Genomic DNA, 57,671 nt, shown 5'->3' with positions numbered 1-57,671 from the left:
ATGCGGATATCCGGATCAAGTTCGGCATTGGCGTACAGCTTTCGGAGCATTTCATTTATTGTTCTATAGCCGAAATGAAGATCAAAACGGCTTAGCTTCAAGTGAAGCTCTCGCAACAGCTTCCATTCATCCTGCAAGTTGGCCTTATACTTTGACTCCGCTGCTTCCCAGAACTGCTCCAAATCGACATCCGACAACGTCATAACAAACGCTCGATCCAGTACCTTATCCGAGATGCCATGCGTAGTCTCATCGACGTTGATCGTGCCGATAACATACAGGTTATGGGGGATTTGTAATTCCTGTGGGACATCCGTAATATGGCTTTCCGTATGCAGTCGAATCGGTTGCCTCGATTCGATCGCACTTAAATAGTCGCTTAAGTAATATTCGACACGAGCCAGATTCATTTCATCGAGCACAATGAACATCGGCTTTCCTTCCTGTATCGCTTGTAAGATGGCGTTGAGGAACGGTGTCCTAACGTATCGCTTTTCCAATGCACTGTAATACCCGAACAAAGAGGTCGAATCTGTCCAGTCCGGACGGACGGGGATGACTTTTAAATTTGGGTTAAGGTCGTCGTATGTCCGTCCGTATACCGCATTGGCATAAAGCAAACAAAGCCTCGTTTTTCCCGTACCCGAGATGCCATTCAAGATAACGAAATGCTTGTCCTCCAAGCTCGTAAGATTCAGATGAAAATCACGGATAATCGCATTTGAGTAAGTAAATGGGCTTTCGCTAACGTTTGACAAAATATTAGCTAAATTGAAATCGTGCTTGTAATCTTCAAACGCTTCAACTTCAACTTCATCTTCAGATCCCTCTTCTTCTAATGATGAGGCAACTGGATGATCATCCTTTGGTAAGTTGATTTTTCTTTTGCTGTCTGCCAGAATCAACGCCGATACGAAGAGCCTCTTCTTTATTTCTTCAATGGATTCCGTAAAATGTCCTGTTTCATTATCCCACGTTCCGATGTAAAAGGAATTGTCTTGTACTTTAAACCCATGCTCGGCCAATGCTTCCATTGCGCGGGATTGATTCAACCGATTGGTCTCCGAGGAATTCTCTTTCCCGCGAGAGTAATAACTCTTGGAGATGGTCCATTCCACTTTGCCTTTACCATGAATTGCACGAAGACTGGCGTATATATCGCCGCGACCATCGGTCTTTACACCTAGCACTTCATGCGGCAATCTTTCAAAATGATGAAACGCTGCTTTAGTCAAAAGCTGCCCTTTATCCGTTATATTATATAATTGTCGGCAGTTTCCCCTCAGGGCGGTTTCCTCCAACTTAACCACATATGTTTTTCCGTAAAGTTCGATCTGAAAATCTTCTTTGTGTTTATTTAACAAATCGAAGAGTTTAAGAGAATTTGAATGTTCTGCGGCTTCGTCTTTAATATATTTCCTTAACGCCTCGAGATCGTGCCAAGTCTCCCAAATCATTCGCAACAATTCTTCGTCCAAAGGCATTTCATTGAAAGGAAAATAGATGCCAAAAGAAAACCAAGGGGTACGATTTTCTTTTTCGCACTTTTGGATATATCCAATGAACTCATGCCTCGGAATGGTAAAGTTCACCTTGTCGATTTCATGAATCGTTAAACGATCCGACAACGATCCAAGCATATCGGTGAATTGTTTAATATTACCTTTCGTACGAATCCCATTCCAGAATGGATAAAAGCTGCTATTCATGATGATCTTTAACGTTTTGTCCATCCCGTTCATTTCCAACGACAACATGCCGATTTCCATACCGAAATAGCTCTTATCTAGAATGGATACGAACGCTTTTTTACCGATATCGGTATTCGCTTTGCTTTCCGCGTATTTCGGATTGCGAGCGTCATGCATGGTTGTCCTAAGTGTCGCTTCGTAAGTATGAACTTTATAATCAAGCAATTCAGGAACTTCGTTACCATATTTGTTCTTAAAATCGTCCATCAATTGACGAAGTACTGGCTGGACCTCATCAAGCACGCGTTGGCAACGTAGCGACGTATCAGAAATCGTTAGGGCTTCTTCAATTTGGGTAATGTTCATGTTAGCCTCCAAATACCTGCTTTTCTAATATACTTTAACGATTATCCCTTGCTCGTCGTACTCAGTTCCTCTAAGGAACGATGCTGCTCTTTTAAACACAGGATAACCCAAACTTCCATGTTTTTCGATTTTAAAAGCTCCTTCATACCACAATTGACCGGTTCAAAAACCAACTTTCCTTCATGGAAAAATCTCAGTCCATAATATTGTCTTGGCCCTGATTTGTATTTGCCCTCAAACTTCAGGTTTCCATTTTCGTAATACTCTCGTCCACTTGAAATAAACCAGTCTTCAAATAGACCGACCATGTGCTTCATGCCATTTTTGTAATACTTGATCCCTTCCCGAAGAGGGATTACATCCTTGAGCCCACCTTCGTAATGAAGCTTGCCGGTATCATAGAACAGTTTCCCATGATTTTCTTGAGCGCCCATTTGCTTATCCCTCATATGGATTTGATCTGAGAGTCATCCCTGGTTTAATAAGGGAAAGCATATACTGAAGCTCTTCAAATACATTCGACAATCTGGACATCAGCTCACCATCCAATTGAATCAGTAACGCTTGCCCCTCTTCAAAAACAGGAACCGCGCCTTCTAAAATTGGAATAGCAGATTCCATTCGAATATATCCTCTATGTCGCCACATCGTTTCAACAACAGGCTCCATCTCGGCCAACCACGTCTTGGAAAAATGGCGTAATGATCAAGGCAAAACCATCAACAAATTGACGGTTATCTCCTAACAGCTTCTTCTGACAAATCCAAAGATAGAAAGGTCCCTTCAAGAGTTTTTTGATTTCTGTTTGGAAATGCCTGAATTGCCGATAAGTATACATTTTGAATATGCTCATTAATTGAGTCTTCATCTTGATTGGTCAATACAGATAGATCAAACTGGTATGCCCAACCCTTAGATTTTAATACTTCCTCAGCCAATACAACAGTTTTCAATGAAATCATCCCCTCTCCTGTTGTTACTCTCAAATATTATAAAACAATCGTTGGGTACATCTATGTCACGAAACATACGTTCTTGTTAAATTTATTTATCGATTACTTTTCATGGATACTTGCATTTTTTTCTAAGTGCAATTTCCGAAATAGTTCCAAATTCCTATATCTTCGTCAATATCCAACAAAATCCTGCTAAGCAATTATCAATAAAAAAGTTCCCCAACATAATAATGTTAGGAAACCAAGAAGTAGGACTTTATTCTTTTGTGCGATTCTTTAAGTTTTATATATTTCAATCAATAGTTGTGAATAAAAGCCGCGACACACAAAGCCTTACATTTGAATAAACGTCGGGAAATCTGTCAGTTTTCTCTCTGGGCGGCCTTCTCTAAGAATTAGCTAGACACACTTGCCACTATTTCACTTTCTATACCCAGGATTCAACTCGATACAATAATAGAAGATGCCAGATCATGTTTATCACTTAAGATGCGACGAACAATCTGCTATAAATTACTATGATGTAAAAACGAAAAACTCCCCTTTCTCAGAGAGTATTACTTACATAATGATGTTTATTTCGCCGCGGCTAAATTATAGTCACATATTTATGTTTTAAGAACTACATTAATTATTCAAAGAAACCTTCAGCTTGTTAAACAATCAGTTCCGATTGTTGCCCATAACTAGTAATATATGCTGTTTCTTGTGCACGGGTTAGCGCGACATACAACAAACATTTTTCTGCTGTTATGGACTCTTCTTCTGCTACGGTATCGGTCGTATCAATAGCAGTATGAAGCGGAACAATGCGTTTGTTCACCGCGGCAACAAATACATGCTTGAACTCAAGTCCCTTTACACGATGCATGGTTGCCACACGAACTCCCTCTATATTTCTATCATCGATTTTATTTCGCTTGATTTCATATGTTCTGATTCCAATAGCTGATAAACCGGAAATATAATCATCAAGCAGTTTATGTGTACGTGCAACTATACATATGTTCTTGAAATCCGTCCCTAATGAATTTAGCCTTTTGATCTCATCTATGATAAAGTCCAGTTCTTCTAATGCAGAATTATAGCTTTTTATTACAGGTTTAATCCCGTGGGTCAATGATCGGCAACTATCACCGCTATCACTCTCAGTATCAAGGTCATCAAAGGGGACTCCTCGTAAAAGCCCAAACGCATACTTTCTAATCTCTTCAGTGGTACGATAATTAATCCTTAAGCGACTGCTTCTTCCACGTACGTTTATTCCACATTTAGATAAGATAACTTTATTTTTATAAATTCGTTGGTGGGCATCGCCAACAATAAACATATCATTTTTATGTTGTTCTCCTGCGATTGAACGTAACAAGCGAAACGCATTTATACTTAAGTCCTGTGCTTCGTCTACAATTACTGCGGAGTATTGGAAGATTCCGGGATTCTTAAGAATCATCAATCTACACTCATACATAGCCGTTTCCAAATCTCTGATCTGTCTGTCTTTCATTAAGGCTTGAAACTCTTCGATTACACTCCAGACTTGGATTCGCAATTTTCGATCCAGGCGGGTACCTCTACCGATGCGAGAAGCTTTCATGTAGGTTTCTTTGGTATATGCTTCTTGCACAGAAACAACCTTTGTCCATTCCTCCATATAGAATTGTGAAGTAAGACCTGAAGAATCACCCGCAAGTATTATGGCCTCATCCCAAATTCTGCTTAGCTGTTCATCGTATGCGATCGAGTATGTAAACCCTTGATCCCGCATAAACTGCATAACCCAAGCATCGAGATTAATCACTTCTATACGTCGCAGTTCATCAACAGTACAAATCTTTCGGAGATTTTCTTTTATATCCCCGGCAAGATTTGTAGTATAGGTGGTAAACAATATTTTCCCTTTACCATCTATTTGTGAGGCTAGATACTTTGCGCGATGCATGGCAACGACAGTTTTTCCAGTACCTGCACCACCTATGACACTGGCAGGTCCGGAATAATCTTTATTTGCAATTTTCTTTTGCGTTGGATGTAGAAAGACACGCCATTTCTCCAGCGGTTCTGCCATGATCCGGCGAAGTTCGTCTTCACCTTCAATGATGACAAAGTTTTTCTGGCTTCTTGCATGATCTAACGCCGTTGCAAAATTATTATCTTTACCCGTCTCGTCAGACCCGTCCTCAAAGAGTTGGGACACTTCCTCTACAGTAAATCCATTAGCAAGCCATTCTAAAGATTCATAAGCATCTTCCGGGAATGATTGTTTCAGTGAGAATAGCATTTCCTCGGACACGATGGATCGGACCAACGGAAGTTGTTCTTCAGGAACCCCTAGCGATAAGAGTTCTTTATCGGAAACTCCAACAAATAGCTGGTCTTCCTCTATTGAACCAACTGGGGACTCCATCGTTATATCGAATACTTGCACGTTACCCGTAGATGGATTGATCGTACATTTTTTCCTCTGAGCCCACGCATATGCGTCATCATGATGGTCCACCCATAAGAGAAGATAAACACCTGTTTCCTCTTGCCGAACAACAATTCCTCTATACGTATCATCGATACGAACAGAGCAAATCTTATTGTCACTCGCATTCTTGATTTTTTCATAGTTAATACCTGGAGACTGTGGATTGTTCCTGAATTTATTGATGAATTCGGTAACTTTACCCTGAATTTGTCTTGGCAACGCCGCAAATGCAGTTAAGAAATCCGAGGATATCGCGACAACCGCTTTCCCCATTAACTTTTACCTCCTTTGATGACGGATGGAATATCATCATTCAAGGTAAACACGGTCCATCCGGCATTTTCAAATACATCCTTACTATCAATTTGCTCCATCAACAATGCGGCAACCTTCTCTGATTCCCAAGCCATTTCGCATTCGGCAATAACTGCATCGTTCGCATCCGTTAGCTCATATCCGACAGATGAAGGAACTCTTACATTCTTGGATTGCAACTTAATGGCAAGTTCTGAAGCTTCATCGTCAAATAGGTTCTGCTTGATTTCGGACCATTCATCAGGTGCAGACGATAACAGTTCATCAACATAATCATTCGCGGGACAAAGTAGATTAAGCAATTTGCTGTAAATCAACTGTTGAATGCCGTCTGTCGTGACACCCACGAAGTTATCCGAAAACTGCATGAGATTATAAAATTGCCAAAATCCGTTCCAATCTGCTTCATACTTGTCGGTTCTCGATTCGCTTATATCCTGCAGCAAAGCACACACGATAGGAAGTGCATCACCCTTTTTCTCTTTCATCTCAGAAGTCTTGATTCCTGAGAAAATCTTGAGGTTAGCGTTTGACATTCGGGGAGTCCAAGTTCCAAATATACATTCGTTCAATATAAAATCGGAATCAAATCCCTGGAAATCTTCAAGTAGTTCTTTGATCTTTCCATACCATTCATCATAAGCAATCCGATCCGTAGCTTTACGTGCATCTAATAATGATAAGGATACCGCCTTGGCATGAACCTTAAACAGCTTCTCCGGTTCTGGCATTTCCAAATAGTGCATTAACAGCTCCATTGGAGTTGCTTTATCTGGCCGCAATGCTTCCGCACCACCGTGTTCAACTGTTCGCTTGTACATTGACGAACCCGAAGGCATATTTTCCGGCAGCAAGGTCAACGTGGCGTAATCCCCCTGGTTATTGAACGCACTTTGAATATCTCTCCAGCTTAGAGTCCATACACGAAACTGATTGCTTCTTCTAATGGCTTCCCTTTTAAGGGTATCATCTGCGCAGTTATCCTTATGAAATAAGAAGCCATCCGTATAGATTGCAACCGGCCGTTGCCCACTGAATTTTCTTCTCGGCCATAATACAAAATCTGCACGAGATTTTACGGATACGCCATATCGCTCGTCAAGGAGGACTTGAGGCTCGATGTCCCATGCACATTCTCCGACTTTCAAGGAATAGCCTTCCTTAAGATTAATAAGAGCTTTATCAATTTTTACAGTTCTATTCTCATTCCCCATCATCTCAAGAGCTTGGATAAATTGACGCTCAAGCTCGCTTTCAAAGAGCGAATTCACAGGGACGTTCCCTAATTTGTCAATTTGTTCAATATTATCTTTCCCGCTAAGTATTTGGCGCAATAAATGAATGGCAGTCTTTCTAGAGATCTCGCCTATATTCTGACTCTGACGATAAGCAAATAAGCAACGGTAGCAACCATCCTTCTGCAAATCTTCTTTACAGCTGCAATTTTCAAGTACCGTGAGGGCTTTTTCGAAGATTTCAATTAAGGCATGATCTTGTTGCAGCAATTGCTTTAAGTAACCTGTTCCGCCAGGTACTGAATCAAATAGTACGAGGTATTGTTTGCGATAACCTGCATCCTGTACTGGAACTTCCGTTAGTGTTGCTCGCAGATGATCGACATTTCCGAAGTACTCTTTCATCCCAAGCATGAACGCTGCAATGAAGGATTCTTGTCTCGTCTTTGTAAAATCGAGGGTTGTTGCAGGAACAAGAATTCTCAACACTTCAGTTGTAAATTCCCGGTATAAGAACAGATACTCCTCATAGGGTTCATGATCTCCCGGTTGCGGATTCTTGGCACGGCATGTAAACGTATGATCTGGAGTACCATTATTCGTTTGTATTCGGCCGCAGTATTTACAGATCCTGAACCCTTTTCTTACCTCTTCTACTCCGGAAACCGTAAGTTTCTCCCCTTGCACGTCACTTTCGCCGAAGTTAATTTCCCGCAGAGTAGCTTTCTTTACGAACTCGTATCCAAATTTAAATTCATCATTATCCATGCGATATGCTTTGACTATATCTTGATCTTCGTCGACATCCACAAGCAATTGCTTACAGTAGAATACCGAGCTGCGATCATCACTTTCATCGCCGATTTGGGCTTTGTCATACGGCATATTGGAGTATACCATCTTGACTTTAAGCATCGTCCTGACCTGACCAGCATCTGCCCATCCAGGGCTCCCACATCTCGGGCATGCGGCAGCATGCGTAAGGTGTGTATTCTCCTCTGCGTGTGAACAGTTCGGACAAAGCCGCCATTTCGCCGGCTGAGCCGTCGTCGTGTCAATCTGATTAATTTGCAGCTTCTTTCCATCCACATAAAAGTTATTGGCTGGTGCAAATTCACTCAGTGCGGATGACGCACTTCTGCTATATTCGAAGACCATCTTTTCGTATTTGCGATTCTTATTCTCCTCTTCGTTGCCCGCAGGCTCTTCTTTTCGAAAGAGTACAGCCTTCAAGACGATTCCTGCTTCCGGAAAAGCATAGTTTGGCAGAAGTCCCTCATCTGACATGAAATTATACACGTTCTTGTTGTTGAGACTCTTGACTACATTACTGAGAGCATATAATTCGCTCTTCAGCTCTTTGATTTCTTCCTCGTACGACGAGTCGTTCGGCCTATTCTCAATAATTTTAGTTAATTCTTTCAATTGCTTTATATTCGTATATAATGAATCTCTTTGCGATAGTAGGGATTCGAACGCCTCCAGAATTTTCATATGCATCGGACTGTCTTCCAGACCATTCCCCTTGGCAAATCGTTCAAGTTCCCGAATCGAATCCTCATCCAGTCCATCATTTGAGCGAGCAAATAGTTGTATGAAGGTTCGAATGAGGCTAGAAAGGTTGCTCTGTACAAATTGCAGAAAGTTAAAAGGATATATATCGGGGGAGCGTTGCGTCAACTTGTTCAGGCAGATTCCCACACGATCCGGAATTGCCTTATCCGGCACCCCCCGTTTGATCCAACTGTCCATGCTATAGGCAACGAATTGACGCTCTAGCACTGCGGAAGCACGAAGATAGATTTTGGGCGGTTGAACCGTACCCTGAATCATCTCCATCGGTTCAGCATAAAAGTAAAGATCATGAGGTCTTGCATTCGATACTACAATCGTCAACGCATTGCCATCTTTACGTCCCGCACGGCCAGTTCTTTGCAAGAATTGGGCCTGCGCAGGGGGCATACTGCACAACACTACGGTAGACAGGTCGCCAATGTCAATCCCCATCTCCAATGTGGGGGTACAGGAAAGTAAATTGGCATCCCATGGCTTCCGTTCGTCAATGTTTCGTTTAAATATGCGTTCCAGCTCTTCACGATTATCCCGCTCTAATAAGCCCGTATGCTCCCGCGCATTAACACGAATCAAATCGCCATTGCTGTATAGTTTTCCATAATAGCCAAGCTCCTGTTCTTCGTCATCAACCAAATTGCCACCACAAGTATGGCGAATACAAGGTGCTCCGACCCACGAGGTCCTATTCTCTTCTGAAGCTGAGACACCTGTGCCGCATTGATCACAAACCAACTGGCTCACATCTGTTGAAATACGAACGGCAGATTTATTAATGGCATAAACTGCGTAAGCGGGCGGTGACGGGAGCGTTTCAACAATACCGCCCCTGATAAGTTCACTCAATATAATTTCTGCAATATGGTCCGCAACATCTTCACCTATTAAGGGTTCGTCAATGCAAGCATCGATCCAGTAGGCGTATTTAGAATTCCCCTTAAGCGCATCAAAGCTCCAAAGCCGTTTCGAACCTTCATTTAGCTTATAAATAAAACGGGGGATATTTCGTCCTGCCGCTGTACCCGGCATCCATTTTGTTTTGTCATTTGAGAGTAGATAAGCTTTCCCCTCATTCATGGTAAATGTATTAAATACGGAATCATGAAAAGCTCCATTTGACCGCATGATATGTAAAAACCCAACAACCATACGTTGGAAGACTTCAGGCTGACACTTGGTTAGCGCGCCCAGCTCATTTATGGTTCTTTCCCTTATCCGATTCGCTATTTCTCCGATTTTGTCCCCATCGAAGCTTAACACTGAACATCCAGACTTTTCCAGTGTTCTGCCGATGCGGGAACTCATTCCATATTCCAACATAATCTCATATTTGATTCGTTTTTCTATTCCTTCCATGAGGCGATTTGCCTCAACGCCATGCCCAAGAACTCCTGCTGTTTTCATTCTTTCATAGGCGCTCATCCAAGTCATATTAGGTGCAATGAAAAAACTAACGAATTCTTCATTCGTCAGGTTCTTGCGCCAGTATTCAATAAACCGCGTTTGAAATTGATCCAGGGATAATCCTTTTCCTTCACGAAGGGCAAACCGTTGGATGGCACCACGTAAACCAAATTTCCACGTACGGGAATTAAAAAATCCCGCTCTGTGTGCAGCATCCTGGACATTATCCGAGAAAGCAAGCAGTTTCTTATCGTCATTGAATTTTGAAGAGTATAGTTGAGTAACCTCCGCACTAATAGCTGTGGCACTCCTCAATCCCATTAGGGACAATCCATGCCTACTGTTGCAGAACGGACAAAAAAATTGCTTGTTATCACCTTTACCTACAATATTATTTAGCGGCAATAGAACCGGAATGCTTCTATTCCCACAAGAAGAACAGTGCTTGCCTCCCTCCCCCAGGTCAAGCTGTAGACAATCCGTACATAGACGGGCTGGAATCATACCCGGTGGTTTGGCTTTTTCATTGGAAGGGTAGACCATTTTCACTTTACTATCTTGGCTAAAATACAAATTATAGAAGGTGTCCAAGTTAACCATTGCCATATTATTTCTTTCATTCAGGACACCAACCCAACCGGTCTCCCCGCAATCCCGACAGTTAACGACAGGCAAATATTGTTTCGCCTGATGTTCATTCAAGTCTGTTGCAAGTGCATACTCAATATGATCTCCACTGACTTTGGCAAGTAATCGCCTGAGTTCCCTCATCCAAAACTGCACCTGAACATCCACTAATTTGCGTAAACTTCCTTCTGTTCCGATTCTTGCATGAGAAATCAAAGCAAATAATGCATCAAGTGCAATTGAGGGATTGCTCAACCTCGAAATATTAGGAAATACCTCTTTTACTTGCCCACAGATATATTCTACTTGAACATAGTTGTTTTCCATGAGACCAAGCATGTGCTGCATGAAGCTGTGCTTCATTAATTGCTTGCCCATTCTAAGCCGTGCGTCGGCAGCCATTATATTCGATTTGTCAAAGCGGTCTTCAAACCAGCTTTCAGCCGCGCATTGCAAATAGGCTTCCAGTTCTCCTTCGTTAATATGAGACACTAGCTTCTGGCAATGTTCTTCCGATGGAAGGGAGAAGTCTTCAATCTCATATCCTGAGAAAAATTCCGGAGCAGTCAGTCTATCTTCGGTAATTACCGCGTTTTCCTCGAAAGCCTCGCCGAAGATGCTGCTTGCATAGTCTCTGATGTATCGCGCACTTTCCTTTGACCCCATCGTTGCCGATGTTCCTACACAGCACAAATAACCTTGCTGCGTATATAATCGAGCTTTCAGACGTCTCAATAAGCATGCTAAATCCGTACCTTGTGCGCCGTCAAAGGTATGAAGTTCATCGACAGCTATATATTTCAAGGTGTCGGGACGATTGGCTGCCCATAGCGACGCGTCTTTTGGACGTACTAATAAATAATCTAGCATTTTGTAATTGGTCAACAAGATATCCGGAGGACTGGCCAACAACGTTTCATGATCGGTGATAATCCGGTCCTTACTCATCGTGCGAGAGGCCTTAGCCTCATAACCTCCAACATACATACCCGCTTTAACATTTCCGCGCAATTCCGGACTTTCATCGATGAGCTCTGCAATGCGTTTCGCTTGGTCGGAAGCAAGAGCGTTCATCGGATAGATGATCAGTGCTTTAATACCAGGTTCGCCCCGGTGACGGTAACAATACTCCAGAATCGGATAAAGGAAACATTCCGTCTTACCGCTGCCTGTGCCTGTCGCAATCAATGTGGATCGCCCGTCTTCGCCCGCTAGCCGTTCGAATGCCCGTTGTTGATGCAAATAGGGTTTGTGTTTGGGATGGATCGCATCAAATTTAACGGACTCCTCCTCCGCTACCCTGAAAGGCAAACGTAGGGCGACATAGGGATCTCGGAATACGGAGTTCTTCGTACCCAGCATGTTCGACAGAGTACCTTTGAATGCGTAATTGGACATTGGGAAAGTCGTGTCGATATAATCGCATAACCCTCCCTGCAATTGCCTTGCAAGTACTGAAGGTATCAAATAGAATCTCCCCCTATGTAACGACGTAGAAAATACTACTGTTTATATTTCTTCTCAAAGAATGCCCACGCTGTCTCGTAGTCCTGCTCCCGATTACATCGATCAAAAGGGGCTACATATTCAAGGGTACGCTCTACAGGGCCACCAGGCATCTTATCATCGGTAATTGTGCTATAGAACGTTTCACCCGCTTGGGCATGCTTAATCGGTTCAAACTCTGTACGGCTGAACCCTACCCCTGTTAGGCTACGGTTATTGGTGAATACAATTCTACCGTTCTGGTCGTACCATGTATCCGCTTCGTATTGTTGTAATACTGGGAATTGGATACGATATATGGTTTTCAGTTGTTCCAGTGTCATCCCCAATGCCATTGCGGTAAGCACATCAATCTCCACTAGTGCCTGTCTGCGTTCGTAGTCTGTTCGCAGAGGTGTGTCCCAAGTCCACTCAGAAGTTAGGGAGCTAAATCTATCTGGATAAAGACGCGGATCTTGTTTTGACCAACCTTCTGCACCAGATAATAATTTGAAAGATTCAATCCATAACTGTTTATATTGTGAATTTAAGTCGTTTAAAAGAACACCTCTCAAGCATAGAGACTTAATTTTATCGTTAAAGTCAAACATAGGAAAACGCTGAACAATATCAGATTGAAGATTCGACTTCCCTAATACCTTCACAAGAAAGTCAAATGGTATTGATGCCCATAGTCCCAATGCCTGTAATGCCACTGATAGGTGCTTAAATGATACACCGAAGATACCATGAATGTGGCCTGTAGACATTGGGGGCATTACTGAAATTAGTGTCCTTTCTCCACTCAAGTTAAGCATTTTCCGTGCAATAATGCGGTAAGATTGAGATGCTTTTTCGCCCCATCCTGTTGACGGCATACGCTGTGAATATTCGCCTGTTGTACAGGCAGGCGAATAGTTACATCTTTGTAGGTACTCCTCTGGAATAGCGGTTAGATCAATATTGTCGAAGTCACTATTTAATCTACATACCCTGCGAGATGCTTTAAACAATGGATTCGCAATACCAATGTGCGGTCCAGAATAGATCATATCCAACGTCGATTCTGGAACATGCACTTTTCGTATAATAGTTCCATCCTTCTGTGCGTTTGTTTCATGCCACATTTCGGTTGTGTAAATCTCATCTCGAATACTACTTAACGTCTCCTGATCTGCAAAACAAAACAAAACCTCAATTAACTTTTGCGCGTGAATTACCGGTAACCGCGCTTGTTTCCAGTTATCACTACCGTCAAATAACTTTGCAAACAGTTCAAGTTCTTTCCTATCAACCTTAACAACACGCCCCGGATGTCCATTTGTATTCCAGTTATTATTTTCGTCCTTGATTCCAGGTAATGCTCCAGTTATCGATTTGTCATAACAATGTTCTATCGTATCTACAGCAAACAGATTTCCAATAGTATCAAATGAAGCGGAGGCCAAATTACAGTAAACATTCAAACTAAAAACCGTATTATGATGGACTTCAGCAAACAATTTTAGCTCATTGGTAAACTGAAAATGCTTCCTCAGCTTCGGATATAGGATTTCCCTCAAAACTCCACCTTTCGGATCATCATAAACCCCATCAGGATGAATAAAGGCGCTCATACCAGTCTTACAACCATACCCCCAAGCTTGCGGTAGGAAGCATTTATATAAATTAGTTTGTTGACCCTTTAATTCAGAATAATTCTGAACAGCATTCAAAAAATTTTGCGTTCCTGACATAGATTCATATTCTTCTAAATAAAGAGCTACTGTTTTTGAATCTACTAGAGCGTTAGCCCTGTGCTGCGTAGTTTGTGTTGCAGTCAGTTCTTTTACCGCAAACATCGGATTCCTATCCGACAAAACAGCCTGTTCATTCCACTCTACTTTTATCCACGGTGGATTACCAATTACTAAATCAAATCCACCACGCTCAGCAAACAAATCAGCAAACTCTAACTCCCAGTGCATAAACTTCTGGTGATCGGCGATTTCTTTAACTAAAGCAAGACGAGGTTGTTGTTGGCACAGCTTTGGAATGTCCACTACGCCCATACCGGAATACAGTTCATTAATATCAATAACCAGCTGTTCATGTTCGGTGGGGAACAAGGACAGCTGACCCATTTTAACAGTTTCGCTAACACCCTTATAAGTTTGAATTGTGCCTTCCAATATCAAATACATATCCGCGATAAATTCACTTCTCGAGGGCATAAGGTCCGCTTTGTCGATGGGCCAGAACCAAAGTGAGCACCAATAGTCCATGGCAAATTTGAGCCTTGCATAGGGCCCTGCATTGATCTGCTCCTCTGATTTATAGAGCGTTTTATAGATCATGTCCTTTTCGCGGATTGTCGTACGAGACGATTCCATTTCCACCTTCTGACCGTAAACGTTAATGGTATCAGATGTTTTATCATTCACTTCATTACGCAACTTTACCTGCTTTTCCCACAATTCATCAATAATTCCGGACAAGCGCAATAGATTTTGGATATCGTCCTCATCATATGGCCGCGTAAACTTCTTGTTCCAATCTTTTATTATCTTCAATTTATCTTGTGCAAGCTCCTTAATGACTTTATCCGTATAGTTCGCCATACCGGGGGCGCCCGTCAGGAAATGATACACCTGCTTTCTGGGCATCCGTTTATGGTCCATGGGAACACGATCCGGTGCATTATCATACCAGCGTATACCGCTTGAAGCGGTTTGCAGCTGTTCGATCCGATAGCACTGTCTTCTTGCTCCAATCAAAGAGTTACCGCATACCAGCTGCGTTCCGAACCATGGCACATAACCGCCTTTATGGATGGTATTTAGCCATAACGAAACCTCCGCGAGCTCTACGGCAATCGGATTCAAGTCAATGCCGTATACATTATGATCGGCTATATACATCTTGACTTTTTGCAGCTCATTGAATCGCTTCTCATGAGATATCGATTCCCCAAGCTCCTTCTGCTTCTTGTCGAGATAAGCCTCAGCCAGCTGGTTGATGGCTTCGTTCAAGAATGCAGCGCTGCCCATGGCAGGCTCACAGATGGTGAGATTTAGAATCTCATCGGCAGTTTTTCTTTCAAGCAATTCGTTCAGCGCATACTTGACCAGACATTTCGTGAGAACTTCAGGTGTGTAGAAGGATGCAGATTTTTCGCGTTCACGTCCGGCAAGACGATAAATAAATGCGCTCTTCTCATATTTGCGCAGCTTTCCATCCGAATAACGAGCACGTTCGTCCTCTGTATAATTCTCAAGTTCATGCTCCGGGACAAAATATCCTACATCCAGTTCATCAATTTCATCACGCGCACGCTTGACTTCAAATAAGGTTTCCTGCGCAATAAACCCTCGATAAGACAATAATGCCTCATATACGGCTCCCATCTGGTTGATGCCAAGAGCCGCATAGGAAATACGACCACGACGGTCGTTTCTTTTTCCTGTGGGACGAGTGATGCTCATCAGATCAATAATCTTTAGCATCACACGATTTCTCAATTTAGCATTCGTGAGCAGAGGTGTATATTCCGGGTCGAATATATGTGCTTTTAGAGGGTCAATCACAAATAGGTGATGTAAGGATTTGAAAGAAGACAATTCCTTCAATTCTTCCTCAGTCTTGGGGTAACCGTTATATATTAAATCGAAAAGCTGCGAAAGCGTTTCCTGCAGAAAATAACCCTCTCCGACTTCGCTAGTTTCTTCTCGAATAGTATCTGAGATGTCCCTCAAGCTCTCAAGGGAATACCCTTGTACATAAGCTTGCGATTTCATAGGAGCATAACCGAGTTCAGGTCGAGCTTCAATAAAAAGCATAAACAACATCCGATACATAAAACGCAAGCATTGAATAGATAAATCTCCAGCATCAACGGGACTATCCCCAAGGTCTAACCCTAGTCTATGTGTCCTATCATAAAGAACTTCGTTGCCAAGCAGTTCGATCGATTCGCGCAATGCATATTTTAAGTCTTGGGAAACCCCACTAGCGTGCTTATGGCTATTTTCTTCAAGGGCATCCAACAGTGGATTCCCTTCTTCAGGACATAGGCTTTCCCTATGCAATAAGACACTCATCGCCTGCAACGTGCTCTCTTCACGGCGTCTAAATATCTCCTCGATGTCGAATTCTAAGTATCTTTTCTCATTCCATTTGTTCCGATCAAGGAGAGCGATTGTATTTTCGCCGATCACAATCAACCACCGGGGGGGCTCTGGCAGAGAAAAGAACAGTTTTGTCGCCATATCTTCGTTAGTAAGATATGACTTATCCCCTTCATGACTTTCAACCGAAGTTGAATCAAAGCAATATTCATGCAACAACGCCATGTCCTCATCTGACTCTGAATGCGACAGCATAATCCAGAGCAACGGTGCTCCGTTGTGCTTTTTTATTTCCGAATAGATATAGGCATGATTCTGCCCATCATCTAATGGTATTGTAAATGATACCGATTTTTCATAACCAAGTGCAGCCATATACATATCGGCCATATCCCGAATTAGAAGGTACCTTTGCGACGAACGTGCACGGGACTTTCTTTCGCGCATGACATAATAGTGTTGTGCAGTCTCGCGCAGCAATGACCATGGAGTCCGAATGTTTTCGTTTTCCTTTGCCGATGTCCGCCAAGTGCTGATCGATTCAGCCGTATTCTCTTCAAAGATCGAATTCAAATAATGGTTGGTATAATACTCGTTCACATTCCTGATTCCAGTTAAATCAATTGCCATATCAGTTCACTCCCGTAAGAACTGCAATAATCCGCAGATATGGATTGTCCTTTATTTCCAGCGTATCTCGCACCCATTCCGTAAACTCATTAAAAATTCGTTCAACTTCTCGTTCTTTGGCACTTTTCCTTCGATCGTCTTCAAATAAAGATAGCTGGTAATCCTTATGCCGCTCCTCGAGCGCAGCCAGCTTATCAATTTCCGCACTAATCTCTGGATTTATTCGATTACGGTACCCTTCGCTATATCGTTTCAGTACTTGTTGGGCCTGGGACACAACAGATGGCAACAGGGCTTGTGCTGCTTCCCTACTTACTTCGGAAAGCCTATTTCTGTTAGGAGTATCACTTCTCCCATAGCCGGACTTGGCTATTACCTGTTCCATCGTCAGTTCTTCCGCGAACTGTCCATTGATGTATCGAAGCCCGAACCATTCATCTACAACCGGAGTTGATTTTCGATTCGGAATGGTTCCAGCCACAATATAGAGAAATTCATTCTCAGATAATTTGCCGGACAGGCCAACTATGGGTGCTTCTCCTCTGCCGTAAAGGAGCCCGGCCTTGTCATTGACCCATTCAAAAATAGGATGGAGCGGCCACAAATATTGGGTTTGGGGCCAGGCTGTATCTTCCATATTGTTCTGCATGCTGCGTTTCATCTCATCCATACAGAACTGTTTGTCTGGACTTAAACGCATGAAGTCGGCTTTCGGCAGTGCTTCTACCGGGAGTACAGCTTTTAATCTTCGATTTAATTCGGGGGTAACGGTTATTTCAAGTCCCGTAACTGTTTGCAGCTCTTGCACCGGATTTTGTTCAGTCTGCGAGAAATAGAGGAGCGCGTTTTGTAAATAATCCTTATCCCCGTACAGAGTCTCCTCATTTACCACAGTTGGAGGCTCTTCATCAGACGATGCACCTTGCATTAATAGTTCAAACGGGTCGAAATCATCTGCAGTCTCATCAATTTGTTTGCTGAATTCATCAGCACCTATCCCCTGTTCAATAGCAGTTGCCGTAATGAGTTCTTCTTCTTCGACATTGAATGTTCCCATCAACAAGGTTGGGTCCCCAATGTTTTTATAAGCCTGTTCCTCCTTGGCAACAAGAATCTCCATTATTCTCATGTCGCCGCGGATCTTTTCATTCTTGCTGTTAATGAGAAAATAGCGAATATCAGGCTGCTCTTTCTGACCATAGCGATCGATACGCCCATTTCTTTGTTGAAATACCATGAGTGACCACGGAATATCAAAATGGATTAATCGATGACTTAGATAGTGCAGATTGATTCCCTCTGAAGCCACATCAGAAGCGACTAGAATCCGGATTGGGGATTCCTCGCGCCCAAAATCTTCAACAATTTTCTGCTGATCGGCATCACTCATGCCACCATACATTTCTTTAATGATATTTTCATCCAATTCAAGATCTTTGCGAAGCTGGGCTGCAAGGTAGCGCATTGTTTCAATTCTTTCAGTAAATATCACAATCCGGTCGTCTTTCCTTTTTACGTTCCATCCATAGTTCTTATCCTGCAACAAGTCCAATAGTTTCTGGTAGCGTGAAAAGGATGACGGTTCTATTCGGAGTAAGGTACTTTTGAGCTTTTCAAGCTTCGCAATATCACCTATAGGGCTTGCATCGTATTTTTTATGAAGCTTCTTTAATCGCTCGTCAATACTCTTTAGACAAGCTACGGGGCTTGAAAACATTGCCTTTTCAAGGCTTGTCTTAAATAATTGCCCGGCGATACGAGTGCTGGTGGTATCCATTTCAAGCTGCATTTCAGCAAACACCTTGAAAGCACTTTCTTCCTCAGGGGATGCATCACACTTTTCAATGCTAACCTTTCTTTCTTTAAAGGAACCTTTAATCTGATCTTTTACATCCTTTTTGAACCGTCGAATACAAAGCCCCTTAATATCCTCCTTGGAATAATCGTGAGGATTGGCTATCGCAGTTGGATCAAGCATATTCATCAAGGAGGCGAAACTTTCACTTCGTCCGTCATGGGGAGTAGCCGAGAGCATGATCAACGTATCGGAGCGCTCTGATAGCAATTTTGCAAGCTTTGCCCTCTGTGCCTGCCTTCCACCCCTTTCGGCTACATTATGGGCTTCATCAATGACAATAATATCCCACCATGCATTCTCCAGGTGCGTTCTATATTCAAGGTCTCGTTTCAAGGTGTCGATCGAAACAATGGTTTTATCATAGTAAAAAAAGGGATTATAGTTAGAAGGCAACTCCGAACGAATCTTGGCGATATGATTAGAGTCAAGTCGCACTAATGGAATCGTAAATCTGTTCCACAGCTCCTTCTGAAATTGCGTCATCATACTTTTTACTGTTACGACCAGAATCCTCTTTCCTTTTCCCCTGGCTATCAGTTCGGCCATCAATATACCCGCTTCAAGCGTTTTGCCAAGGCCCACGGTATCTGCAATGAGTACTCTTTGGCGAGGACGCCGAAGAGCAACTTGAGCCGGCTCAAGCTGAAAATTCATTAAATCCATCGCTGCTTTTCCACCAACGTGAAGCATGGAGTTTGTCGGTATTTTCTGACGCCATTTGCTTTCTACAAATAGACGGGATTTTTTGAAAAACGGTGAATCGTCGATGACTAGTCTAGTTTTTGCAGGATCAACCTGTTCTATTGTTTCGATATCGGTAAGAAAAATCGCTTCCTTATCCTTTACCAACTTAGATATTCCTACACAGTAAATCGTTTTTCGGTCTAAACTATTGGTTTCAACCTTCTTTATCATCCACTCTTCATCTCGGATAATAACGCGCATACCTGGAGCGTAATCTATCATAATATCACACCTCGTTTATCTGGAAGAACTCTTGAATATTTCAATACAGAGATTAAAATCACATAATGATAATTACATTTTTAAGTATACCACTTCGATAAAGTAATTCTCTTAAATCTCACAAAGCCTTTTTCCATAAAAAAGGGTTTAAAATATAGCCAGCCGTTGTCCGACGAATATTACTTGCTAAGCTGAATACTATAGTAGTTTATCAGCCCTAACCAGTTTTCTCGGATTAATATGGGTATGGTGCATGTTCTGTAGTTCATTCATATCTTCTCCATAAGTAAATCTAGTATTGGTAATTTTATGAGCAATTAGTTCATTAGTATTATAAATTCGACTTTTCGAGCAAATTTCCTCCAGAAATTAATAACCCTTTATTTTACTTATTGATTATAATGAATCCGTTTATCCATGAGAATCACGTAAATGTAAGATGGTCCTTTTAAGTGCTTTCCCTTCACTCGTTAAGTAAATTCACCGCCGCTTATTTAGCGAAATACTCCTCCATCGTGGGTCAACACATTTGCCCAAACGTTCTTGATATCTAACACGTTTATCCTCCCACTATAAAGTAATGTTTTCTCCTGTTTTTTTCCTTTTTTCCTATCTTCTCCTTTTTTTCTCACGTAATCTCAATATTTCAACGTCAACAGATTGAGCGATAATAGCGAAGGATGTATCCTGTGCTACTGTTTGATATCAGAGCGTAGGCGGGAACAGAGCTTAGGGTATCAGATTCCAAAACTGTGAATAATTCAATACGATCGCACAGTTGGATATCCACATTCACCCTCGGGGTTTACCCTCCCATGTCACGCTGGGTCTATGCCTCACATTCTTTCGTCCTACCTCTCAAGGGGTGGATGCCGATTCTTGCTCCTAAACGGGGTCGATGCCCTTATGGAATGTAATCCTTCGGCTGCTCCAGTGCTTCCGTTGTCTTCGTTAAAAAATTGAAATGGACAATAAGTTCTACAGTTCTTGCTTTGTTAAGCTGCCACTTGTATCTGGATCTGATGAACCGGCCCCATTACATCATTTGCAACGTATTCTTTCTGCTTGGTTACTAATGTAAAGAGAATTCGAATAAGCCTTCCACATAACGCGATAATGGACTGCTTCTTCTTGAGCGGATTTCGACTTCTCGTTGTATAGTAATGGTGCAATGCCTTGAAGGCAGGATTCTTCGCTACCATCGGCATCACAGCCCGAAACAACAATGCCCGAAGTCGTGATCGCCCGCGTTTACTTATTCCTGTCTTGCCTTTTCTCTTGCCCGAGCTATTCTCTTTCAAGTTCAGACCGGCCAAACGAATGATTTGTTGCCCATGGTCGTATTTGTGGATGTCTCCTACTTCAGCCAGGAACCCTGCTACCGAATGGCCAGTTCCATTCGGGCTGCTTCTACGCCATCTGTAAGTCCGATCGAGGTCGAGGCTGTAGCCACGAGCTTCTCCGCCCGTTTTATGCCTACTCCACGCTTCACATCTGTCTTCCAACGTTCCAGGATGCCTTAGAACCCTTAGCCACAATCTCGGCGGGCAATGAGACTCTCTCAACGTCATAACCGATGCCTTGCCTTCCCAGACTTTGAAGACGCTTGTATACTCCGGGAAGAAGCGGTCAATCACGGGAACCAGTAGTGCCCGGTGGGCTCAATTCCAAAGACGATCTCCGTCTTGGCATGTACTTGTTTAAGCTCTTTCATCCACGTCGCTAACTTCATGAGTCCGCTCGCATTATTGTGAAACGTACAGTCCTTCCCTAGCTCAATGCCGCGAAAATCTACCGCACGAGCCACGTGAACTTTCTTCGCGATGTCTGCTCCAACGACCAACGTGGATTCTTTAATTCGTGTAATACGTTGATTCTGCTTTTGCTTCAGTTTATACTTCATGTTGAGTGCTTCTTTTCGTATGTGGGATTTGTTCTTTGGTCGGAACGTTTCCCAGTATACAAGAGGCGCTTTTTGCGTTCAAAGCTCAAATTACTTCATTACAGGAATAGCTCCTACCTTACAGTTACGTATCTTGGTAAACTAACAAAATACAACCCCGCTTCTTTCACCCTGTAACCAAAAGTTTGCTCCCATTCTGACGCATAAGCCAATACCTGCGGCTGGTAGAAGTCAATGAATGATTGCAGCTTCTCTTCTGTTACGCTGTCCGTCTTGAAATCAACAATAACCCAGCCATCCTCTTCCTCGAAGAGGAAGTCAATGACTCCACGAACATAGGCATACTTAATTGAACCTGTTCCTTCCATTGCGACCGCAACCTCTGACGCGGCACTCCCAGCATCGCTAGAAACGCTGACTTCACCGGCATTCTTTCGGATCATCAGTGGCACCTCGAATAAGCGGCGGCGAGCACGCTGGCTACGCTGCCAGAGTTCGCTGGCTATTACGCTTCTTATAACCCGAGCGGCTTCGCTTACGTGATCCTCATTCATGCCTTCCTCATCCGCTAAAAAGCGTATAGTGTCCTCGAGTTCAGACTCTGGTAAACCCTTGCCTAGCATCTCAATAGTACGGTGAACGACACTTCCGAACGCCATTCCTTTGCCTTCCGCGGACCATTCCGGCGTATCGCCGGCTGCTTTCGTCTGGCCGGTGACAGATAAGACTGCGTAAGTAGGCTCACTAATCGCATTCAGCCTCATCTTTCGAACTTCCGCAACATTTTGCAAATCCGGCCCCTCGGTCAACTCCGTCTTCTTCTCTGGCTTCATCACCGGCACATCAAGTTCGCGTGCGAGATTCATCCCATCTACGAGCGGTGTCCAAGGGCACTTCGCCGGTTGATCGGGATACAAGCTTATAACGAGCATCTGCTTCGGGCGTGTAGCCGCGACATAAAGTAACCGATCTTTCTCTGCATTGGAAAAAGCACGCTCTCGTTCGTTCATCTCACCCCATCCTAAGGGTTGAGCGATCACTTCCGTTTTGAACTCTCCGATTGATTTACTTATCGTAAAGTAACCTGTAGCCGGATCTGCGGAACGATCTATATACTGCGTCGCATCATGATCAGACTCCCCGCAGGGACAGGCTAAGAAGACTACGGGCGCTTCTAGTCCTTTGGCTTTATGCAGATTCATAATCCGGACAGCCTGGTTGCCGCCAGCGTAAAGGCTCGATGTTTCCATCCCTCGATCCGCGAGTATGTGCTCAATCAATCGACACAATTCCGCCCAGCTTGAACTCGCCGCAGGATCTCCATGTAACAGTTGCAGCATTCTCACCAATGTCCCCGCACGAACAGAGCCTGCCGGCAGCGTCGACACGTACGGCAGAACACCGAGATCATCCACGATTCGGCTGAATGCGGTGGCTGCGCTTAACGTGCGAACCCATCCCTTATATTTCTGAAGCTTTCCAAGCACCGTAACAACTGCCTTGGCCTCATCCCTGCAAGCCTCCAATGCCGGTAAGTCAAATAACGAGAACGAAAATCCGCCCTGCTTATACGTCCATAATTGCCGATCACTCAAGCCGAACAGCATTCCGCGGATAACAGAGAGTAGAGCCGGTTTATCTGCGGAATCCTCTAAAAACCGTACCAGCTGTAATAATGCGAGCAGTTCCTCATAGACTGTCGTACTGCCCGAAGTATCAGCCGGTACTCCGAACAAATCCAACTGTTCTGCGTACAGGTGGATGAACTCCCTCGTTTTCGTCAGAATCAGAAAATCACTCGGAACCGCATTTCTGTTTCCTCTATCACGATCTACAATCTGCAAATTACCATTATTACACGCCCACGATATATATCTTGCAATCTGCTCAGCATCTGTTTGTGCGACGGCAGCTTTGCCTCCCGGCATTTTGGGATAATTAAGCACGTATATCCCATGTGGCGGTTTACAAGCGCCTTTGGGATTGTCCGCACGTGTCTCCATATTCACGAACGCAGCCTGGTACTCCGTTTCCGAAGACGGAAATTTGCCGACAAACTGACCATTTATGTAATCGCCGATGGAATGTACAGAACGGAAATTAGCTGCTAGACGACAAACCGCACCGCACTCCTGGATGCGCGCCTTGACTTCGTTATAGATAGAAATATCCGCCCTGCGGAAACGATAGATTGATTGCTTCGGGTCCCCGACCACGAATAAGGAACCTGGCCGTGGTGTAAGCCGCCGCCAGTTTTTCTCGAATACCTCAACCTCAGCGCTCCCTGTGAGTAGAAACATCAGCTCCGCTTGAATCGGATCCGTATCCTGAAATTCATCGACAAGCAGCCTCTGGTATCGTTCGGCGAAATACGCTCTTACTTCACTATTTTCACGTACAAGCTTGGCAGCTTCCATGAGTAAGTCCTGGAAATTCAGTTTTCCCGCGGCGTATCGGCGTGTCTTGTAATGATCAAGTACAGGCCGCACGAAGCGGATCAACTTCGGATACATATATTCACGCCATTCCTGAAGGAACGGAAAAAGTACGTTGATCTGCCAATCGGGAAAAAGCTTTTTCATCTCGCCGGCATGTTCTTTGGATGTCCACCTATTCAGCGTCACGTCGAGCTTGCGGTCAAACTCCTTTGCGATATCGAGAATTCGCATATCATCCGACAAGTCGATGTAGCGCATCTTCTGATGCGTCTGCCTGACAAGCTTCTGAACCGTATCCCAGCCTTTCTCAGGCTCCACCGTCGGAATATAGGGCGCTGCAGCATCGAGCAAAGGAAGCAGAGTTTCCCGAATTCGGTCAAAATTGGGCTGCTCCCGCTCCTCGCAAGGAAGCTCAACATCAGTAAACAAAAACACACGATCAAATACGTCTCTAAGGGTATTAACATCCACACGCAGCGACAATAACTCTTCGAATTGTAACCGCGCTTCTTCATCCAGCTCAGCCATGTAATCATCCCAACAACTCGCGCGGAATTGCTTATCACTTACTTCGTCCATTTCTACAAATGATGGATCCAGCCCTGCCTCAATGGGACGCTCGCGCAATAGCGATCCACAGAAAGAATGGATGGTTCCGATGAAGATCAGATCAAGATTTCCCAGTGCCTCGGACAACCGCTCCCGAACTAAAGAAGCATCCAATGATCTTCGATAGGCTTTCTCCAACGACAGTCGGAAACGTTCTTTCATCTCGTCTGCAGCTTTGTTGGTAAAAGTAATAGCCGCGATTTGACTGACACTAACGCCGGATTCGATCAATGCCAGAAGCCTGCCAACCAAACTGGTCGTTTTACCCGATCCAGCCCCTGCCTCAACAAGCAAAGTCGTATTTAAATCCGTCAGGATCCGATCACGGTCAGATTGGTCTGCAGGTGCCGTAAGGCCGTACGATTCAGTCATGTCCCTCCACCTCCAGCAACGTACTTAGAATATCAGCATTTACAGACGAATCACGTTTGCCCGCCATCCACTCCGCATGAGATCCGCACACGGCTTGGTAATCACACCACCCACAGACCATCGAATCTTTAGCTGGGACATAAATCCCTCGATTCCGAGATTCCAGCAGCTTTGCAATAATAGTAGCCAGGTCTTCTCTGCGATTCTGAATTCGTCTTACCTTCTCGCCGCGTCCACGCTCCGTTGGAAAATAATATTCCGCCTCCGTCACCTTGGCTTCGGGATCCCTCCCTGTTTCGCGGAGCCACTGCTCTACAGCAAACGAATAGATCGCATGCTGCATCTGTGTTCCGCCGCAGAAATATGCTGCAGCCTTGTACTTGCTGGTACTGCCCGTTTTATAATCGATAATGCGGTACTCGTGTGGTCCTATCCGATCGACCCGGTCGACAAAGCCTTTCAGCTTAAAATGAATGCCGCCAGGCAAATCAATCCCTATGGGCTCCCCATCCTGCGCCTCGAGCTCTAATTCGAAGAAGCAGGGTTGATCCGTTCTGCCGACTTCATGGAGATAAAATATTTCCATATCCCGCCGGATTTCTTCACATTCCTTGATGAATACATGCTGATTAGGGGCAGGGATGGATAGCGCATTCTCCCGGATTACGGTTTCCGCGATCTCGACCAGTCGGCCTTTGTCATGCAGGGCCGGTTTCGTCCCTTTGTCCGTAACGTCCTCCAGATACCGTCTGAAAATATCATGCAGCAAGGAGCCTCTCTCGCTTGCTTGCAGCCAGCGGGTCCGGTCGAATTCCGAGACATCCTTCGGACGAAGCTTCAAGACATAGTAGAAATAGTATTGCAGCCCGCAGCTCGCATACTTCTCTAACTGACTCACACTAATAGCATCGCTGCGTTGAACGTCATCTAAGCCATGAGGGCTTGTAGAAGGGTCGATCTCCAGCCAGCCGTCGTAGTCTGATAACTTCTTATCTAATCGGAATGCTATGGCTTTATAACCCGCGGCAAGAGCAGGGTACGTTTCCATCATAGCCTGCCATCCATCCTTGGATTTGCTATTCGGTTCCTGGAGCCGCCCCGCCCAAGCATCGATTCCGTCAAACGGAGCAGATTCACCGGTCGTATGAATGATATCCATCACACTGTAGGGTTCACCTAGTGAGTGCTCCAATGCCCCAAAATCTAATGACGAATCTCCTGACTGCAGCCGCAGGATTTGAAGCATTTCAAAAGAGGGACCTTGGTTCTTTTGCTCCCCTATATCATAAGAGGAGTAGCTTAGCCATATCTCTCCCCGAATTTGAGACAGCCGGGACTCACGTTCGTTCCTGACATTCTTCGCACGTTCCTTGGCAGTCTCCAAGTGCTTAGACAGCGTAATACGTTCTTCATCCAAGAGAAGAGGGTCTTGAACCGCAGATATACTCCAAGTTCTCTCATCCATACCCAAGATCCAAGTCCGCTCTCTTCCGCTCCACCCGCCGTTTTGTAGGGAGCTAATCTGAATCGCACCCGGTTTCGGTGTTACTGAGGCGCGAATACGAATCCCGGCTAACATCTCTTTCACGTACTGGACAGCCAACTCCATCGGCATGGGTTCCGATGGACTTGCTAAATAACGCTTCGTCATCTCCTTCAACGCTGCTCCTACGTTTGCATCATCCGGTGACCGTACCGGCACATGCTTCTGAACAAAATCCGTCACCCACTTTAATAAGTTAAATGGATTCCATTCATTGCCTTCGGGCAGCCGATCAAACCAATCTTTCAAGTAAGTCAATAAAACAGTGCCTAGCTCCCGCTCTTCCTCACTCAGTCGTTCTGGACGAAGTAAAGCAAGATACCTTTCTCTCCCCCAACCAATACCGGACTTCTCCAGCAAGCGAACCCAATCGGTGCGAGACCAGCGTTCATCTGAGAACGAAATATAGCCATGTCGCAGCATTTCCGTAAGCCTCTTTACCGGGAAACCTTCTGCAATCCATTCCAGTATCCCTACAACCGCTTTCCCAGCATCACAAAATACAAGAGGCAACCCGTTCGAGAGCGTACATTCAACGCCCAGTGCTTCTGCATGCGAGTGAATAATGGGTGCATAATGCTCATAATCAGACAAAATGATTTCCATCCGATCAAGAGCCGCGGGGTCCGATAGTATTCTTCGAAATCCCTCTCTGACTTCCGCCAAACTTCCGGTTGCGCAGAACATCGTGAATTTATTGGTTGAAAAATATTCGTTTATATAAAATGGATCATCCGGATCAAGGAAGCAGAGACGATCACCCGAAAGCTTGTGGATCATATTCCGCTCTACGAACGTCCACCCTGTTGGCGCAAGCGCTAGATAGACGGTTTCGTCCCCTCCTGGTTTCAAGTAGTCAGCCAATCCGGCAACATCTGTCCGTCCATTTTCCCGCAGATACGTCTCGTAGAATGCGAGCATTCTTTTCAAATATTCGCCTTTAAGCAGATTTGTAAAACATTCCGCCTTCACTTCATCCGCACGAAGACCGGCCAACCGCATATCGGATATAACACGATTCACCTGATTGACGATACCGGGCTTCAACATCGATTCGTTTATATAAGTCATTGGATTCTCTATGGCCAACTGCTTCATCAACTCACGGACAACCCAAACAGCCTGCCCCTCATCAAGCAGACTGATTTTTCTGCGAAACAGCTCTGGCTTTGTATTTGCGGTCACTATTCCGCGAAGAGTCTGCACTTCTACGTTAAAGACAGCTCCATAACGCTTGCATATCTGCTCGAGTAGTTGGTGTCCTTGGGCATAGGATCTGGCCAACAACACTTTCGGAGACAATGGAGCCTCGTTGATTTTCTGATACAAGCGATCGATCAGATCCATGTTAAAGCCCCCTCACGAATAATCCAATATACCTAAATTCTCTAAAATACACCTACTTCCCTTCCACTAACCGGAACTGAAGGTGAGTCTTATCCTTATTTTAAGACTTCCTATGGGCAGCAGTATGTCAGCGAATGTACGTTCTAGAAAACGAAATACCTCGCTTTGGATCAAGCGAGGTACATCAAATATTGTGATTAATATAGTCTAATTCGCTAGCGTATCTGCAATTAACCCATAAATGTAAACCGTATTTACCGATTTTCGTACGGCTTCTTGACTTACAGAAGTCCCGTTAAGCCGTAAAAGATAATAAGGAAATACTCTCTCAAATTCTTCAAACGTAATCGTCCTGGGCATTTTCAGAGTGGAACTTGGTACGTTATCCTTTGCTTGACTGATGATAAGTGTAGTTCCATCAGTACTGACTCGAAACCATAAAGGTGCCCTTTTATTTTGTGGGACGGTGTGAATCTCAAAAGGTTGGCTATTAGCACGCTCGATAATTCGATCCCATGCCTCTACTACATGCAAGGTCTTGATCCTCCCTAATCATTTCACTTGCTTGAATCAATTTCATAATACATGGCTCTCAGTAACCGGACTAACAGAAAACCTTGAATGTGGTTATAGAAATCCTTGTGCAGCTTGTTTCATGGACTGCTGATTTAATCGATTACATGCCAGTTTCATACAATTGTACGTCAATGTAACCAGTAGAGCGAATCGCAACTTTTCCGTCATTCAGACTTCCAGATTAGAGCAGCACTCTAAGGACACACTCCAAGGATGTATTGACTCTGGGTGCTGACAGTCAGATGCCCTTTGTATCCTTACCAAGACACGTTTTTACCTTCGTTGCTTTTCTTCACTCCTCATTGCGGGGCGAAGGGGATTAATACACTCAAACTAAATTAGAAAAGAGCCAAAAATATTTGGCTAATGATTGTAAATTTCTTCAGTAAGTAGAATTCAACAAACCTCTATGGCTCCCCCAGTAATAAATTACAGAACATGCCTGTCCCAAGTAGAATGGACAGGCCGTCCCGTTAATTAAAAGTGACTTTTACCGTATATCCAATATTCTTAAAGAATTCCTTTAACACTTTTTCTGCATTCTTCTCTGCAGTATCTAGTAAACCACCAGAGATGGCATCTTGACGAATTTGCTCTTGTGCCTTTGCGGCCAGGGTATACCCCTCGTCCCATTTAATATCACCACGGAATAGTCCACCATTGACATAGGTTTGTATTTTATCCATCTGTAATGATGCGTCCTGAACAATCTTTGCATGTGGAAGGGTAATATCTATTTCTTTTGTTTCTTCATTTATAACCATGTCTTTAGAAGTAGTTCCTTTCAAATCAACACCAGCAATAACCGTCCCAGGTACAATTAATAGTAGTTCTCGCTTTGTTCCTAACAGATCAATTGAAATGTCTTTCCCAAAAATTTTATTATCCTCTTCGTGTATAACCGCTTTCGTATAAGCTTTAGCTGTTGCCAATGTGGCTAGCTCTTGAACGTGTTCAACATATGTAACAGACTTATGTTTGAAGGTACTGCCCGAAAATATCGAAATTGCTCCTGAAATGACGATTAAAGGAACAAGAATGGCCAAAATAATCTTAAATACACCAGCTTTTAAGAAAAACTTAAATATTCCTTTCGGAAGAGATAAAGATCTTGAGTTATGTTCTACCGAAATAGTTGCAGCACTTTGCATTTGTGCTTCCTTTAATTCTATTAATTGTCTTTCGAGCTGGGCAATTTTTTCATCTTTTTCTTCGATAATTTCTCTATTTGTATCCATTTTTTCACCTTTCATTTTTACTATTACAATGATTATCCTTTTAATCTCCTTACATATTCTTCAAATTAGGCGATTCTCCTTCTAAATTCAGACCAAAATTCCCACTTTTCGACACTCCAATAGTCCAATCGGACCTGGTTCTTCTGGCTTTGGGGACCATTCACTATTTTCGTTTCATCCGGCGATACTTTTCTTGATGTAGTTCCTTAACTGCCCCCATGCTCCGCAATGCCTTCCATTAATTCTTCATCGAAACCGTCGCCGACGCCCATAGCACTGATCTCGACACCAGAAGAACGGTATTCATTTGCTAAAAACAGCTTCTCGCGATCCGTGATCCCTTCGTTGGCATCGCCGTCTGACAACAGAGTGACACGGTTCACCATTCCATCGGCCTTATTCTTCCGGACATGCTGCGCACCTTCGATCAAGCCCCCGCTGAGATTCGTTGTTCCACCAACTTCAATGGTATCTATGCGCTGCTTGATCAGATCCTTATGCGTCACTTTTGCAGGCGGTAAAACGGTTCTGACTTCATCATCAAATGCAACCAGACTGAGTAAATCATGGACATTCATCTGTTCAGCGACAAACCGGCACGCTTTTTTGCTGTAAATCAGAGGCTCTCCTGACATGGACCCGCTGCGGTCCAATACCAGAGAAAGATTGATCGGAGCGCGGTTTTTGGCGTCTTTCGCCTTTCCTGCCCCATGTGCTTCGATGAGGAGATAAATCTTCTCCGCTCCCCCAGTCGGCAAAAACGGCTTACTCCATGAATGGTTAAACAACACAGGTTGATTCATGTTGCATCTCCTTTCTCCGAATAGATTTCATTAACTTCTTTGCTGCGCGGCTGTTTTTGGCAGTTATATAATTCGCCCATTTATGAATGCTGATATATTCCAGAATTCCAAGGCACGTGATTAAAATAATGGTATTCGTCCTTTCATTTCGAACATAACGCCAATAGGTCTGATCAAAGTAGACTGCAGGTTTCCCTTTCCACTCCAAAAAACACAAATCTTTTCTCGGTACCTTTCGCAATTGATTTTGAAAATGATAGAAGTCGTCCTGACATGTCGCCGCTCTCTCACAATAACGTTCGAAAGCGTGTTTCGTTATGATGAGCTTCATTTAGCCAATGTCCTCCTTCTTTTCGTCCTTGTCCCCCTATATTAAACTTTCCCTTGGGCACCTATTTGTCAGCGAATAGATGTTCGTAAAAAAGAAACCCCGCTTCTTAGCGAAGCGAGGCGCTCTATAGGTTACTTTTATTGATACATCATGATCCACTGCGACAACTGCTGTTTTAACGATTCCCGGACGGTTTTGGGTTCAAGAATTTCCGCCGACGGACCATACTGAAGTATCCATCTCAAAAACTCTTTTTCATTATTAACTGTCACTTCGAAAATAAGGCTGCCGTCCTTCTGATCCTTCATTCTCGGTTGTACGAATAATTCTTCTTCCTTAATGTAACGGGCGACTTCAGCATTGAACCGAACTTTGAACGTGACGTTCTTATCCCCACGATCAATAGACCACGTGTTCTTTAAGTATTTTTTGATATTGAAATCGCCTTTGTCGAACCGTTGCCCGGTAAGCTCCACTTGCTGAAAACGACTAATCCGAAAGGTCCGAATGTCCTGTGCTAAGTGACAATACCCAATCATATAAAACCGTTGATCGCGTGGAACAAGATAATAGGGATCGATTTTGCGCTCCGTCGTTTCATTTCGGTATTGAGTATGGTAGACGACGTCGATTGTTTTATGCTCCAAGATGGCTTGAATGATTGGCTGCAGAAAATTGGGGCTTTCTTGACGGTACGCAGGTGTACCCATTTGAATGACACCGACGATATCCTCAATGATATTATTTTGGCGCGATTTCTCCTTAAGATGAGTGCCCATTACCTTATCATATGCTGTATCGAAGCCTGAAGGCAGCTTGTCCTTGTCCAGCATGGAAGGGAGCAACGAAAACACGAGAGCTTCCTGTTCGGTAAAGTTAAGCGGATACAGGAAGAACTTTCCCATAAACCGATATCCGGTTCCCCTGCCCTCTCTGGAAACCGGAGCAATCAATTCGAGAATATCCATATCTCTATAAATAGTCCGAATATTCACATCGCATTTGAAAGCAAGATCTTTTGCCGAGATTCCAGGGTTCGCTTGTATTGCATTAATAATATTGAATATGCGAATGACTTTATCAATCATAATAATCCCCTCTATTTCCCATAATAGGTAACATCCATTTTTGATTATCGTATCATGGTTAGAGGAACCTATGAAGAAATACTTTAGCTAATATAACAAAAGAACAGGTCTGAATTTCCTGACTGTTCTCTTTATGTCTGAAATCTCTGCTCAATGCGTTCACCCCATTGAGGAATAGAGTCCACACGATAAGTTATTGAACCGTTATCTGCACCAAGAATAATCTTGCCTTCTATATGACTGTTGTCTATAACAATCAGATGATCAATTAAGTAAAGATAAGAAAGCAAATTTCCAATTGAAGTGTCATGTCGTCTGATAATATCCTCAGTAGGAATGTGATGCCCACCGTTTTTAACTCGAGCTGCGACTCTTTCAATATTTAATCGATAATCGCCAAGACCAACATAAAGCATTGAAACTTCAAATCCATTCGCCTTAGCATCACGCATTAAACGAATAACATTGCCCCCAGCCAATGTTGTTTCAACTGAAAACTCCCGTTTGTTATGAATACATTCCCTTGCTAATTTAATAGTTTCTTTACCTGCAGAAACTCTTCGGCCTTCCGGATGAACAGAATCCATAGCGCGAGCCAATGCATCAGGATCAATGTTGATACAAACCCCTATCCGATCTACGATGAGATTTCGAATCGTACTTTTACCGCTTCCATTGTTGCCGGCAAAAACATACATGGTTGGCATCTTATCATTCATATGAGACATCCTGGTCGGTAACGGGGACAATCTTTCCGTCGGCAAATTCCTTTACAATTTGGCCTTTATTAGTCTTATATACAATGTATGTTTCGTTGGCTTTGGCATCCAACTTAGCTCGATCACCTGTGAGTCTAATCAGCTTCTGCAAGTCCTTTATTTGATTCATCCGAACACCACCCTTGTTCCTAAATATTTGGTCTAATTTTAACAGACGTTTCTCATTACATCGGTGTATCAATTATTACATCTATTGGATGACCATCTTCAGGTCGATTGTACATACGGCAAACAGTTAATGCCGTCTTAATGCCAGAGATCTTTCCCTTTAAATATTCATCATCAGGTTTCAAACGCAGCTTTTGCTGTAATTCCACCATTTCCCGTTCAAAACATTCTATCAATCCATCAATTTCCTTCTTCAAGGGCCTCTCCTCCCAAACTAGAGTGCCTGCGCTTTACTTTAGCTAATTATATCAAGCCATTCAGTCAAAAACAGCAAGGAAGACCTCTCGGGGAGAATTTGTATTAGGATTCAGTATTCCCTTCGTCTCTTTTCACAGAAACAATCAGATCTAGCATACCTAGTGACTGAGCGTGTTCCAGAAGTTTTAACAAAGAGGCCATATTTACACTATCAAAATTAAATTGATTTAATTTCTTTACAGCTTCTAACTCTTTTTTTACTTTGGAGTTTTCTTCAATTACGCTTGCCAATTGTTTATGGAGATAAATATTTTCTTCCCTTAAATTTTCATACGAGCGAACCTTGCTGTCAGATTTTCTCTTCAATTCAATTTCATTATTTTCAAAATCCTCGTTGTCTTTTATATTTTTCGGGGTGTTATCAATGTTAAACTTTTTCAATTCAGCTTGATATTTTTCCCTTAGATGTGTATTTAACCGTACAATAGCAGCTCCAACTGAACGGCCAGTTTTTTGAGCAAATTCTTCTAATGCCTTTTTCTGTGTTTTACCCTCACGAAAATATCCTAAGACTAAACTAAGCAACATTTCGTCTTGTTCCAATGTCCAAGTTTCCCTTTTCATATTTTCATTAGAACGAAAGATAAAGGGGCTTAATTCTGCTCTATATTTTTTCTTCAAATGAAAATGAAAGCGTAAAGTAACAGCAGCAATTGTACGACCATTTCTTTTGGCAAATTCTTCAAATGCACATTTTTGTGTTTTACCTTCTCGAAGATACTGAATAATGAACTTTAACAATTTTTCGTCCTGAACCATAGTCCATGTTACATTTTTCAATTTTGTCTCACCCATACAACAATTTACACCTCCATTAAAACAATATAGCCTTGATGTTAATATTTTCATTCATTCCCATTTATATTTGAGTTCATATGTTTTTAATTATGTGAATTCAAGTCATACTCATTTGGGTTAGGCCAATTTTTTTTACACCACTGTTCAACGGCATTTCGATGAAACAGAATTCTTCTTCGAACCCGGAAATGTGGAATTTGTTTCTCTCGAACCATTGCATACACTGAATCTGTTGAAACCCCCAGAAATGACGCAAGATCCCGAACTGAAAAGACAGTATTAACCGATGTCTTTTCACTTACCTGTTCTTGATTCTTACTAATAGGTTCCTTGTTTTCCATACTCACCACCTGCTTCATCCAGTCCTCAATAAGTAAAATCAAGCTATTCCTAACAGCATCCTTATTTTTATTCATAAAAAATCAGCCTCCTTATTAAGGGAGGCTTGACAATTTACATTATTCTACTCGTAAAGACTTCACGAAGTCCAAATCTGCTCGATATTCGGGTGGTGTAATATGAGCTGGATCCCCACCAATGATAGCCAAATTTAGATGGTTAGGAATCACAGTCCGGATAATTCCAGTTTTCTTAACCATAGGCTCGAGTAAATTAACTAACGTTTCAAATGCTCCTAATTGCAGTCCGGCGTCCGCATACTCAAGTAAAAACGAACCATATTTAACTTCCAAACGCAAACGTAACTTACTTCCTCGAATATTTAATATCATCGGAATAACGTCATGATAAGAAACTGATTCAATTCCTTTAATAATCGTCAAAAGCTCATACTCGGTAACAACGTGATGGCCAGTCTTCTCAAAATGAACCGTAGTCCACTCAAGCTCAGGTTCATCAAAAAGAATCCAACTAGGCGGAACCCTCATTAAAATCGCAAAAAATGAAATCACTCTATCATCAATATCGGTTTTAATAATAGGAGTAATATTTCGTATCATTAGTGGCGAAACTCTAACTTCACGTCTCTTTTTTTGCCGTCCGAGAAATTTTCCAGTTAGATCCTTATGAATACCGTAAAAATCATAAAGTTCCGTCTGTGTGAAGCCCAGAATTTCTTCCCTAAGTAGCACTATTCGGCGATGGTGGAGTTTCAGCTTTAACAGAAATCTCCGATATAAATCCATATCGTTATGACGAACCCAAGTTATTTCCGGCCACGGCAGACTATAGTGCCCCCTGGCATCTATTCTTTTGCTGAAATACTCCTCAGCCGCCATATTTCCAACAGTGACTTTTTTAATACATTCGATGCCTTGCTCCAATGGACTTTCATAACTTGGCTTTTCCATTTCCATCACCAAGTTAAAAATATGCCAATAGCAAAGATCAGTCTCTACAAGACTTATACAAGTCTTCTATTTTGTGCTTTAGTTTATGGGATACCCTAAGTAAAGGTTGATAAATATGGAGGCAATAAACCCGAATTGCAACAGAATGAAGGACACCAATTGGTAACACAATTCTTCGGCTCATTTGCACCACCCCTTTCTTAAGGTCAGATTGGGTAAACCATAAACATCAACCACTTCAAATACGAAAAAAAGACTATTCATGGGCAAATGCACCACAAATAGTCCTCGATCACTTTATCTCATTAACGTATTACATCAACAAAAAGAAATTCACATTAATCGCATTTAATGTGCCACTCGTGGAATTAAATGGAAATTTACGGACAAAATAATAATATCCACATAAATACGACTAAACACCTAAATGGTGAATTAAAAATAATTGTCCCTTAAGAGAGACCATTTAGAAATTAGAATTTCCCCTTGCCCAGGCAGGAGACGCGAAAAAAAATAAAAACAAAAGGTATATTAGTATACTACCACGGCATCTGATTCTTAACAATAAATAAATTGGAAGATATTCAGATGAACAAATTAGAAATGAAAGGCGACCTAACTATGAATCAGTTAAAAAAAGAAAACGTTCAATTCCCTATTGAAAATGAATTCCCTAGCAATCCAGCTCTTGTTCGACTCGATGATTATACTTTTCGGGATTACTTACACAACAAAGGATTAGATGCTGACACATGTTCTTTTCACGTTCAATTTTTTTTCGTATTTATGGCTACTATTCCATTCCATACAATCACAATCAATAATCTAAAAATATCAATTCGAAAATATAAAGAGCATCTTGATCGTGTGATCATTTCAAGGCGTGATTTTGTGAGCAAACGTAATGAACTTTTAAAATGCCTTACTTACTATATTCAATACTTGTTTGAGATTAAAAAAATCGACGTTAGGCCTGATTTTTCGTTAGTACAATTTAGTGATCCAATATTTGATGACTTGGGCTGCCAATACTTTCGGGATTACATTCGATCCTTTATAAAAAGGGGGTATTCATATGTATCCGACAAAATTAATTCTATAAGACATTTTTTAAAACGAATTCCAATCCCACCCTGCAAAGTTGAAAAGTTAACTTTAGAACATGTTAAGAATTATGAAAAAATTTATTTTGCAGAACGTGTAAGTCGGGAAGAAATTACGGTTCAAACAGCGAGAAGACAGTTAGATCGAGTCAAACGTTTTCTAAATTACTTAAGAGACACGAAGGTGATTCGCTTTTCCTATACTTTAACCTGTGATTTCGTTGACACGGGAAGTCGAGACAACGAATATGTGAAATCTGAATATCTAATCAAGTTTTACAACACAATTTTGCATTGTAATACCCTTACATCAGAGAAATATTTGTGTATCTTTCTGCTGCTTATTGAAACCGGCTGTAGGCCCATAGAAATATGTAATCTCAGGTATTCTGATTTTCACGAAACTGAGTCCCTCATTTCGTTACATTGTATTAAATCTGATCGTAGACAATTGAAAATTGATCCCTATATAAAACAATTTGTTATTAATTACATCCATAAACAACGCAAATGTCTGCTGCCTAACGAATTCATATTCGTTGACGAAGGAGGTACACCACTAGTTACCAAAGATATTAGCGAAACAATTAGACGGTACAATTACTTAACCTTCGGGCAAATTGTTTTTTCCGCAAAATCTTTACGGCATACATTTATCACCAATGCTTTAGATGAGAAAAATGATTTTGATAAAGTATCAAAAACTGTTGGTCATAAGGACTGGAGAGCTACGATGCATTATTTGCATCGTAGTGTCAAGCGGATGTTGGACAATACGCTACCCTTTAATCCAAATACAAGGAGTTACTAAAATGAGCTTCCAAATGAATTCGACTTACGATTATCATGAAATATGTGAAGAGCTAGGGATCCCCTTCGACAAATTTATTGACTTTATACGCAAAGAGCATGTATCCGAAAACCCTGAAAGCAACCTCACGGTTGCAATCCCAATTACAGAAGCAATCGAATTATATTTATTAAATTTACAACTTAAGGTTGATATTAATAGGAGGTCAAAGGAAACATATACAACATATAGAAGCTTTTTACTGAATTTTTGTGACTTTTTGGAAAACAAATATCCTAACACTAATCTATCTCAGCTTAATGAAATACATTTGGACAAATACCTCAAAAAGATTCAACCGCGAAAAGGTGAATCATCAGTATATACTGCGAACACCTACACAGGTATTCTTCGAAATTTCATTAAACATTGTCATAGAGAGAAATGGATTGACCATGATTTTCGATCACGATTTGAGTGGGAAAAACGTATTTTACTCCCCCGTTATATCCCTGATGAGCAGATGGATGTATTGCTTCGAGAATCTGTACAAATGATCAATGGTTATCGTAATCACGCTATACTAAGTGTATTAGTGGGTACGGGACTTCGTATTCGTGAGCTTACATGTTTACAGATCAAGGATATTGATTTCAATCGCAAAGTGATCTTTATCCAAAAAGGAAAAGGAAGCAAAGAACGATATGTCCCCTTGTATCCTGAAGTAGAACAAATTATCTTGGACTATCTTAATATTACTGGTGTGAAGGAACCCTTAATAAATCGAGAAGGATATGTTTTTGTTGCAACCGATCACGATATAGAGAGAAAAAAGATGATTACCAGAAACGCTATTGAGAAAATGCTAAAAAGATTGTGCAAACGTGCTGGGTTACACGAAGAATTTACCCCACACGCACTACGTCATACTTTTGCAGTTAGATGCTTAAAGAATGGTATGAGACTGGAGTATCTAAGCCAGATATTGGGACATACCAATATTAATACCACGAATATATATCTTCAGCTTCTTCCAAATGATTTAGGCAAAATGTTAACTGATAAGTTTCCATTCCCTTTTCAAGATCTTTTATTTCGTTCACTGGGAGTTGATTAAATTGAGATTGCTTACACGTGATTTATCTGACTTCTTCGCTAAACGTAATTACTCACCTGGGCGATTTTTGGATTACTCCAAACGTGTCGAACACTTCGCCAACTATTTATCCAAAAAAATTAATATACCACAAAATGAAATTGATTTAAGTCAAATAATAAAAATTGTAGATGCACGTGGCGAACTCATCGCTATCCGACCCATTAATGGAAAGATAATGGATGAATATTTCCGGGATCTTTCCATGTCTTATAGTTATTGTACACTGATAAACACCAGGCATGTATTAGTGAGCTTCTTTCAATTCCTTGAAAGAAATTATCGGTTTAAAAATCCATTACGAGAACTCACCTTCGACTTTAAATCTCTTAAACCGGTCTCTAAACAAGGCCTTACACTGTCACGACATGAAATATTAAAATTACTTAACGCAATCGTTGCTCATAGTAACCAATTAACACGAGACTTACTTTTGTTTTCTTTGCTGTTATCTACGGGCAGAAGAATTTCCGAAATTCTTCAACTGAAAATGGGCCATTTTGACTTTAGTCTCAATACATATAAACTCGAGAATACCAAATCTAAGCGGCAATTTGTTGTCCCCATGATATCTGGAATGGGAGACACCATTCAAATATTCTGTCAGAAAAATGAGCTATTACCAACTAGCTTTTTGTTTCAAGGTGTTAAAGGAAGACCCCTTACGCGTGATTATGTCTCCAGATTACTCCATAAATATTGTGATCTTGCAGGGATTAGTAGATTTAGCATACACACCACACGAAAAACATTTGCCACCTTGCTTTATGAAGAGGGGGTAGACATTTCAATTATTCAACAATTCTTAGATCATGTAAGTTGCGATACCACTCAAATATATGTAAAGTCTGGTTATATTCGAAACTACGGTTTAAAACTGAATGCCAACCAAAACCTCTATACTAAATTTAAAAGTTTGGGGTAAAGGTCTAAACAATCATAAGCAACTTCAAGCTCTCGTCAACGGCGAGGGCTTTTTTCGATGAAAAAGGAATTACTTTCGTCCACGTTTCTTCAGAAGCAATAAGGGGAAAAATGTAAGAATACTTTGCTGATTTTCATTCCCAGCAGCAGAGCATTAAACTCAGGAGTTGGAGTGAGTTAAAATGGCTAACATCCAAAAGCGTGGAGACAATTCGTGGTTCTTGACTGTAAGCCTAGGAAAAGACCACCAAGGTAAGTATATACGACGTACAAAAACCGTTAACTGCCGTACCAAAAAAGAAGCTGAAAGCGAATATGCAAAATTCCGTCAGGAAGTTGAGGCTGGTGAATATATCGCACCTCAGAAAATGACATTCGGAGCGTTTGTTAAAGAATGGCGCGATAAATATGCCGTTAAACATCTGGGTTATAAGACATTGTATACATACGAATCGAATCTAAAAATTCGTATCCTGCCTGCTTTCCAACACATGCAGTTAGAGGATATTAAGCCCCTCCATATTATAAATTTTCTCGATAAACTTGAAAAAGAGGGCAGCCGCGGAGATAAAAAAAATGGAGGGTTAGCCTCTGGAACGATCGAGATTAATCACCGTATCTTAAAAAACATTCTAAAACGTGCAGTTGAATGGAGAATCATCAAACGAAATCCGGTTAGTGACGTGCAAAAACCAAAAGTTGATTCAAAGGAGATTATCCCATATGATGAAGTAGAAGTTGAACAAATGCTTCGAGCACTGCAACGTGAACCTTATCACTGGAGGATAATGATTACTTTAGCTCTTACATCTGGGTTACGACGGAGTGAGTTGCTTGGACTTGAATGGAAGCATCTTGATTTTAACACGGGCGTGTTAGATGTTTCACAGAGCATGATCCATGCTCTGAAAGGTGAAGTTATCGTGAAACAGCCTAAGACAAAGAAATCCATTCGTAAAGTTGCATTACCAAGCTCAATGCTTAAAGAGCTAAAAGAATATTACGACTACAGAATGCAAGAACGAAATGACATCGGGGATGCATGGCGCGGCGGCAATTGGTTTTTTATGTTTTCACATACAGATGGACAACCTTTCCATCATGAACGGCCCTATCTTTGGTTTCGACAGTTCGTTAAGAAAAACGGGTTTCGATACATTCGATTCCATGATCTTCGGCATACCTCGGCTACAATTCTGATTAACCAAGGTGTTCATGCCAAAATCATTTCAGAACGGTTAGGACACGGAAGCATTACTACAACAATGAATATTTACGGCCATGCTCTTCGAACTGCAGATCAAGCCGCTGCTGATAAATTCGAATCATTCTTTACATCTAAAACTGCACAAGGACAATAATGAAGACGCCTAGGTATTTCCTGGCGTCTTAGGTTCATTTGGCTGATTTCTGATTTTTTTGCATCAATGCCCGTTGCGATTATTAATGTTAAGCATAAGATTAGCTAATATTCTCGCCGCGGCGCATCAACTCCCCCAACCAGAAGTGTGATATAATGGAATGAGAAATAACATTGTGAGGTGTTATACATGCAGTGGCAAGAGGTTCGGAACATTTACCCTGATCAGTATGTACTAATTGAAATTTTAAATTCACATACACAAGATAGTGTTCAATATGTTGACGAGGTCGCTTTGATCCGAGCAATCCAAGATCCTGACGAAGCAACTCAGGAGTTATTAAAATGTAAAAACAACAACATCGTTTATCACACCGGCCAAGAAAAGATAGCTATTGAACTAAGAAAAAATCCGTTCTACAGGAGCCGGTAAGATGCAAATCGATCTGGTCGATAATTTACTGCAAACTTCAATGGTACTAACTTACAGAGGCCGATCCCTATTAATTGATAATTTGGTCATTGATACTGGCGCTGCACATTCTTTCATCTCCTCTGACATCGTATCAAATATCGGGATCAAGTTTGAAAACGGAGATAGGCTAGTACGAAGTTTTGGGATAGGTGGAGACGAATACTCATTTATAAAGCAAGTTGATCAAATCCAGCTTGGTGATATCGTTCTAAATGACGTTAGATTAGATTTCGGAGTGTTTAATGAGGATATTAACTACATTAACGGCTTAATTGGATTAGATATTCTGAAAAGCGGCAATATGATCATTGACCTTCATCAGATGCAAATGTATCCCGCAAACTCCAAATAACAACAAGCATAAACAGTAATCCCTTGAGCAAATTATTGTAAACGCGGAAGGTGGTAGTTGTTCTTTCCATCAAACCGGAACCAGTGCAACATGGACACGGGAGCATAACCACAACAATAAACATTTATGGCCACGCTTTCCGTACTGCCGACAAGCAGCTGGCTTATAAATTCGATTCTTTTACATCTAAAACCGCACAAGGACAATAACGAAGACGCCTAGGAATTTCCCGGCGTCTTCGGTTCGTTTAGGCAGAGATCAGGTCTATTTTTACATCAATTTTACATCAAGCCTTTTTTTTAACCTCTGTAACACTAATATCTTGAAACTGTACCATACCGAAAAACCCAATAAAAACAAGGGTTTCACTTAGCTGTTTCATTCCTCACCAACAAAGCCACCGATTCTACGTGAACGGTATGCGGAAACATATCCACCGGCGTCACCTCCGCGACACCGTACCCCCCATCCACCAGCACGCGCAAGTCGCGCGCAAGTGTCGATGCGCTGCACGACACATAAACGACGCGTCGCGGCTGCAGCTCCAGGATCGTCGCGAGCAGCGCGGCATCGCAGCCCTTGCGGGGCGGGTCCACCACGATCACGTCCGGGCGAATGCCCTGACGTGTCCACTCGGGGAGGACCACTTCCGCGGGGCCCGCTTCGAAATGCACGTTCGTCATGCCGTTTAACTCGGCATTCTTCCGTGCATCCGCGATCGCCTCCTCGACGATCTCCACCCCATAGACCTGTCCCGCGCGCTGCGCCAGGAACAGGGAGATCGTCCCGATGCCGCAGTAGGCATCGACAACCACTTCATCGCCAGTCAACCCGGCGTACTCCAGTGCCTTCCCGTACAAGACTTCCGTCTGGACGGGGTTCACTTGAAAGAAGGATCGCGCGGAAATTGCAAATTTCACATCGCCGATATAGTCATAGATGACTTCGCTGCCCCACAGGACGCGAGTCTCATCCCCGAAGATAACATTGGTCTGTCTCACATTAATGTTATGGCAAATGCTTTTCACCGCAGGCAGCGCAGCCCTAATGCCATCAACCCACTCATCAACGTGCGGAATCACGCTGCCATTGGTCACCAAGACGACCATGATCTCACCCGTGCGGAAGCCGACTTTAACGACCACATGGCGCAGCAATCCCGAGTGCGACTCCTCCCTATACGCTGTGATACCCAGTCGCGAGCCAATCTCCTTCACCCGGGCAACGACCTCGTCGTTCGCCTCATGCTGAATCAGGCACTCCTCCATATCGATGATGCGATGGCTTCCCTGAGCATAAAATCCGCCAATGAGGCCTCCGCGCTCTTCCCCAAAAGGAACCTGTGCCTTGTTCCGGTACCGCCATGGCTCGGACATCCCAAGCGTAGGATGGACAATAATCCCTTGCCCTTCATCGCCCTCGCCCTCACTGGCGCGTGCACCCGCCACCTCCAGCTTCCCAATCCGCTGCAAGTTATCGACAACCTGCTGCCGCTTCACACGAAGCTGCGCCTCATAGCTGAGGTGCTGGAGCTGGCAGCCGCCGCACTCCTCATAGATGCCGCAATCCGGCATCACACGCTCAGCACTCTCTTCGACCAGACGCAGCAGCCGCGCATACCCATACTGCTTCTTCAAGTGGTCCACCCGCACAAGCGCGCGCTCAGCCGGCAGAGCACCAGCAACAAAAAGGGTAAAGCCGTTCACACGGCCTACCCCTTCCCCGTCGTGGCTGATTCCGATGATCTCAGCTTCGTATTCCCGTCCGATCTGCACCGGCAGATCCGCCATCCAGGCCGGCGCCGCCTTAGGCGCAGCATCCCTTGTTCTGACGGAATTTCTCCCTGCCCGGTCCGCACCATTCCCCGCTCCTTGACCCTCCGCATTCCCTCTACCCTGGGACTTCCCTGACCTTCTATCTTGACCTGGCGCAGAGCCAGCTTTACCTTTTGTTCTCATAGTACCCTCACTTGTTCAAATCACGCTTTTTATCAGTATTACCGCCTTAATCCCATTCCAAAAGGGGCGGTCCGCCTACTCCCGTGGCACCTGCGGCTCCACCTCAGGCTCCTCATCCATCCGCTCCTTCAAATGAAACGGCGTCGTCAAAGTCTCAATCAGCTTCTTCTTATAAATCGACTGGCCCGACTCATCGACGATGATCTGCAGATGGCTCTTCAGGTTCGTCATCACACATGGCAGCGTACCGCCGAACTCCCCATCCAGATTAAGCTGGACGTAGTCCGGAGAATTGATCTCAATATAATTCGTCTGAAAATAAATCAGATTCGGATCATTCAGATGCTCCCCGCGCAGCGCGAGGGTTACCACCCTAATAAACTCTGCAAGGTTACACTTGCGCAAGATCAAAACGTCAAACAACCCATCATTCATCCGCGCTTCCGGAACAAGCTTCTCGAAGCCGCCGACGGAGTTGGTGTTGCCGACCAGGAACATCATGACCTCGTCATGGAATTCCAGCTCGCCCGCTTTGACGTACAGCTCGATAGGTTTCAGCCTAGGCAGCTTTTCGAGTCCCTTCATATAATAGGCCAATTGGCCGATCATCGTTTTGAGCTTGCTCGGGACTTCGTACGTCAGCTCGGTAAGCGAGCCGCCGCCGGCGATGTTGATGAAGTAGCGGTTGTTGATTTTGCCGACATCGATGTCGGTGGTGAACTGCTGGATGATCAGGTCGCACGCCTGCTCCAGGTTCTTCGGAATGCCGAGCGCGCGGGCGAAATCGTTGGTCGTCCCCAGCGGCAAAATGCCCAGCGGCGGCCGCCCCTCCCGCTCCGCCATGCCATTGACGACTTCGCACAGGGTGCCGTCTCCGCCTGCGGCGATAATGAGATCGAAGCCCCGGCTCACCGCCTCGGCTGCGGCCAGTGTCGCATCGCCTTCGCCGATGGTCGCATGCGCCGATGTTTCGAAGCCGCCGCGTTCCAAGCGCTGAAGCACCTCCGGCAGACGCTTCTTCATTTCTTCCCGCCCGGAGGTCGGATTATAGATCAGTCTTGCTCTTTTGATCATTATGTCTCATCACCTGTTTGGCCGTCTGGCATCGCGGAAGCGATCTGCTTCCCGATCCATTTGGAAATTAGCGGACTTGGCAGCAGCGCCCGTCCATGGTATCGGTACGAGAATCCCTCCAAACGGGAAGGGACCACGTGATTGGTAAAATAGCCTTCACTTAAAAACAGCGGCGCTACGATCACGGCATGCTCCGGCTTCTTCTCCGCCCACGCCGTCATCTTGCTGGACACCTGATCCGGCAAAAGCATCGCAACATCCGCCTCGGCATAACCGCCAAGCGCTTTCAACCGTCCGGCGAGCTGTTCCAGTCCGTGCAGCCATTTCTCATGGAACCCTGGCTCCACACTGCCGTGGCCGATCAGCATCACAATTTCGTCGCCGGGCGATACGGATAAATCCTTGATTTTACTATATATAATCTCCGCAATCACGGGATCGTCATCAATCGGCGATGTGAAATGAATACGCGCCTTAATATCGAAAGGCTCCATATCCGTTTCCAATTGCGGCTCGGGGATGACGCCCAGGGCATATGAGATTTCATCGATATGTGTACTCCCGGAGGACACGAAGAGCGGAACGACAATGATGTCGGTCACGTCTTGCGCTTCCAGATTGTATATGCCGTCTTGAATCAAACGGCCATCCACCAGCTCCAGGTAAGAGGCATAGATCGGCACGCCTTCCGGCATCGCCACGGCGCTCACGGCCTCGTCGACCAGCTGCACCCAGCCTGCATCCCGGGATCCGTGGCTGATGACCAGGACTCCGTATTTGTTCATGCCATTATTCCCCACCCGTTCTCACCATACTTACAACCCTATGCTAACGAATGTGTTCCCACATGTCAATTGAGCCATTGATAAACAGGAAAAATCCCGCATTACACTTGGTAACGCAGGATCTTGAACGACTATTTTATACGCTTAAAAATTAACGGCCTAAACGATCTAACGTCAGCACATACCCGTCATTGCCATAGTTCAAGCAGCGCTTAACGCGGGAGATGGTTGCGGTAGACGCACCGGTTTCCGCTTCGATCTGGTTGTAGGTGCACCCCTTGCGCAGCATGCGGGCAACCTCCAGGCGCTGGGACAGCGACTGAATTTCGTTCACGGTGCACAGGTCGTCGAAGAAAACGTAGCACTCCTCTATATCTTTAAGGGTCAGAATGGCTTCGAAAAGCTGGTCTATCGCTTTATCGTTTAATTTCTTTAATTGCATAGGGTATCAACTCCTGGTAGAAATGCATGTTAGCTCCTAATTTAGTAAGCTCAAGAGTATCATTCGACATGTCCGGAATAAATCCTGCCTTTAGGATTGCGAAACGTTAAAATTTCTATGCGTTAAAGAGCTGCATTGTGACAAATATCTAGGACCCGTGACATTCGTCCATACCAACGATAGGCAAGTGACATATCCTGTAGGAGACAAATCTGATAAAAAGGATCGTGAATTCCAGTGACTAACTCTAGAATCATCATTGGCAATGGCGGCAGTCATCCTGAGGCTCAAACCAGAAGTATCGCACTACCTCCGCAAGTTGGTGACAATCGCGCATTTGGTTCCTATCCTGGCCTGGGCGGCGGCGCTCCGTTCTCGGATTTCGCGCAAGGCGGGGGTCTCCCTACGCCTTTCGAAGGAGGAGGCGGCGGTTTCTTCGGCGGCCCTCCGGCCGGCGGGGGTGGCGGTTTCTTCGGCGGTGGCGGTAACCCAGGCGGCGGACTCTTCGGCGGCGGCGGTGCCGGTGCTGGAGGCGGCGGCGGCAATTTCCTCAGCAACCTCCTCGGAGGCGGCGGAGCGGCAGCCGGCGGCAGCTCGAACCCGCTCAGCGGTATTAACCTGAAGCAGATCTCCGGCTTCGTGGAGCGGATGGGCGGCATTGACGGCATCCTCGGCACGATGGGCAAGGTGCAGAAGTTCATGTCTACCTTCCAGCAAATGGCCCCCATGGTGAAAACGATATTCGGCTCCATCGGCAAAGGCAAGGTCGCTTCCGACGATTCCATTGAAGTGTTCCGGCCGAAGCGTAAACGCCGGAAGAAATCCGGTACGGCGCGCAGACGCAAAGGCGGTTATAAATCCGGAACTGCCAAGCGCAGACGCAGATAAAAGGAATGACGAAAGGGCTCCCCGTCTATTCAGACGCAGGAGCCCTTCATTATGTTACTTCAAAGCCCGCAAAATCATAGCGGACGCTTCCGCACGAGTCGTCAATCCTTGCGGTCTGAACGTGCCGTCCTCGTAACCGTTCAGGTAGCCTTTCGCCGTCAAAGCGGCAACCGCGCCTTGCGCCCACTCCGAAATCTGCGCCTGATCGGCAAACGAAGTGCCGGCTGTTCCTTTGGCCAGATGTGCGGCACGAACGATGATCTCCGCCATTTGCTCGCGGGTAATCTGGTCATCCGGTCCGAACGTCGTATCGGTATAGCCGGTCACGATGCCCTGCGCTGCAGCCGTAGCGATGACATCCTTCGCCCAGTGGCTGGACGTGTCGGAGAACGACTGGCCGCCCTGCACGCCGAGCCCGAGCACTTTCACGACGATCGAGACGAACTCCGCACGAGTGATGCGGTTGTCCGGCTTGAAGGTGCCGTCCTCATAGCCATTGATAGCGCCCTTACCGATCAATTCCCGAATGCTGCTTTCCGCCCAATGCCCTGTGATATCGGCAAGGTTCGCTGTAACAGGAGGCTTCACATCTTCTTTCGGATTCGCGATGACGGCGAATTTCGTGAAATGTGTAACCGAGCCTGTGACAGTGCCCTTCACTGGATCCACCTTGATGTCATCCAGCAGTACCCACGCTTTGGTTGTCTCATTGAACCAGTACAGGCCGAGCTGCAGCTTGTTCAAGTCCACTTTGTCTTTATCGAATGGCAAGGTGATTTGAATCGCTTTGGTGAATGCGCCGTCTCGATCCTTGGTAAACTCATATACATCGCCAAGGAGCTGTGCCGATGCGTCTACCGGAAGCGAAGCGCTACCCGATAATTTAACGACCTTAATTTTCACATCGCTTGGAAGAGCCCCGCTCGGAATGACGATGGTCGCTCCCTCCAGGGCAGCGGTACCGCCACCGGCAGGAATCGTTGTCTCCGACGGACTTGCCGGTACGCCTCCGCCTACAGAGCCTCCTGCGCCTGAATCCTCCGAATCATCGGAATCATCAGAACCGCCTGCTATCCCCGTCGTAAACTTCCAAATATCCGACTGTCTCGTACCGCCATACGCATCCTCCGCAACAGCGTACCATTGGTAAGTCGCATTCGCAGCAAGGTTCGGCCACGTTACCGCAGCATTCTGACCGCTCTTCACGCTTGCCACGCTGCCAATCGTTTTGTTCGTGTACACGTTCACCCCGATATAATCGGTAGCTACACGTTTCGTCACGGCATCCAGGTTCAGGTCCAAAGTGAACTCATCTTTGATAGGCTCATCATCATAGAAGGTGTAATCGTCCAAATGCGGCGAATAAGTCTTCATGTTGATTTTGCCATTCTTCATATCGAACTGCATCAAACGGATATACCCAAGTCCGCCTTCCGGCGCGCCCTGGTAGTCCGCCAGCATTTGATACACATTGCGGTCCGCCACGCCGTCACCGTTGTCGTCGATCGGATCGACTTTCAGCTCCGCATCGTGATAGTGGCCGGATAGTGCGGCAATGACGTTCTTATTCGGCTTAATGACGCGCTCGAACACTTTCTCCGCCATCGGAGCGCGGTTGTTGGAGACGAGCATGAACTCGTGGAAGTTCAGAATCGCTTTGCGGTTCGGATACTTTTTCAGCACACTGTCGATCCAGTCGATCTCTTTATCCCCGTAACCCCAACCCATGTAAATGACGATGAAGTCATTACCGTTCGAGGAAACCAAATCATAGTGACCGCGGTTGTTATCGTAGGATTCGCCGTATGTCGGCTGATTTTTGAAGCGATCCTCGCCAAACCATTTGTTGTAGTAGCTGTAATCATTGTTTTGATGGCCAACGTCATGGTTACCTGCGAGCACCCCGTAAGGGATTCCAGCCGCTTCCAGCACTTTCATATCCTTGTCGGCTTCGATCCACTGGTACTCTTGATCGGCATTATCGACAATGTCGCCTGTATGAATGACGTATTTAATTTTGTTATCTTCTTTGTGATCGGCGACCCATTTCACTATTTTCTGATAGATGTAAGGATAGCTCTTGGCGTAGTACTGGGTATCAGACATCCACACGAAGGAGAAGTCATAGTCGCTGCTAGGAGCTTGCTCCTGCGTGACCGCAATTTCGTCCTGCACCATCACTTGAATCTTGCCGTTGTTGGCATAATCGCCTGCCGGTACGCTCGCTTTCAGTTCGAAATCTTCGGTGCCTGCGATAACGGTCTTGAGAACGCTCCACTCCAGTTTGCTCGGGCTCCAAGCGTACAAGGACACTTTGCGTCCTTCGAGGGACTTCCCTTTCCAGTCAATTTCCACTTGGTCCGTGCTTTGAACCGCAGGGTCTAACGCAATCTCGAAGCGCTGGTAAGGGAACTGCTCGACTGCATCATCAACGAGGTAGCTGCCGTCGACGCTGCTGATTTTGCCATAATCTTCTGGCGTCAGAGCGGTTTCACCCGCAGGCTTTTCCTGCTTCGGAGGTTCCGTGTCCGCCGCGCCGCGATAGCCGCTGAACGTCCCTTGTGTGCTTGCATCGTATTTGAAGCCTTGATTGAATGTCACTTTCATATCGTCGTTCATTGGATCGCTTACTTTCACGCTTAGAGCAGCGTTCGTATCCACACCGTTCGCGCCTTGACCCGGAGCGACCAGCACCGGCAGATCCGGCGTCTCGTTCGGTACTTCGAAATGAACGGTGACTTCCTTCACATTGCCTACTTTGTCCGTTGCTTTCACGTTGAAAACGTGCGCTCCAGCCGGCAGTTGTGCGGAAGAAGTCGCCATCGGCAGCGTAATCGGCTGCTCATCCAGCTTGGCTTCCACGATGACTACGCCCGCCAATGCATCGGATACGTTCGCATCGAGCGTGAAGCTGCCGCGGTACATGGTGCCTTCTTCGATGGATGGCTGCACAACCGGAGCTGTGTTATCCACCTGTACGTTGGAAGTAACTGCGCCGCCTACGGTATCGCTGATCGTAATTTGATGGTTACCGTCACTTACCGACGTTGTGTTCCAATCGTAAGCCTTGGATGCCAGCTGAGCGGACGGAACGACGAAGTTGAAATCGATCACCGGCGACAGACCGGAGGAATCCCCGATTTTGATCACTTTGTTCGGATCGCTATATTTGGCGTCGTATACGACTGTACCGTCGGCGAACACGAGGCGCACGTTCTTCACTTCGAAATTATCTTTATTCTCTTCGGTCCGGTCGTCGAACGGCGAAGATTTGGAACCCGCCCGAATCTGGAATTCGTTGCCGCCTTCCTTCAGACGGTCCGCTTTGATCGGTACGGACAGCGTTTTGTAGCTGTTAATCGGGTCTTGGAAAATCGAGAGAATCTCCTGCCCCTGCGTAATGCCGTTTTTGAAATAGTAGTTCACGCCCATCACTTCAAAAGCGAAGAACGCGTCATGCTCCACCGCATGATAAGTCGACTGCGTCAGCTCGCTGCCGTCGATGGACAGCTTCAGGCTATCCGGACTGACGCCCTCGCCTGTGCCTTTCAACACCTTCGTTTGGGCGACAACGTCACCGTCTTTCACATTCAGGCGCAGGCTGGAGTGATCCGAACCGCCCTGGATTTGAACCCGCTTCGTCGGGGAGGTCGTCTCATTCGTGCCGTCGGAAGCTGTGAAATAATAGTCCAGATAAGCGCTCCCGATAAGTTCAGGGGAATAAACCGTATAATGGTACAGCGTATCTGCGAAGCTCTCTTTCAGGTATCTCTTGTTATATTGGGATTGCTTCTCCGTTTTATAGTAGAGCGCTACGGTTTTGAGCGATGTTTCGTCGTGAGCTTCCCCGATGATTTCGAGATCGCTCGCTTGATCGATTACGCTCTCTTTGGTCAAGTCCGTCAGCGTAGGCTTCACGGTATCCGGAGTCACCTTGACGGTCTGAGGCGGAACTTGATCCTGCGTCACGGAGCCCGGTGTTGCTGCTGCGGTACCTGAGCTGGCTTTGATCATCGTGGTGCCGGTCGCCGGGAATTTGTACACAATCCCTTTGTTGGCTTTGGAATCGCCGTTCACATAGTAAGAGGCGGACAACTCAATGCCTGTATTCGTAGCGATAAGGAGACCGCGGTTGGAGCCGTTCGCCATCCCGTCGCTGTGAATGCGCACGATGTCGGTGCCTTCTACGAGATTCGTTCCGTAGTTGGCGTTGAAATCGGCTACCGTCGAGTTCCCGTTCTGATTGTTGATGATCCAAAAGACGAGCGTCCCCTTCGATGGAATGAGCATGTCCTCTTTGTCCGCAGGCCATGGAACGTCTGCATCCGGCCCGGAGTCCGTATAGCGGTAGACGACTTTGTAGTCTTTGAAATTAATCGTTTGATCCGTGTTGTTGTACACTTCAACGAACTCGTAGCCGTCCGCCGAGCCCACGTTCGTGGAATCCGGCACAATCTCCGTCACCATAAGCGGCGGAACTTTGGAATAGTCGGACTGGTCCATCGCGACCGCAACGCCGTATACGCTCGATCTGACCGTGCTGAAGCCGTCATCCGCTTGAATGTAATATTTCATCTGGCTTTCCGTCAGTTTCGCTCTCGGAATGACCGCTTGGTACTGGTTGCTTCCTGTAACGGTCATTGGAACGGAGTCATAGCCGGTCTGCGAAGCCATTTGATAATAAACTGCAGCTGCTACGGTTTCGCCCTGCTCGGCATTGGCCACCTGCGCTTGAAGCACCAGATCGTTCTTCTGATCCGCTTGCGTAACCGGTGTATGCGCGATGGCCGGAGCTTGCGAGAACACCCGTGGAACGGACGGAACCTGCGTAGGATCAATAACCCCCGGGGTCGCCTTCGCCGGGTTGGTATCTTCTCCGGAGCCGTACATCACCATATTTTTCGAACCGTTGGTCGGATAGCGGTAGAATATCCCTTTGTCCGGCAGCGTTTGATTATCGTTCTGGTAGCTGGCAATGGAAATGTCGCTGCCCGTCTTTTCCTGAATAACCAAGTCCCTTGGAGAGCTGTTGTGCATCCCGCCGCCGCCTTCCACGCGGTACAGGTTGACGTTCATCTGCAGGTTCGTTTGGAAATTGGTATTAAAATCGGCAGCCGTCAAGCCTTTGTTCTTCGCATTCATGACCCACAGCACGATGGATGATTGCGCGGGAATCGGCATACTGCCGCCTGGATTCGTGTTTTGATACGGCGCCCAGACGGTATCCGCACCGGAGAACCGATAGACTAGATTGTACTGGTTAAAATCCAGCGTTTGATTCGAATTATTATAAACTTCAATAAATTCGTAGGCATCGGCACTGTCGAAATTCGCCGTATCCGGCACGAGCTCCGTAATGAGCAGCTTAGGCACTTGGGCATTATCTACGGCTTGTACGACGACCCCATCAGCGGAAGCCATCGGCGCTAACATGCTGAACATCATCCCGGCCACCGTCACGCCGGATACCCATCGTTTGAAACTCTTCATAACCAACTTGATAACGTCCCCTCATCATAAAAGTTTGTATTAACTAATCATGCGTTCAATCAACCAATAAAGTCCGAATACACCGATTAGACCGGAAGCATATTGGTTCCATTTGATCTGCCATGGCAGGCGCCGAATCCACAGAAGGACTGGAATCACAATCGCCACGACGACCAGCTGACCGATCTCTACGCCTAGGTTGAAGGAGAATAATGGCAATGCCATCTCACCTGAGAGCGTTCCCCGCAGCACTTCGGCGAAGCCGAAGCCATGCACGAGGCCGAACAGCAGGGTTACAACTTCCCGTGCGCTCTCCCGCTTCTTCCAGATGTTCTCTACAGCAATGTAGACAATGCTCAGCGCAATTAACGGCTCGACGATTCGCGGCGACAAATAAGCAATCTCCAGCGATGATAGAACGAGCGTGATGCAGTGGCCGATGGTGAAGGCTGTGATCAGCCGGACGATTTTCCATGGCCGCTGTTCAGCGGCTAGCAGCAGTCCGAACAGGAACAGCAGGTGATCGAGTCCCGACCAGATGTGCTCCATCCCCATGACGACGTAGGTCTTAAGTGTGGCCAGCCATGAAGCGCCGGCGGTCCCTTGCGCCGTTGACACAGCTGCGATTCCTGCCGTCTTGAAGCCGGAAGGCTCGGCTGGTTTCCCGGCCGGCTTCGAGGCTGCCCCCGGTCCCGGGCCCTGCACCTGTACGATGTAATTCTGGCTGCCAAGCACCTGCTGGATCGTCTGGCCGCCGACCTGAATCGTCGCATAATTGCTGTGATTCGGGTCAATGCCGCTGTACCAGAAGAAGTTGTACTGCATCAGGTACTGTTTCACAGGAGCTGCGAACTTGTAGCGAATATCGATGCCGACCATCTCCATCGTGGCGCGTTTCTCGTGCTTTACGCCGATAATCTCGCCGTTGCCGATTTTGCCGTCCCCCGTCACAACCAAACCGTCGCTGACCAGAGCGGCGATGGCTTTCATAGAGGAAGCCAATTGTTTATCGCTGAGCTTGTCGCCCCCGTCCGGCTTGTCCGGGAATATATGAACGAAGTCGCTCTCCAAGATCCACAAGTGGTACTCAATCGTATCCGAGCCTACCTGAATATCGGAATACCCGGTCGAGGAGAAATGCGCCGATGCCGCACCCGCTAGACTGATGCATGCGATCACGGCCATCACCAACGCAGCGAAGCTTCTTCTCACGATTAACAACGTACTCTTCTGCATGTGTTTCACTTCGTCCTAATCCCCTCTTGATTCAGCTGCGTGCTGCCCATTGGCCATCCTGTTACTTCTCTCCTTCCCATGAGCTGCGTTCGACACATGCCCATCATATGCGGTGCCGGCCGCCTTGCCTATACACACGATTTTGGATCCTTCTCGATTGTTTCGATTGGTTTTTAAAGCTTTTATGAACCCCTCAATCGGGAAAATAGCAAAGCTTCCAAAAAAAAGCCCATACCTTTAACATAGAGAATGGACTACAATAAAACGTATATAGATCGCCGGAAACACAAAGCGGAACTATCAAAGGGAGCCTGCGACTAATGAACTTTTTTGCCATGAAAGGGCCGTTATTTCGAAGAAATGTGCTGGCCAGCTTCATCCTGCTGATTCTTATCTTCGCTTCCTTCAGCCTGTTGATCTTCTGGATGCTGAAGAGCCACCTCCGCAGCGAGATGATCGAACAGAATCGTCTCACTCTGCAGAAGGTGGCTGAGCGTTATCAATTTCAGCTGGATAAAGTCAGAGAAGCTCTCTTCAAACAATTTACCGACAAAGATGTCATCACGCTGAACAATCAAGTCAACGTGCAGAAGGATCCGAATTCCCTGCCCACCCGTCCTGTCGTACTGGACATCCAGAGCCTTGTCGGGGATTCGGACCTGTATGTGGATAATATGATCCTGCTGTTTCACTCCACGAATCTGGCCGTCAATAAGTTCGGGCTTAGTACGAATGAAGAGCTGCTTGCCGGCCAATATGCGAGTTCAACATACCCGCTCTCCTACTGGCAGCAGCAATTTCAACGTGCGGACAATTACGTGCTTCACCCGGCGGCAGCCTTCGGGACGCCATCCCAAAACTCCCCTGCCGCCCGAACGTTGATTCCCTACTCGATCAAACCGCCGCTGGCAGATGATTTGCTGATCGCGATGATCGACGCCGACCGTCTGCGGGACGCGATTCTCAAGGATACGCCGAATCTGGACTTATCTATCCTTGGGCCAGGACAAGCGCTCATTTATCAGAGCAATCCCCGCGCATCAGCGATTCCCGCCCCTTTCTTGGCTCCGCCGGCGGATAGGGATGAAGAACGCGAATACGTCATGGAGAACGGCGTGTATTATGTCGATTATCGCAATGAGGGCGGCATCCATTACATCATGCGGGTAACGAGCCCTGATTTCGCCGCCAAGGTCCTTCGCTTGGACAATCTCATGATCATCCTGCTCGGCATCTCGATCGTCATCGCTTTGGCGGTTTCGATTGTTCTCAGCAAGCGAATCCACAGACCCGTGCGCCGGCTGCTTGAAGAACAGGTGGAGATCCAGCAGGAGCTGAAAGAGCAGCAGTCCGAGCTGACGACGTACCATTTCATGAATAAGCTCAAAAATATTAACCATGAGGCGAGCGAATGGCCGCATATCGAAGGCACGGAGGAAGCTTACACCATCGTTCTCTACGAGCTTCGTTTCCGCCCGGCCGCTTTCGTCGACGTGCCTATGAGCAAGGAACACATCTCGCTGTCGATCGGGACGCAGATCAAGCAGCTAACGGACGAGCGCTTCCCTGACTCCCATTCGTTCCAGATGGAGCATCATCAATTCCTGTCCGTCTTCCCCGGCCATAATCGCGACCGCATTCTCGCCCTGCTGGAGGAACTGAAGCCGCTGCTGGACCGCGACCGGCGCTACGCTTTGGTCACGGCCGCCGTCAGCTCGAACTTCGAGCATTCCATCCAGTTCGGCTACGCATACCGGCAGGTCCGGGAGATGGCGATGCAGGCCAGGCTTTTGGATGAAACGCAAACGATCGCCGAGATTCGCTCCGATCGCGCGTCGTACATCCTGACGCTAACCCAGGAGCAGGAGCTGACCGCAGCGCTGAAAGCCGGGAAAGAGCAAGAAACGCTGCTCTTAGTGGATTCTTGGCTGCGCGAGCTGTATGACGAGGAGGCTTCTGTCGATACGTTCAAGCATTTGGCGCTAGCCGTCACCGACAAGGCCAGAATGGTGCTCGAACATTACCAAGTTCACAGCGACTCCGCCTGGCAGCTGAAGCCCCTCCAGCTTCAACTTGAGGCATGCTGTACCTTGGAGGAGTACCGCCTGACGTTCCATGCCTACTTCCATGCCGTCTCGCAGATTATCCGGGAGAAGAAAGAGGCCAGCGACCCGATCATCGACCGTGTGCTCAGCATCATCCAGGAGCAATATGCCGAGGACCTGTCCCTCGATGTACTGGCGGACCGGTTGAATTTGAGCGCCTCCTACCTCTCTACGTACATCAAGGAGAAAACAGGCGCCAATTTCATGGAACATCTGCACGACCGGCGCGTGAGCAATGCCCAAGAGCTGCTGCGCGCCACCGACCTCAACATACAAGAGATCGGCCTGCAGGTCGGCTACCGCAACATCTCCTCCTTCAACCGGATGTTCAAGAACCGGACCGGCACGTCGCCGGGGGAATATCGGAGAGCCAGGTTAACGAACAAGTCGTCTTGATGGCCCTATGGCCCTCACTATCAGCTGAGTCATTTTAACGGACACAGCGAGGCTGTCAACGTGAACGGACACATGCAGAGTATGCATGTGATTTTTCGAATACATGTACACCATTAGGGCTCAAATTAAGGACTCACGGGACCTTATTCGGATACCCGACAAGCCAATAACACCTCGGAGATCGTCTGGCATCAGCAAGCCACATACAAGAAAGCTCGGCTCCTCCTAGAGAGCCAAGCCTCTACCGAGAGTCTCGCCCATTGCGGGAATTTCTCCTGTTACATGCAGCCTGGCTGATCCTCGAATGCTGAATAACAGGAATTCCTCCCGTTATTCAGCCCGTATTTGCAGCCTTTACGCGAAATGGGGATGAATTAACGGGAGAAATTCCCTTTATTCGTACAACTGGGCTAATTTTCTCGCGAATAACGGGAGAAATTCCAGTTACGCCCTGCGGGCAGAATAAGCAAGCTCGGCTCCTTCAACGAAAGAGCCCGCCCCGCCGCAGTTTAAGAAAAAACGTCAGGGAATTTTTCTATGCAGCAAAAAAACATTCCACAGCCCTTCGTCGATCGTAAATACCACATGTCGATGATTCACCTGGAATACATCCTCTGTAAGTAATCGGCTCCATTCTTCCGTTTCGGGGATCTCCGCAGCCACGAAATGTCTGTACTTCTTTCACTATATGCTTTTCTACAAAGGCATCCCAGTATCGATGCTCATCGAAAAATATTGGCTTCAGTAAGTTCGAGTCGGGGTAAGTTTCGCTCCCCCCAAACCCAAAACCAACCATATAAATTCTTATATCTCAAAAAAACGAAAGCCGGCACACTGCCGGCTTTCGTCTCTTAATGAAGCGTCTTATTGTACTCCGCTATTTTGGCGTTGACGGCAGCCGCCGCTCCGTCAAGAGCCGCCTGCGGCGATTGCAAGCCGCTGAGCGCCTGATCGATGGCATGCTCCGTGAGCTTGCGCGCATCCGGATAGACGCCAAGCACGCCGCCCTGTGCGGCCTGGTTGGACTTGGCGGCGTTATGCTGCTCTATGGCCGTCTTGAACTGAGGATACTTGGCCATGTTCTCCTTCACGGACGGCAGCTCATAGGCCGCTTCCGCAATAGGGAAATAGCCCGTATTGATATGGAAAACCGCCTGCTGCTCCGGCTCAGTCAAATATTTCATGAACGTCCAGGCCGCCTGCTGTTGGGCTTCGGGCTTGTTGTTCATGATCCAGTTGCTCGCCCCGCCGACACCGACGCCTACGCCGTCTTTGACTTCCGCTTGCGGGAAGAAGCCGGTCCCGACCTCGAATTTACCGTCCACCGTCTCCAGAATATCGCGCAGCGCTGCCGTCGTATCGAAGATCATAGCGACTCTGCCCTCAGCAAAAGCTTTCTTCGAATCATCGCTCTTCCCTGCAGCATAGAAGGCGACCTTCTTATCTACGAGCCCCTTCCACCAAGCAAGCGCCTTAACACCTGCTTCTCCGTTCATCTGCCACTGCGTGGCCAGCCCGTCCCGGCCATTGCCTTGATTCACCAGCTCGGCACCTTGATTGGCGAGGAACTGCTCCATATACCAGCTGTGATTGCCAAAATAGGCGCCCCATACGCCGTTCTTCGTCAGCTTCTGGGCAGCCTGCGCAACATCCTCATACAGCACGGGCGGCTTCTCGGGATTGAGCCCTGCTGCAGCGAACATCTCTTTGTTATAGTATAGAAGCGGATTGGACGCATTGAACGGCATGGAATACAGCGTATCGCCGACCGTGTAATAGTCCATGATCGCATCATCCAGCTGCCCAATCGCATACTTCTCCAGATCCATGAAATGCTGAATCGGCGTTATCGCCTGCGAGTCGATCATGAACCTTGTGCCGATATCGTAGAC

Annotated in this window: 34 protein-coding genes and 2 pseudogenes (2 of these 36 cut by a window edge); 8 read left to right on the top strand and 28 right to left on the bottom strand. The window is 45.5% G+C overall.

The genetic code is table 11. The features are described 5' to 3' along the window. The 20 genes and pseudogenes from PUT07_RS30780 to PUT07_RS30680 all read right to left on the bottom strand — a co-directional run. Positions 1 to 2,057 carry the 5' portion of an McrB family protein gene (locus PUT07_RS30780; RefSeq protein ID WP_274472606.1) on the bottom strand. 202 nt of this gene lie to the left of the window's left edge, so the window shows 2,057 of its 2,259 coding nt (coding positions 1-2,057); the start codon lies at positions 2,055 to 2,057; its stop codon lies off the left edge, out of view. Positions 2,058 to 2,098: 41 nt separating this feature from the next. Next, positions 2,099 to 2,491: a hypothetical protein gene (locus PUT07_RS30775; RefSeq protein ID WP_274472605.1), complete on the bottom strand. Its 393-nt coding sequence runs from the start codon at positions 2,489 to 2,491 to the stop codon at positions 2,099 to 2,101. 4 nt (positions 2,492 to 2,495) lie between these two features. Beyond that, positions 2,496 to 2,678, bottom strand: a complete 183-nt coding sequence (locus PUT07_RS30770; protein WP_274472604.1) for a hypothetical protein — start codon at positions 2,676 to 2,678, stop codon at positions 2,496 to 2,498. Between the two features lie 113 nt (positions 2,679 to 2,791). Beyond that, positions 2,792 to 3,019 (bottom strand): hypothetical protein, encoded by a 228-nt coding sequence (locus tag PUT07_RS30765; RefSeq protein ID WP_274472603.1) that lies wholly within the window; start codon positions 3,017 to 3,019, stop codon positions 2,792 to 2,794. 649 nt (positions 3,020 to 3,668) lie between these two features. After that, positions 3,669 to 5,759: a 3'-5' exonuclease gene (locus tag PUT07_RS30760; RefSeq protein WP_274472602.1), complete on the bottom strand. Its 2,091-nt coding sequence runs from the start codon at positions 5,757 to 5,759 to the stop codon at positions 3,669 to 3,671. Beyond that, entirely contained in the window at positions 5,759 to 12,106 is a 6,348-nt protein-coding gene (locus tag PUT07_RS30755; protein ID WP_274472601.1) for a DEAD/DEAH box helicase, read from the bottom strand. Before PUT07_RS30755 ends, PUT07_RS30760 begins: the two co-directional genes overlap by 1 nt. A 35-nt stretch (positions 12,107 to 12,141) precedes the next feature. Then, positions 12,142 to 16,860: an Eco57I restriction-modification methylase domain-containing protein gene (locus PUT07_RS30750; protein WP_274472600.1), complete on the bottom strand. Its 4,719-nt coding sequence runs from the start codon at positions 16,858 to 16,860 to the stop codon at positions 12,142 to 12,144. Position 16,861: 1 nt separating this feature from the next. After that, positions 16,862 to 19,684, bottom strand: coding sequence for a DEAD/DEAH box helicase (locus PUT07_RS30745; RefSeq protein WP_274472599.1), 2,823 nt, complete (start codon positions 19,682 to 19,684; stop codon positions 16,862 to 16,864). A 995-nt stretch (positions 19,685 to 20,679) separates the two neighbouring features. Continuing rightward, a pseudogene (locus tag PUT07_RS35495) lies at positions 20,680 to 21,587 on the bottom strand (transposase). Between the two features lie 113 nt (positions 21,588 to 21,700). After that, complete coding sequence (locus PUT07_RS30730) at positions 21,701 to 25,006, bottom strand: UvrD-helicase domain-containing protein (RefSeq protein WP_274472597.1); 3,306 nt, start codon at positions 25,004 to 25,006, stop codon at positions 21,701 to 21,703. Beyond that, on the bottom strand, positions 24,999 to 27,896 hold the full coding sequence (locus PUT07_RS30725) for a PD-(D/E)XK nuclease family protein (RefSeq protein ID WP_274472596.1): 2,898 nt from the start codon (positions 27,894 to 27,896) through the stop codon (positions 24,999 to 25,001). The genes PUT07_RS30730 and PUT07_RS30725 overlap by 8 nt, the downstream gene beginning before the upstream one ends. Before the next feature lie 207 nt (positions 27,897 to 28,103). After that, on the bottom strand, positions 28,104 to 28,430 hold the full coding sequence (locus tag PUT07_RS30720) for a hypothetical protein (protein ID WP_274472595.1): 327 nt from the start codon (positions 28,428 to 28,430) through the stop codon (positions 28,104 to 28,106). A 515-nt stretch (positions 28,431 to 28,945) separates the two neighbouring features. Further along, on the bottom strand, positions 28,946 to 29,710 hold the full coding sequence (locus tag PUT07_RS30715) for a DUF4230 domain-containing protein (protein WP_274472594.1): 765 nt from the start codon (positions 29,708 to 29,710) through the stop codon (positions 28,946 to 28,948). 206 nt (positions 29,711 to 29,916) lie between these two features. Further along, positions 29,917 to 30,513 carry a vWA domain-containing protein gene (locus PUT07_RS30710; protein WP_274472593.1) on the bottom strand — a complete coding sequence of 199 codons (597 nt, stop codon included), beginning with the start codon at positions 30,511 to 30,513 and terminating at the stop codon, positions 29,917 to 29,919. A gap of 468 nt (positions 30,514 to 30,981) precedes the next feature. Next, entirely contained in the window at positions 30,982 to 31,932 is a 951-nt protein-coding gene (locus tag PUT07_RS30705) for a helix-turn-helix transcriptional regulator (RefSeq protein ID WP_274472592.1), read from the bottom strand. Positions 31,933 to 32,063: 131 nt separating this feature from the next. Then, complete coding sequence (locus PUT07_RS30700) at positions 32,064 to 32,651, bottom strand: zeta toxin family protein (RefSeq protein ID WP_274472591.1); 588 nt, start codon at positions 32,649 to 32,651, stop codon at positions 32,064 to 32,066. Between the two features lie 224 nt (positions 32,652 to 32,875). Beyond that, positions 32,876 to 33,076 (bottom strand): hypothetical protein, encoded by a 201-nt coding sequence (locus tag PUT07_RS30695; protein WP_274472590.1) that lies wholly within the window; start codon positions 33,074 to 33,076, stop codon positions 32,876 to 32,878. Between the two features lie 103 nt (positions 33,077 to 33,179). Continuing rightward, complete coding sequence (locus PUT07_RS30690; protein ID WP_274472589.1) at positions 33,180 to 33,932, bottom strand: hypothetical protein; 753 nt, start codon at positions 33,930 to 33,932, stop codon at positions 33,180 to 33,182. A gap of 86 nt (positions 33,933 to 34,018) precedes the next feature. After that, positions 34,019 to 34,351, bottom strand: a complete 333-nt coding sequence (locus PUT07_RS30685; RefSeq protein ID WP_338000786.1) for a helix-turn-helix domain-containing protein — start codon at positions 34,349 to 34,351, stop codon at positions 34,019 to 34,021. 42 nt (positions 34,352 to 34,393) lie between these two features. Then, positions 34,394 to 35,245 carry a hypothetical protein gene (locus PUT07_RS30680; protein ID WP_274472588.1) on the bottom strand — a complete coding sequence of 284 codons (852 nt, stop codon included), beginning with the start codon at positions 35,243 to 35,245 and terminating at the stop codon, positions 34,394 to 34,396. A 588-nt stretch (positions 35,246 to 35,833) separates the two neighbouring features. Between PUT07_RS30680 and PUT07_RS30675 the strand changes: the two genes are divergently transcribed. The 6 genes from PUT07_RS30675 to PUT07_RS30650 all read left to right on the top strand — a co-directional run bounded on the left by PUT07_RS30675 (position 35,834) and on the right by PUT07_RS30650 (position 41,405). Further along, positions 35,834 to 37,159, top strand: coding sequence for a tyrosine-type recombinase/integrase (locus tag PUT07_RS30675; protein WP_274472587.1), 1,326 nt, complete (start codon positions 35,834 to 35,836; stop codon positions 37,157 to 37,159). A 1-nt stretch (position 37,160) separates the two neighbouring features. Then, entirely contained in the window at positions 37,161 to 38,255 is a 1,095-nt protein-coding gene (locus PUT07_RS30670) for a tyrosine-type recombinase/integrase (RefSeq protein ID WP_274472586.1), read from the top strand. A gap of 1 nt (position 38,256) precedes the next feature. Further along, positions 38,257 to 39,219 (top strand): tyrosine-type recombinase/integrase, encoded by a 963-nt coding sequence (locus PUT07_RS30665; protein WP_274472585.1) that lies wholly within the window; start codon positions 38,257 to 38,259, stop codon positions 39,217 to 39,219. Between the two features lie 181 nt (positions 39,220 to 39,400). Continuing rightward, positions 39,401 to 40,579 (top strand): tyrosine-type recombinase/integrase, encoded by a 1,179-nt coding sequence (locus tag PUT07_RS30660; protein WP_274472584.1) that lies wholly within the window; start codon positions 39,401 to 39,403, stop codon positions 40,577 to 40,579. Between the two features lie 189 nt (positions 40,580 to 40,768). Further along, the gene (locus PUT07_RS30655; protein WP_274472583.1) at positions 40,769 to 41,011 is read left to right on the top strand and encodes a hypothetical protein; all 243 of its coding nucleotides are present in this window, start codon (positions 40,769 to 40,771) and stop codon (positions 41,009 to 41,011) included. Position 41,012: 1 nt separating this feature from the next. Further along, a complete protein-coding gene (locus tag PUT07_RS30650) occupies positions 41,013 to 41,405 on the top strand; it encodes a retropepsin-like aspartic protease (RefSeq protein ID WP_274472582.1) in 393 nt (130 codons plus the stop codon). 365 nt (positions 41,406 to 41,770) lie between these two features. Here PUT07_RS30650 and rlmD read toward each other — a convergent pair whose 3' ends face one another. From rlmD to PUT07_RS30630, 4 genes are all read right to left on the bottom strand, one after another. After that, a complete protein-coding gene (gene rlmD, locus PUT07_RS30645) occupies positions 41,771 to 43,363 on the bottom strand; it encodes a 23S rRNA (uracil(1939)-C(5))-methyltransferase RlmD (protein WP_379241010.1) in 1,593 nt (530 codons plus the stop codon). A 75-nt stretch (positions 43,364 to 43,438) separates the two neighbouring features. Then, positions 43,439 to 44,434 carry a diacylglycerol kinase gene (locus PUT07_RS30640; protein WP_274472683.1) on the bottom strand — a complete coding sequence of 332 codons (996 nt, stop codon included), beginning with the start codon at positions 44,432 to 44,434 and terminating at the stop codon, positions 43,439 to 43,441. A gap of 2 nt (positions 44,435 to 44,436) precedes the next feature. Next, positions 44,437 to 45,222 carry a sirohydrochlorin chelatase gene (locus PUT07_RS30635; protein ID WP_274472581.1) on the bottom strand — a complete coding sequence of 262 codons (786 nt, stop codon included), beginning with the start codon at positions 45,220 to 45,222 and terminating at the stop codon, positions 44,437 to 44,439. Between the two features lie 151 nt (positions 45,223 to 45,373). Beyond that, positions 45,374 to 45,664: a YerC/YecD family TrpR-related protein gene (locus tag PUT07_RS30630; protein ID WP_079414635.1), complete on the bottom strand. Its 291-nt coding sequence runs from the start codon at positions 45,662 to 45,664 to the stop codon at positions 45,374 to 45,376. Positions 45,665 to 45,901: 237 nt separating this feature from the next. Between PUT07_RS30630 and PUT07_RS30625 the strand changes: the two genes are divergently transcribed. Beyond that, the gene (locus PUT07_RS30625) at positions 45,902 to 46,552 is read left to right on the top strand and encodes an aminotransferase (RefSeq protein WP_274472580.1); all 651 of its coding nucleotides are present in this window, start codon (positions 45,902 to 45,904) and stop codon (positions 46,550 to 46,552) included. 54 nt (positions 46,553 to 46,606) lie between these two features. On the opposite strand, the gene PUT07_RS30620 is transcribed toward PUT07_RS30625, so the two are convergent. Then, complete coding sequence (locus PUT07_RS30620; RefSeq protein WP_274472682.1) at positions 46,607 to 52,042, bottom strand: S-layer homology domain-containing protein; 5,436 nt, start codon at positions 52,040 to 52,042, stop codon at positions 46,607 to 46,609. Positions 52,043 to 52,081: 39 nt separating this feature from the next. Continuing rightward, on the bottom strand, positions 52,082 to 53,278 hold the full coding sequence (locus PUT07_RS30615; RefSeq protein WP_274472681.1) for a HupE/UreJ family protein: 1,197 nt from the start codon (positions 53,276 to 53,278) through the stop codon (positions 52,082 to 52,084). A 320-nt stretch (positions 53,279 to 53,598) separates the two neighbouring features. Between PUT07_RS30615 and PUT07_RS30610 the strand changes: the two genes are divergently transcribed. After that, positions 53,599 to 55,779, top strand: a complete 2,181-nt coding sequence (locus tag PUT07_RS30610) for a helix-turn-helix transcriptional regulator (protein WP_274472579.1) — start codon at positions 53,599 to 53,601, stop codon at positions 55,777 to 55,779. Positions 55,780 to 56,307: 528 nt separating this feature from the next. On the opposite strand, the pseudogene PUT07_RS35690 reads toward PUT07_RS30610, so the two are convergent. Next, positions 56,308 to 56,575: pseudogene (locus tag PUT07_RS35690) on the bottom strand (hypothetical protein); the annotation flags it as partial. A 55-nt stretch (positions 56,576 to 56,630) separates the two neighbouring features. Continuing rightward, positions 56,631 to 57,671, bottom strand: partial view of an ABC transporter substrate-binding protein gene (locus tag PUT07_RS30605; RefSeq protein WP_274472578.1) — the 3' portion only. The gene runs 345 nt beyond the window's last position; the window shows 1,041 of its 1,386 coding nt (coding positions 346-1,386); the start codon falls outside the window, past its right edge; its stop codon occupies positions 56,631 to 56,633.

This window comes from Paenibacillus sp. MAHUQ-63, assembly GCF_028765165.1.
GTDB lineage: Bacteria > Bacillota > Bacilli > Paenibacillales > NBRC-103111 > Paenibacillus_E.
This window is presented reverse-complemented; position numbering and strand designations above follow the sequence as displayed.

Excerpts from the sequence above, each read along its gene's own strand:
- PUT07_RS30660 (WP_274472584.1), top strand. The coding sequence starts at position 39,401 with ATGGCTAACATCCAAAAGCGTGGAGACAATTCGTGGTTCTTGACTGTA.
- PUT07_RS30615 (WP_274472681.1), bottom strand. The coding sequence starts at position 53,278 with ATGCAGAAGAGTACGTTGTTAATCGTGAGAAGAAGCTTCGCTGCGTTG.
- PUT07_RS30770 (WP_274472604.1), bottom strand. The coding sequence starts at position 2,678 with ATGGAATCTGCTATTCCAATTTTAGAAGGCGCGGTTCCTGTTTTTGAA.
- PUT07_RS30675 (WP_274472587.1), top strand. The coding sequence starts at position 35,834 with ATGAACAAATTAGAAATGAAAGGCGACCTAACTATGAATCAGTTAAAA.
- PUT07_RS30690 (WP_274472589.1), bottom strand. The coding sequence starts at position 33,932 with ATGGGTGAGACAAAATTGAAAAATGTAACATGGACTATGGTTCAGGAC.
- PUT07_RS30650 (WP_274472582.1), top strand. The coding sequence starts at position 41,013 with ATGCAAATCGATCTGGTCGATAATTTACTGCAAACTTCAATGGTACTA.
- PUT07_RS30705 (WP_274472592.1), bottom strand. The coding sequence starts at position 31,932 with ATGATTGATAAAGTCATTCGCATATTCAATATTATTAATGCAATACAA.
- PUT07_RS30760 (WP_274472602.1), bottom strand. The coding sequence starts at position 5,759 with ATGGGGAAAGCGGTTGTCGCGATATCCTCGGATTTCTTAACTGCATTT.
- PUT07_RS30715 (WP_274472594.1), bottom strand. The coding sequence starts at position 29,710 with ATGGATACAAATAGAGAAATTATCGAAGAAAAAGATGAAAAAATTGCC.
- PUT07_RS30655 (WP_274472583.1), top strand. The coding sequence starts at position 40,769 with ATGCAGTGGCAAGAGGTTCGGAACATTTACCCTGATCAGTATGTACTA.
- PUT07_RS30670 (WP_274472586.1), top strand. The coding sequence starts at position 37,161 with ATGAGCTTCCAAATGAATTCGACTTACGATTATCATGAAATATGTGAA.
- PUT07_RS30610 (WP_274472579.1), top strand. The coding sequence starts at position 53,599 with ATGAACTTTTTTGCCATGAAAGGGCCGTTATTTCGAAGAAATGTGCTG.
- PUT07_RS30725 (WP_274472596.1), bottom strand. The coding sequence starts at position 27,896 with ATGGATCTGATCGATCGCTTGTATCAGAAAATCAACGAGGCTCCATTG.
- PUT07_RS30710 (WP_274472593.1), bottom strand. The coding sequence starts at position 30,513 with ATGAATCAACCTGTGTTGTTTAACCATTCATGGAGTAAGCCGTTTTTG.
- PUT07_RS30680 (WP_274472588.1), bottom strand. The coding sequence starts at position 35,245 with ATGGAAAAGCCAAGTTATGAAAGTCCATTGGAGCAAGGCATCGAATGT.
- PUT07_RS30775 (WP_274472605.1), bottom strand. The coding sequence starts at position 2,491 with ATGGGCGCTCAAGAAAATCATGGGAAACTGTTCTATGATACCGGCAAG.
- PUT07_RS30685 (WP_338000786.1), bottom strand. The coding sequence starts at position 34,351 with ATGAATAAAAATAAGGATGCTGTTAGGAATAGCTTGATTTTACTTATT.
- PUT07_RS30745 (WP_274472599.1), bottom strand. The coding sequence starts at position 19,684 with ATGATAGATTACGCTCCAGGTATGCGCGTTATTATCCGAGATGAAGAG.
- PUT07_RS30700 (WP_274472591.1), bottom strand. The coding sequence starts at position 32,651 with ATGAATGATAAGATGCCAACCATGTATGTTTTTGCCGGCAACAATGGA.
- PUT07_RS30635 (WP_274472581.1), bottom strand. The coding sequence starts at position 45,222 with ATGAACAAATACGGAGTCCTGGTCATCAGCCACGGATCCCGGGATGCA.
- PUT07_RS30730 (WP_274472597.1), bottom strand. The coding sequence starts at position 25,006 with ATGACTGAATCGTACGGCCTTACGGCACCTGCAGACCAATCTGACCGT.
- PUT07_RS30765 (WP_274472603.1), bottom strand. The coding sequence starts at position 3,019 with ATGATTTCATTGAAAACTGTTGTATTGGCTGAGGAAGTATTAAAATCT.
- PUT07_RS30750 (WP_274472600.1), bottom strand. The coding sequence starts at position 16,860 with ATGGCAATTGATTTAACTGGAATCAGGAATGTGAACGAGTATTATACC.
- PUT07_RS30630 (WP_079414635.1), bottom strand. The coding sequence starts at position 45,664 with ATGCAATTAAAGAAATTAAACGATAAAGCGATAGACCAGCTTTTCGAA.
- PUT07_RS30620 (WP_274472682.1), bottom strand. The coding sequence starts at position 52,042 with ATGAAGAGTTTCAAACGATGGGTATCCGGCGTGACGGTGGCCGGGATG.
- rlmD (WP_379241010.1), bottom strand. The coding sequence starts at position 43,363 with ATGAGAACAAAAGGTAAAGCTGGCTCTGCGCCAGGTCAAGATAGAAGG.